The organism is Amycolatopsis sp. CA-161197 (genome assembly GCF_050942255.1).
GTDB lineage: Bacteria > Actinomycetota > Actinomycetes > Mycobacteriales > Pseudonocardiaceae > Amycolatopsis.
The window spans coordinates 1,632,636-1,688,282 of sequence record NZ_CP192059.1 but is presented as its reverse complement, the minus strand read 5'-3'; the positions used below and the strand labels follow the sequence as shown (position 1 = coordinate 1,688,282).

General features: G+C 67.3%; 56 protein-coding genes, 1 tRNA gene and 1 pseudogene (2 of these 58 running past the window's edge). 26 read left to right on the top strand and 32 right to left on the bottom strand.

The window, feature by feature from the left end; genetic code table 11:
- Together ACQPXB_RS08315 and ACQPXB_RS08310 are read left to right on the top strand one after the other, a co-directional pair.
- Positions 1–314 carry the 3' portion of a chromate resistance protein ChrB domain-containing protein gene (locus ACQPXB_RS08315; RefSeq protein ID WP_432850586.1) on the top strand. It extends 532 nt beyond the left edge of the window, so 314 of the gene's 846 nt are visible here — the last part of the coding sequence; the start codon falls outside the window, past its left edge; it ends in the stop codon at positions 312–314.
- Positions 315–1,019: 705 nt separating this feature from the next.
- The gene (locus tag ACQPXB_RS08310; protein ID WP_432850584.1) at positions 1,020–1,301 is read left to right on the top strand and encodes a hypothetical protein; all 282 of its coding nucleotides are present in this window, start codon (positions 1,020–1,022) and stop codon (positions 1,299–1,301) included.
- Between the two features lie 3 nt (positions 1,302–1,304).
- Here ACQPXB_RS08310 and ACQPXB_RS08305 read toward each other — a convergent pair whose 3' ends face one another.
- From ACQPXB_RS08305 to ACQPXB_RS08290, 4 genes are all read right to left on the bottom strand, one after another.
- A complete protein-coding gene (locus tag ACQPXB_RS08305) occupies positions 1,305–1,724 on the bottom strand; it encodes a hypothetical protein (RefSeq protein WP_432850582.1) in 420 nt (139 codons plus the stop codon).
- A gap of 325 nt (positions 1,725–2,049) precedes the next feature.
- Positions 2,050–2,574, bottom strand: a complete 525-nt coding sequence (locus tag ACQPXB_RS08300; RefSeq protein ID WP_432850580.1) for a hypothetical protein — start codon at positions 2,572–2,574, stop codon at positions 2,050–2,052.
- A gap of 430 nt (positions 2,575–3,004) precedes the next feature.
- On the bottom strand, positions 3,005–3,775 hold the full coding sequence (locus ACQPXB_RS08295) for a squalene/phytoene synthase family protein (RefSeq protein WP_432850578.1): 771 nt from the start codon (positions 3,773–3,775) through the stop codon (positions 3,005–3,007).
- Positions 3,772–4,911 carry a terpene synthase family protein gene (locus ACQPXB_RS08290; protein WP_432850576.1) on the bottom strand — a complete coding sequence of 380 codons (1,140 nt, stop codon included), beginning with the start codon at positions 4,909–4,911 and terminating at the stop codon, positions 3,772–3,774. The genes ACQPXB_RS08295 and ACQPXB_RS08290 overlap by 4 nt, the downstream gene beginning before the upstream one ends.
- A gap of 703 nt (positions 4,912–5,614) precedes the next feature.
- Between ACQPXB_RS08290 and ACQPXB_RS08285 the strand changes: the two genes are divergently transcribed.
- The 3 genes from ACQPXB_RS08285 to ACQPXB_RS08275 all read left to right on the top strand — a co-directional run bounded on the left by ACQPXB_RS08285 (position 5,615) and on the right by ACQPXB_RS08275 (position 8,428).
- A complete protein-coding gene (locus tag ACQPXB_RS08285) occupies positions 5,615–5,920 on the top strand; it encodes a transposase (RefSeq protein ID WP_432850574.1) in 306 nt (101 codons plus the stop codon).
- Positions 5,921–6,206: 286 nt separating this feature from the next.
- Entirely contained in the window at positions 6,207–7,472 is a 1,266-nt protein-coding gene (locus ACQPXB_RS08280; protein ID WP_432850572.1) for an IS110 family transposase, read from the top strand.
- 62 nt (positions 7,473–7,534) lie between these two features.
- Entirely contained in the window at positions 7,535–8,428 is an 894-nt protein-coding gene (locus tag ACQPXB_RS08275; RefSeq protein WP_432850570.1) for an IS3 family transposase, read from the top strand.
- Between the two features lie 120 nt (positions 8,429–8,548).
- Here ACQPXB_RS08275 and ACQPXB_RS08270 read toward each other — a convergent pair whose 3' ends face one another.
- Positions 8,549–8,857 carry a HEAT repeat domain-containing protein gene (locus ACQPXB_RS08270; protein ID WP_432850568.1) on the bottom strand — a complete coding sequence of 103 codons (309 nt, stop codon included), beginning with the start codon at positions 8,855–8,857 and terminating at the stop codon, positions 8,549–8,551.
- 81 nt (positions 8,858–8,938) lie between these two features.
- Entirely contained in the window at positions 8,939–9,679 is a 741-nt protein-coding gene (locus tag ACQPXB_RS08265) for an ANTAR domain-containing protein (protein WP_432850566.1), read from the bottom strand.
- Positions 9,680–10,076: 397 nt separating this feature from the next.
- Here ACQPXB_RS08265 and ACQPXB_RS08260 point away from each other — a divergent pair, with 397 nt between their 5' ends.
- Both ACQPXB_RS08260 and ACQPXB_RS08255 read left to right on the top strand, forming a co-directional pair.
- The gene (locus ACQPXB_RS08260; RefSeq protein WP_432850564.1) at positions 10,077–10,718 is read left to right on the top strand and encodes a hypothetical protein; all 642 of its coding nucleotides are present in this window, start codon (positions 10,077–10,079) and stop codon (positions 10,716–10,718) included.
- 27 nt (positions 10,719–10,745) lie between these two features.
- Positions 10,746–12,035, top strand: a pseudogene (locus ACQPXB_RS08255) (IS256 family transposase); the annotation flags it as partial.
- 656 nt (positions 12,036–12,691) lie between these two features.
- Here the strand turns inward: ACQPXB_RS08255 and ACQPXB_RS08250 are convergent.
- Positions 12,692–13,294: a TetR/AcrR family transcriptional regulator gene (locus ACQPXB_RS08250; protein WP_386955851.1), complete on the bottom strand. Its 603-nt coding sequence runs from the start codon at positions 13,292–13,294 to the stop codon at positions 12,692–12,694.
- Between the two features lie 96 nt (positions 13,295–13,390).
- Here ACQPXB_RS08250 and ACQPXB_RS08245 point away from each other — a divergent pair, with 96 nt between their 5' ends.
- Both ACQPXB_RS08245 and ACQPXB_RS08240 read left to right on the top strand, forming a co-directional pair.
- Positions 13,391–14,326 (top strand): NADP-dependent oxidoreductase, encoded by a 936-nt coding sequence (locus ACQPXB_RS08245; RefSeq protein ID WP_432850562.1) that lies wholly within the window; start codon positions 13,391–13,393, stop codon positions 14,324–14,326.
- A 316-nt stretch (positions 14,327–14,642) separates the two neighbouring features.
- Entirely contained in the window at positions 14,643–14,924 is a 282-nt protein-coding gene (locus ACQPXB_RS08240; protein ID WP_432850560.1) for a hypothetical protein, read from the top strand.
- 7 nt (positions 14,925–14,931) lie between these two features.
- Here the strand turns inward: ACQPXB_RS08240 and ACQPXB_RS08235 are convergent, their stop codons facing one another.
- The 3 genes from ACQPXB_RS08235 to ACQPXB_RS08225 all read right to left on the bottom strand — a co-directional run bounded on the left by ACQPXB_RS08235 (position 14,932) and on the right by ACQPXB_RS08225 (position 17,088).
- Entirely contained in the window at positions 14,932–15,516 is a 585-nt protein-coding gene (locus ACQPXB_RS08235) for a TetR/AcrR family transcriptional regulator (RefSeq protein ID WP_432856494.1), read from the bottom strand.
- 18 nt (positions 15,517–15,534) lie between these two features.
- Positions 15,535–16,398: an oxidoreductase gene (locus ACQPXB_RS08230; protein WP_432850558.1), complete on the bottom strand. Its 864-nt coding sequence runs from the start codon at positions 16,396–16,398 to the stop codon at positions 15,535–15,537.
- Positions 16,399–16,932: 534 nt separating this feature from the next.
- Positions 16,933–17,088 carry a hypothetical protein gene (locus ACQPXB_RS08225; protein ID WP_432850556.1) on the bottom strand — a complete coding sequence of 52 codons (156 nt, stop codon included), beginning with the start codon at positions 17,086–17,088 and terminating at the stop codon, positions 16,933–16,935.
- A gap of 577 nt (positions 17,089–17,665) precedes the next feature.
- Between ACQPXB_RS08225 and ACQPXB_RS08220 the strand changes: the two genes are divergently transcribed.
- The 5 genes from ACQPXB_RS08220 to ACQPXB_RS08200 all read left to right on the top strand — a co-directional run bounded on the left by ACQPXB_RS08220 (position 17,666) and on the right by ACQPXB_RS08200 (position 19,614).
- On the top strand, positions 17,666–17,890 hold the full coding sequence (locus ACQPXB_RS08220; RefSeq protein ID WP_432850554.1) for a hypothetical protein: 225 nt from the start codon (positions 17,666–17,668) through the stop codon (positions 17,888–17,890).
- Positions 17,891–17,963: 73 nt separating this feature from the next.
- Positions 17,964–18,146 (top strand): hypothetical protein, encoded by a 183-nt coding sequence (locus ACQPXB_RS08215; RefSeq protein WP_432850552.1) that lies wholly within the window; start codon positions 17,964–17,966, stop codon positions 18,144–18,146.
- 221 nt (positions 18,147–18,367) lie between these two features.
- Complete coding sequence (locus tag ACQPXB_RS08210; RefSeq protein WP_432850550.1) at positions 18,368–18,577, top strand: hypothetical protein; 210 nt, start codon at positions 18,368–18,370, stop codon at positions 18,575–18,577.
- Positions 18,570–18,830: a hypothetical protein gene (locus ACQPXB_RS08205; protein WP_432850548.1), complete on the top strand. Its 261-nt coding sequence runs from the start codon at positions 18,570–18,572 to the stop codon at positions 18,828–18,830. Before ACQPXB_RS08210 ends, ACQPXB_RS08205 begins: the two co-directional genes overlap by 8 nt.
- A 259-nt stretch (positions 18,831–19,089) precedes the next feature.
- A complete protein-coding gene (locus ACQPXB_RS08200; RefSeq protein ID WP_432850546.1) occupies positions 19,090–19,614 on the top strand; it encodes a hypothetical protein in 525 nt (174 codons plus the stop codon).
- 603 nt (positions 19,615–20,217) lie between these two features.
- On the opposite strand, the gene ACQPXB_RS08195 is transcribed toward ACQPXB_RS08200, so the two are convergent.
- Together ACQPXB_RS08195 and ACQPXB_RS08190 are read right to left on the bottom strand one after the other, a co-directional pair.
- On the bottom strand, positions 20,218–20,700 hold the full coding sequence (locus tag ACQPXB_RS08195; RefSeq protein ID WP_432850544.1) for a cupin domain-containing protein: 483 nt from the start codon (positions 20,698–20,700) through the stop codon (positions 20,218–20,220).
- A gap of 14 nt (positions 20,701–20,714) precedes the next feature.
- A complete protein-coding gene (locus tag ACQPXB_RS08190; RefSeq protein ID WP_432850542.1) occupies positions 20,715–21,635 on the bottom strand; it encodes an NADP-dependent oxidoreductase in 921 nt (306 codons plus the stop codon).
- Between the two features lie 793 nt (positions 21,636–22,428).
- On the opposite strand from ACQPXB_RS08190, the gene ACQPXB_RS08185 reads away from it, so the two are divergent.
- From ACQPXB_RS08185 to ACQPXB_RS08175, 3 genes are all read left to right on the top strand, one after another.
- Positions 22,429–22,614, top strand: a complete 186-nt coding sequence (locus tag ACQPXB_RS08185) for a hypothetical protein (protein WP_432850540.1) — start codon at positions 22,429–22,431, stop codon at positions 22,612–22,614.
- 6 nt (positions 22,615–22,620) lie between these two features.
- Positions 22,621–24,183, top strand: a complete 1,563-nt coding sequence (locus ACQPXB_RS08180) for a metallophosphoesterase (protein WP_432850538.1) — start codon at positions 22,621–22,623, stop codon at positions 24,181–24,183.
- Positions 24,184–25,481: 1,298 nt separating this feature from the next.
- On the top strand, positions 25,482–25,865 hold the full coding sequence (locus ACQPXB_RS08175; protein WP_432850536.1) for a hypothetical protein: 384 nt from the start codon (positions 25,482–25,484) through the stop codon (positions 25,863–25,865).
- A 912-nt stretch (positions 25,866–26,777) separates the two neighbouring features.
- Here ACQPXB_RS08175 and ACQPXB_RS08170 read toward each other — a convergent pair.
- Entirely contained in the window at positions 26,778–27,698 is a 921-nt protein-coding gene (locus ACQPXB_RS08170) for an alpha/beta fold hydrolase (protein ID WP_432850534.1), read from the bottom strand.
- A gap of 159 nt (positions 27,699–27,857) precedes the next feature.
- Here ACQPXB_RS08170 and ACQPXB_RS08165 point away from each other — a divergent pair, with 159 nt between their 5' ends.
- Positions 27,858–29,120 (top strand): epoxide hydrolase family protein, encoded by a 1,263-nt coding sequence (locus ACQPXB_RS08165; protein ID WP_432850532.1) that lies wholly within the window; start codon positions 27,858–27,860, stop codon positions 29,118–29,120.
- 357 nt (positions 29,121–29,477) lie between these two features.
- Here ACQPXB_RS08165 and ACQPXB_RS08160 read toward each other — a convergent pair whose 3' ends face one another.
- From ACQPXB_RS08160 to ACQPXB_RS08095, 14 genes are all read right to left on the bottom strand, one after another.
- Complete coding sequence (locus ACQPXB_RS08160; RefSeq protein WP_432850530.1) at positions 29,478–30,617, bottom strand: catalase family protein; 1,140 nt, start codon at positions 30,615–30,617, stop codon at positions 29,478–29,480.
- Positions 30,617–31,984 (bottom strand): Dyp-type peroxidase, encoded by a 1,368-nt coding sequence (locus ACQPXB_RS08155; protein WP_432850528.1) that lies wholly within the window; start codon positions 31,982–31,984, stop codon positions 30,617–30,619. Before ACQPXB_RS08155 ends, ACQPXB_RS08160 begins: the two co-directional genes overlap by 1 nt.
- Positions 31,981–32,619, bottom strand: coding sequence for a hypothetical protein (locus tag ACQPXB_RS08150; RefSeq protein WP_432850526.1), 639 nt, complete (start codon positions 32,617–32,619; stop codon positions 31,981–31,983). Before ACQPXB_RS08150 ends, ACQPXB_RS08155 begins: the two co-directional genes overlap by 4 nt.
- A 38-nt stretch (positions 32,620–32,657) precedes the next feature.
- Complete coding sequence (locus tag ACQPXB_RS08145; protein WP_432850525.1) at positions 32,658–33,284, bottom strand: hypothetical protein; 627 nt, start codon at positions 33,282–33,284, stop codon at positions 32,658–32,660.
- A 37-nt stretch (positions 33,285–33,321) separates the two neighbouring features.
- Complete coding sequence (locus ACQPXB_RS08140) at positions 33,322–33,951, bottom strand: hypothetical protein (RefSeq protein WP_432850523.1); 630 nt, start codon at positions 33,949–33,951, stop codon at positions 33,322–33,324.
- Positions 33,952–34,062: 111 nt separating this feature from the next.
- Positions 34,063–34,302: a three-helix bundle dimerization domain-containing protein gene (locus tag ACQPXB_RS08135; protein WP_432850521.1), complete on the bottom strand. Its 240-nt coding sequence runs from the start codon at positions 34,300–34,302 to the stop codon at positions 34,063–34,065.
- Positions 34,303–35,457: 1,155 nt separating this feature from the next.
- Complete coding sequence (gene istB, locus ACQPXB_RS08130; RefSeq protein ID WP_432850519.1) at positions 35,458–36,456, bottom strand: IS21-like element helper ATPase IstB; 999 nt, start codon at positions 36,454–36,456, stop codon at positions 35,458–35,460.
- On the bottom strand, positions 36,456–36,830 hold the full coding sequence (locus tag ACQPXB_RS08125; protein WP_432850517.1) for a Mu transposase domain-containing protein: 375 nt from the start codon (positions 36,828–36,830) through the stop codon (positions 36,456–36,458). The genes istB and ACQPXB_RS08125 overlap by 1 nt, the downstream gene beginning before the upstream one ends.
- A gap of 460 nt (positions 36,831–37,290) precedes the next feature.
- Positions 37,291–38,091: an ABC transporter ATP-binding protein gene (locus ACQPXB_RS08120; protein ID WP_432850515.1), complete on the bottom strand. Its 801-nt coding sequence runs from the start codon at positions 38,089–38,091 to the stop codon at positions 37,291–37,293.
- On the bottom strand, positions 38,091–38,864 hold the full coding sequence (locus ACQPXB_RS08115) for an ABC transporter ATP-binding protein (RefSeq protein WP_432850513.1): 774 nt from the start codon (positions 38,862–38,864) through the stop codon (positions 38,091–38,093). Before ACQPXB_RS08115 ends, ACQPXB_RS08120 begins: the two co-directional genes overlap by 1 nt.
- The gene (locus tag ACQPXB_RS08110; RefSeq protein ID WP_432850511.1) at positions 38,854–39,729 is read right to left on the bottom strand and encodes an ABC transporter permease; all 876 of its coding nucleotides are present in this window, start codon (positions 39,727–39,729) and stop codon (positions 38,854–38,856) included. The genes ACQPXB_RS08115 and ACQPXB_RS08110 overlap by 11 nt, the downstream gene beginning before the upstream one ends.
- Positions 39,729–40,646, bottom strand: coding sequence for an ABC transporter permease (locus ACQPXB_RS08105; RefSeq protein WP_432850509.1), 918 nt, complete (start codon positions 40,644–40,646; stop codon positions 39,729–39,731). Before ACQPXB_RS08105 ends, ACQPXB_RS08110 begins: the two co-directional genes overlap by 1 nt.
- A gap of 4 nt (positions 40,647–40,650) precedes the next feature.
- Complete coding sequence (locus tag ACQPXB_RS08100) at positions 40,651–41,451, bottom strand: metallophosphoesterase family protein (protein ID WP_432850507.1); 801 nt, start codon at positions 41,449–41,451, stop codon at positions 40,651–40,653.
- Positions 41,452–41,453: 2 nt separating this feature from the next.
- Complete coding sequence (locus tag ACQPXB_RS08095) at positions 41,454–43,013, bottom strand: ABC transporter substrate-binding protein (protein WP_432850505.1); 1,560 nt, start codon at positions 43,011–43,013, stop codon at positions 41,454–41,456.
- A 72-nt stretch (positions 43,014–43,085) separates the two neighbouring features.
- On the opposite strand from ACQPXB_RS08095, the gene ACQPXB_RS08090 reads away from it, so the two are divergent.
- Positions 43,086–44,546, top strand: a complete 1,461-nt coding sequence (locus tag ACQPXB_RS08090) for a PLP-dependent aminotransferase family protein (protein WP_432850503.1) — start codon at positions 43,086–43,088, stop codon at positions 44,544–44,546.
- Here ACQPXB_RS08090 and ACQPXB_RS08085 read toward each other — a convergent pair.
- Both ACQPXB_RS08085 and ACQPXB_RS08080 read right to left on the bottom strand, forming a co-directional pair.
- A complete protein-coding gene (locus ACQPXB_RS08085; protein ID WP_432850501.1) occupies positions 44,499–45,071 on the bottom strand; it encodes a 2'-5' RNA ligase family protein in 573 nt (190 codons plus the stop codon). The genes ACQPXB_RS08090 and ACQPXB_RS08085 overlap by 48 nt on opposite strands.
- Before the next feature lie 184 nt (positions 45,072–45,255).
- On the bottom strand, positions 45,256–45,768 hold the full coding sequence (locus ACQPXB_RS08080; RefSeq protein ID WP_432850499.1) for a Tn3 family transposase: 513 nt from the start codon (positions 45,766–45,768) through the stop codon (positions 45,256–45,258).
- Positions 45,769–46,316: 548 nt separating this feature from the next.
- On the opposite strand from ACQPXB_RS08080, the gene ACQPXB_RS08075 reads away from it, so the two are divergent.
- The 6 genes from ACQPXB_RS08075 to ACQPXB_RS08050 all read left to right on the top strand — a co-directional run bounded on the left by ACQPXB_RS08075 (position 46,317) and on the right by ACQPXB_RS08050 (position 52,015).
- A complete protein-coding gene (locus ACQPXB_RS08075) occupies positions 46,317–47,240 on the top strand; it encodes a tyrosine-type recombinase/integrase (RefSeq protein WP_432850497.1) in 924 nt (307 codons plus the stop codon).
- A complete protein-coding gene (locus ACQPXB_RS08070) occupies positions 47,237–47,563 on the top strand; it encodes a helix-turn-helix domain-containing protein (RefSeq protein ID WP_432850495.1) in 327 nt (108 codons plus the stop codon). Before ACQPXB_RS08075 ends, ACQPXB_RS08070 begins: the two co-directional genes overlap by 4 nt.
- Positions 47,560–48,837, top strand: coding sequence for a hypothetical protein (locus tag ACQPXB_RS08065; protein ID WP_432850493.1), 1,278 nt, complete (start codon positions 47,560–47,562; stop codon positions 48,835–48,837). The genes ACQPXB_RS08070 and ACQPXB_RS08065 overlap by 4 nt, the downstream gene beginning before the upstream one ends.
- A gap of 1,233 nt (positions 48,838–50,070) precedes the next feature.
- Positions 50,071–50,394, top strand: a complete 324-nt coding sequence (locus tag ACQPXB_RS08060; RefSeq protein WP_432850491.1) for a hypothetical protein — start codon at positions 50,071–50,073, stop codon at positions 50,392–50,394.
- Complete coding sequence (locus tag ACQPXB_RS08055; RefSeq protein ID WP_432850489.1) at positions 50,394–51,620, top strand: putative T7SS-secreted protein; 1,227 nt, start codon at positions 50,394–50,396, stop codon at positions 51,618–51,620. Before ACQPXB_RS08060 ends, ACQPXB_RS08055 begins: the two co-directional genes overlap by 1 nt.
- A 2-nt stretch (positions 51,621–51,622) precedes the next feature.
- A complete protein-coding gene (locus tag ACQPXB_RS08050) occupies positions 51,623–52,015 on the top strand; it encodes a hypothetical protein (protein ID WP_432850487.1) in 393 nt (130 codons plus the stop codon).
- Between the two features lie 328 nt (positions 52,016–52,343).
- Here ACQPXB_RS08050 and ACQPXB_RS08045 read toward each other — a convergent pair.
- Positions 52,344–52,416, bottom strand: a tRNA-Ala gene (locus tag ACQPXB_RS08045).
- 844 nt (positions 52,417–53,260) lie between these two features.
- On the opposite strand from ACQPXB_RS08045, the gene ACQPXB_RS08040 reads away from it, so the two are divergent.
- Entirely contained in the window at positions 53,261–54,547 is a 1,287-nt protein-coding gene (locus ACQPXB_RS08040; RefSeq protein ID WP_432856491.1) for an MFS transporter, read from the top strand.
- Positions 54,548–54,562: 15 nt separating this feature from the next.
- On the opposite strand, the gene ACQPXB_RS08035 is transcribed toward ACQPXB_RS08040, so the two are convergent.
- A complete protein-coding gene (locus ACQPXB_RS08035) occupies positions 54,563–55,192 on the bottom strand; it encodes a DUF5134 domain-containing protein (protein ID WP_432850485.1) in 630 nt (209 codons plus the stop codon).
- Positions 55,189–55,647, bottom strand: the 3' portion of a protein-coding gene (locus ACQPXB_RS08030; RefSeq protein ID WP_432850483.1) for an alpha/beta hydrolase. It continues 456 nt past the right edge of the window; only the last 459 of its 915 coding nucleotides appear in the window; its start codon lies beyond the right edge, outside the window; it ends in the stop codon at positions 55,189–55,191. The genes ACQPXB_RS08035 and ACQPXB_RS08030 overlap by 4 nt, the downstream gene beginning before the upstream one ends.

The following is a 55,647-nucleotide window of genomic DNA, read 5'->3' as shown; positions in this document are numbered from 1 at the left end:
AACGCCGTTCCCCACGTCGAGGGCCGCTCAATCATGGGAAGCTGCGCCCGGTGGGCAGCGCGGAGGCGCCACCAGCTACTGCCTTCCACCCACTGCTCGGCACTCAGTTTGTCTGCCGGTTGGAGCGCCTCGTCGAAGAACTCGCGAGCGCGGTCGTACTCCTCACCCGTGGCCGTCAAGTGGGGCTGCAACTCGTCGGTAGTGAGCGGGGTAGACAGCTCGACGGCTCGTTCCAGATCGGCCATCTCCCTGATCCCGTCCCGGATCAGGGCCTGGACGTCGCGATTGTCGAGAAACACGCCGACCTCGAATGAGGTCCACGCCCACCGCGCTTCCCTCGCGCGCTCACGCACGGTGGCCAGTCGTTCCTCGGCCTGCTCGAATAGCCCCTCCGCGCCCTGCTGTTCGCTGTCGAGCCCGACGAAACGGTTAACCAGCAAACCGCCGACGATCGCAACCAGGCCAGCGCCGGCGCCAGTGATCGTGGACAGGACCACGGTGGGATCAGACACGCAATCCCGCCTCGAGTCGGTCCGTCTCTCGTGGACGCCGAGCCCGGCGAACGGTTCACGGCTTCGTGGTGCCGTCCTGGCACGCCGCGGCCGCTGCGCTCGCTCACGCGGTCCTTGCGGGTGGCAACGCTCGTCAAAAACGAACTCCGGCGTCACCTCGCCAATCACGGCGTCGCCGCCCGCGTACGTGCACCGTCGATGATGGTCCGGCCATGCGGTGATCGGGTCATGCGGTGATCGGGTGCCTGCCCCACGCGGCGCCGCAGCACGTCGTAGCGGTGGTGAAACCAGGCGCATCGTCCGAGATAGAGCACTCGCGATAGGGCACGAGGATGGTCGACGACGCCGAGATGTGCCAGCGTTCCGGGGACTGACTACCTCGTGGTGCCCGTAGCGTCGCTGCTGCACGCGCTGCAAGCGGCGATGGCCCACGAGGAGGAGGCCAACCGGCGCCTGCACCGCGACACCGGCGAGTAACGAGCGCGTGGTGGGCGGCGACCACCTGGTGTGAGTTCCCAGAGCCCGGTTCCGGACCGGCTGACGCGGCTGCTGGCCGCGTGGCGCCGCGACGTCGAGGCCGAGCCGCTCGCCCCGTCGCTGGCGATCGCGGTGATGCGCCGCCGCGCCACCGCCGGCCCGGCGGTGACCTGCACTGTTCCCGGTCGCCGCTACGGCGTTCGGGTTACGGTCGCCTCCAGCGCTGGGGGCGCACACGGGTCCGCGGAGTGCGGGGAGACCACGATGGCGGACAGTGGGCGAATCGTCCGGGACTACGGCGCAGCCTGGTGACGTTCACGCTCCGACGAGGTGGTCGTGCAGGTGAGCGGCCAGCCGGATCCGTAGTCCCCGCAGGTCCGCCAGGTCCAGCGTGAAGCTCGATACCGGCCGGTACCCGACAACCTCGGAGGGGAGCCCGCAGGGCCCGGTGACGTACACGAATCCGTCGTCGGGGTCGGTGTGGGGTTCGGACCACACCTGCGCCGCGCCACGCCCGGCGCTGCGGTAGGCCTGCCAGAACGCGGGCGTCTTCATGATCTCTTTGAGCGCGGAATTGAGCACGGGGACGTCGTGCGCGGGCACACCGAGGCCATGACCGTCCCAGGCGCGCGGCACGGTGTTGGCCGCCGTGTGGCCCACCTGCAGGGGCGTCCAGGTGAACCTCGCATCGGTTTCACCGACCTCGACCGTCCACCGCCGCAGCTCCCCGGTCACCACCACATGAAACATCCGCCCGCCGCCGTCCTTACCCGGAGAATCCGTCAATCGTAGCCGCGCTGCCATCGGAATCCGACCTTCAACAGCATCTGGGACGGGGCCGAGTCACGACTGCGTGTCCGCGTTTGCGTCGTCGCCACGACCGTAGGCCGCCCCCCGGCGTCACGGTGCTCGACATGCGCCGCGCGGTGTGGCGTTCACGGCATCTGCGCTGCTCGACGCCGTCGTCACGCGGGCTTTCACGCAGGGAGGCTGGGGCAGGCCTGCGGCGTGGGCCGCAGGCCTGTGACGCTGACGGGAGCGATGACCCTGCGGTGCGGGCTCAGCCGATGCCGGTGACCTGCAGGGCGGTGGTCCAGTTGTTCTTGATCGCCGTGCGGGCGGCGGACAGGGTGATGGTGCCGGCGCAGACGGCGTTCTTCAGCTTGGTTTCGGTGCCGTCCTTGGTGTGTGCGGTCTGGGTGCCGGCGTAGGGCTCGGGCCAGAGGTTGCCTGGGTCCTTGGGCGAGCCGCCGAGCTCGAGCGGGATCATGTGGTCTTCTTCGTAGTCGGCGAGGTTGGTGTCGCTGTAGCCGTAGTCGGCGATGCCCTGCACCTTGAGCGCGTTGGTGTAGGACGTGGACGGGCGCACGGTGGCGGTCCAGCCGGACACGCAGATGGTGCTGTGGATGGTGGACTGGGTGACCGCCGAGTAGTAGACGCCCGGGGTGCAGCCGGGGTCGGGCAGCGGCAGGTACGAGCGGGAGCAGGTCGCGGCCTCGGCCACGCCGCCGGTGATGATGATGCCGCCGCCGACGAGCGCGACAGCGGCCCAGACCGCGGTGACCGAGCGAACGAGGACACGCATGCGAAGCCTCCGAAAACGCCGTCCCCGGACCGGGTCGCCGGGGGCGTTGCCATCGCACCCCACCAGCGGGGATCGGAAAAGAACCACCGGCGTGAACACCGTGTGGCAGCACCCGGTCACCGGCACAAACTCCGTCGCTGTCAACAGCCGGACGGCGCACAACGACCGGCGCGAAACTCCCAGCGTGCGCAAACCGGGCCCCCGCGCGCAAGGCGGACTCACCCCGGGCGGGCACGGGTTCGGCGGTCGCGGGCCACGCCTTCGGGTTGAAGCCTCAGCCGCTCAAGGCCCACATTCACGCCGGCCCTCGCGGGCGGCTGGCCACGGTAGGGGTGGGCTGCCGGCAACTCGACGCCACCGCAGAGCGGGCGCCGATGCCCTCCGCGGAGGCTGCTCCTTCGCGGCACCGCAAGCAGCCTGACAAGATCGGTTACCCTGCGCAGCTTGCTTGCTGTACCTCGGCCAGCTTGCCCAGGTAACGCTGCAGGGGCGGTCCGAAGAAGCGGCGGGCGTGGCTCTCCTCGGGCATGTCTTCGACGTAGGCGTGCGCGCCGGCCAGGTTGCTGCGGATGTAGCGGATCATCTCGGTCCCGTGCCAGCCGTTCGGCCAGTAGTCCGCGCCGCGGGTGAGGTCTTCGTCGTGGTCGAGGTAGATGTTGCCCGCCTGGAGCGCCCTGCCGTAGTGCAGTCCGTTGGTGCGGTCGGTGTCGGTTCCGTCGTACCAGGACCAGAAGTCGCTGTAGAGCATCACGACGGTGCCGGACACGGCGTAGGTGTAGCGGTCGAGGTCCTGCTCGGTCCGGATGGTCACTCCCGGACGGCACCAGGCGGACATGCGGGCGGCCATGACGGCGACGGTCTCCAGCGCCCGGGCTTCGATGCCGTCCGGGATCACCGCCGCCCACTCGGCCAGGCGCAGGGTGACCTCGGGCAGGCTTTCGCGGTGCGGGGCGAACACGCGGTCCAGCCGGGGGTCGGTGATCGAGGACTCCAGGGCGCGGGCAACTCCTTGCAGCAGGGCGCTGCGATCCTCCGCGCCGAGTTCGGGGTGGTCCTCGATCTCGTCGATCGCGCGCAGGCACAGGTAGGCCCCCGTGATCGCCTCGTCCAAGCCCGCCGGCATGGCCAGGGTCGGTTCGTACCAGGTGGTGGAGTAGCGGCGCAGCATCCGGTGCGCCTCGGTCAGCGTCGGCGCGGTCATGCCGCGTCCCGCACGGGGAGGTGGTCCCACCACCAGGCGATCGCCGCGATGTCCGGTGGAACGTGGGCGTCGGCGGGCGGAGTGCGGGTGATGGTCAAGGGCTCGTCGGCCTGCACGGCTGCGTATCGGGGGGAGTGCAGTTGCCACGGGATGAACACGCCCACCAAGCGGATCATGGACCGCACGTACGCGCGCAGCGCAGGACTTCCTTCGCGCAGCAGCACCTGCGAAAGCTCGTTCATGGCGTAGAGAGCGCTGCTGATCACCGCCACGGCGTCGTCGACGGTTGCGCGCGCGTCGCGGCCTGACCGGTGAGCCAGCACGGTGACCAGGTTGTGGTGGCCCTCCCGGACGTCCTTGGCGAAAGCGACGACGTCGTTGACCCAGCTCGCTGCGAGGTGGGCGGCCTGAGAGAACGCCCGCACATGCGGACTGTGGTATTCGTGCTCGGGAATGTCCATGCCGGTGGCGAACTCCACCACGGCCGAGATGGCAGTCATGATGGATGCGGCTTCACGCACCCCGGCGTACACCTCCACCGGCGGCGGTTGCTTTACGGTCTCAAGCAGGTGCTCGGTGACAATCGCGGCGAAGTACTGCTGGTGTGTTGCCCTCAGCCTCTGGCGCTGCGCGGGCGTGGCCAGTGCCAGCAGCTCCCGGGCGTTCTGCTGCACGACAGCGGTGATCGGTGTGTTGGGCACGGGTGCGTCCGGGTCGTCCCAGATGCGCTGGCCGCAGGCGGCCATGATCGCGGCCTGCTCGCCGGACGCGGCCTCGAGGACGTCGTCGGTGAGGAGGTAGACCGCGGACCACACCGCGGTGGGCTTGAGCAGTTCCGGGTTCGCCGGAGACGCCAGGAATGCTGTCGCAGCGGCCACGCGGGAACCCACGATCGCGTCCAGCTGCGCTTGCTGCAGATCACTGTGCCGGGACAACCACTTCGCGGCTTCCCGGTCGTAATCCTCGTGCCCGACCTCGGAGTGGACGGGAAAAGGGAAGTACAACTCCGTCACAGTCACCACCTGCCCATGGAAGACGGGACGCGGACGTTGTACATGATCAGCCTCCTGCAGCTCGAACTTCGGCGGGCCTCGACAACGGACGGCAACCGCATTTCCCGGCGAAGTGCCGGCCACCGAACAAGTGTGGTGCCCGGGCTGACCGGCACGGGACCGCCGAGCAGGTTCATCGGCCCTCCCTGTCCGGGTGACGAAGTGATCACGCCAGAACCAGAGAATCCACCGATCGAGATCCCTGGGGCCGCCGAGGTCACCGGATCGGGTGCCGTTGCGGCGAAAAGGCGGTCACGCGGGAAATGCCGCACCGGATCCGCGAGACAATCGCCGGAATCCGTCCAGGACAGCTGTGGCCGACTGGAACGCCCTCGCTGAGCCACTCCGCCGCGCCGAAGCCGAACACGGCGTGCTTCAACGCCACCACACCGACTGGGGACCACGCAAACGGCACTGCGCCTCGCTCATCGTCGCCGCGACGATCACCCAAAGCGACTACACCGCGCTGCCGCTCTTCAGGAACCGCACGCGCATCCACCCCACCGACGAACCATTCCGTAACCTCGTCTACAAGCTGATCATGTACAGGCCCCGGTGTCCACCACGGCCGCGGCCACCACACCCTCACCCTGCTCCACACGCTGGACACTGCGAAAATCCACCACGTGAGACAAGCTCTTAGGGCCCGCGGGTTTTCCGCCTGCTCGGACACCGCCAAGGCCGGTGGCGTGGGGATCGTGCCGGGAAGGACGATCATGCCCAAGCGCACCAGCACCCTGAGCTTCCCCCAAGATCGTGGAGGCATGGACTATGAGGATCATGTGTCATGCCCGAGAAGAGGCGGAAGTTCGAGCGGGAGTTCCGTGAAGGAGCTGTCCGGATCGTGCGCGAGACGAACAAACCGATCGTCCAAGTAGCTGCTGACCTGGGGATTCATGCCGGAACTCTGGCGAACTGGGTCAAGCAGGACAAGATTAACCGTGGCGAGAGTGAAGGCCTGAGCGGCGACGATCGGGCTGAACTGGCCCGGCTTCGGGCGGAGAACGCCGAGCTGCGGATGGAGCGCGATGTCCTAATAGGTCTTGTCGGTGGACGGGCCGTGTCGCGCGATGGACGCCTGGTGATGTCTTAGCCCGTTGAGGCTTTGCTTGAGACCGGCGCGTATCGGCGTGTCTGGCCCGTCCTCGGCGGTGTGGTGATCAAGGGTTCGGTCATGGTTCGAGCCGCTTGCAGGGTGACGTCCTTGATGTGCTGGGCCGGTGAGCCCTCTGCTGAGAACGACGACGTCCCTGCGGGGTGCTGGGGTCGTGAACGGCTCTATCGGAGGTCAGGCCCTCGAGCCTTGCTATTAGGTCGCCGCACGTTCTCACCGGTGCTCGGACCGGACGGTGATTTCCCTTGCTGTGTAAGGAGATTCGGTGTCGGTGTTCTGCGGCGTGGACTGGGCCGAAGGTCATCACGATGTTGCGCTGGTGGACGGGGAGGGCAGGCTGGTTGCGAAGCGGCGGATCAACGAGACGCCGGAGGGGTTCGCGGAGTTCACCGCGATGCTGGCCGAGGCCGGCGACTGCGCGGAGCAGCCGATCCCGGTCGCGATCGAGACCCCGCGCGGCCTGCTGGTAGCCGCGTTACGCGCCGCCGGGAGGGCGGTCTATCCGATCAACCCGCTGGCGGTGGCCCGATATCGGGAGCGCACCTCGATGTCAGGAAAGAAGAGCGACCACCACGATGCAATGGCCCTGGCCAACATCCTGCGCACCGACGCGCATCTGCACCGCCAGCTGCCCGACGACACCGACCTGGCCCGGTCGATCAGCGTGCTCGCGCGGGCGCACCAGGACGCGGTGTGGCGACGCACCAAGCTGGTGCAGGAACTGCGGGCCCGGCTGCGCGAGTACCACCCCGGGTTTCTGGCCGCGTTCGGGCCGGGCTCAGGCGCGGGATCGGGGATGTCCACCACCCAGCTGGCCAGCAACGACGCCCGGGCCGTGCTCGCGCTCGCGCCCAGCCCGGCCGAGGCGCAGCGCGCGTCGACCGAGCGAGTCGAGACGGCGCTGCGCCGCGGCGGCCGACAGCGCAATATCCCGGCCCGAGCCGCCGCGATCGTGGCGGCGTTGCGTGTCCCGCAGTTGCGCCACGACCGGCTGGTCGAGCACGCGTTGCGCGTCGAAGCCCTGGCGCTGCTGGACGTGTTGAACGCCGTGTGCCAGTCGATCGAGCAACTCGCTGCCGCGGTCACCGAGGCATTCCGCCAGCACCCGGACTACACGATCATCACCAGTTTTCCCGGCCTGGCCGACATCAGCGGCGCGATCGTGCTCGCGGAAGTCGGTGATGACCGTGCCCGGTTTGCCGACGACCGGGCGTTGCAGGCGTTCGCCGGCTCGGCGCCGGTCACCCGCGCCTCGGGCAAGTCCCGCAGTGTCGTGCGACGACGGACCAAGAACAACCGGCTCGCCGCGGTGGGATTCTCGTGGGCGTTCACCGCAGCCGCGCGACCGTCCCCGGCCCGCGAGCATTACCTGCGTCGCCGTGAGCGCGGTGATGGGCACCCCGCCGCGCTGCGGCACTTGTTCAACCGCATGCTCGGCCAGCTCCACCACTGCCTGCAGACCGGCCAGACCTATGACCCCGTGAAAGCCTTCCCGCACCGCCCGACACACGTTGAGCCCCTAGCCGCTTGACAAGTTGGCGACATCGGAGGTCTCAAGCGATCCGTGGTCGGGTGGGTGAAGGAGGCGACGCGGTGAGCCTGGCCGCGTTCATCGCCGACCAGAGGACCACCCACCAGGTGCCGCACGCGATCGCCTGCCGGGCTCTGACCGTGTCGGAGTCCTGGTTCTATACGTGGCACTACCGTCAACATCAACCCGTACCGAGCGAGCAGCGACGCGCCGAGCTGGACGCGGCGGTCGCCAAGGCGTTCGAGGCCGCGCACGGCTTGCACGGCTCACCGCGTGTTCTCATCGATTTACGCGCCGCCGGCTGGACAGTGAGCGAGAAATCGGTGGCGAAGTCGATGGCCCGCCAAGGCCTGGTCGCCAGGCCGAAGAAGCGGCGGAAGAACCTGACCCGGCCGGACAAACGGGCGGTGCCGTTCCCGGACCTGGTGCGACGGGATTTCACCGCGCCAGCACCGAACCTAAAGTGGGTCGGCGACATGACCGAAATCCCCACCGACGAGGGCAAATTCTACCTCTCGACGGCGATCGACCTGTTCTCCCGCCGGCTGCTCGGCTACGCCACCAGCGCCCATCCGGACGCTGAACTCGCAGGTGAGACCATCAAGATGGCCGTCGCCGTCCGTGGCGGGAAGGACCGGGTGGTCGGAGTGGTCTTCCACTCCGACCGTGGATCGACCTACACTGCGCACGATTTCACCGTGCTTTGTGACAAGCTCGGCATTCGGCAGTCGATGGGCCGGACCGGGTCGTGTTTCGACAACGCCGCGGCCGAGTCGTTCTTCTCAACGTTGGAACACGAAGTGCTCTCCCGGCATCACTTCAAAACCCGGAAGGAAGCGCAACAGACTATTGTTAAATGGGTCGTCGAATTCTATAATCGACGACGTCGCCACAGTTCCTGTGGAATGCAATCCCCGATCGACTACGAGATCGCTGCGGCCAACCGGGCCACATAGAGGAGTCCTCCACGATCAGGGGGGGGAGCTCAGGGTAGGTTTGAGGGCGACGAAGACTGCGACAAAGCGTGGTAGTGTCTGCTGGGTATCTAGTACTCCAGCCGTAGATCGTGATCTGGGTTAGGTGATTGTGCCGTTGGCTCGGGCCTGCCAGAGCAGGGTCCGTGCTTCGGGGGTGTTGAGCTTCGACAGGCCGACGGCTGCCCAGTCCCGTAGCGACTCGTCTGGGCCGTTGAGTTGGGCAGTCAGAATCGGCAGGGCAGTTGGAGATGCGGCTGCTGCGATGAGTTCGAGTAGCCAGCAACGGAGCCCGTGGTCGTCCTGCTCGTGTTCGAACCGCTCGATCAGCTCGTCGAGGTGCTCGGCAGCGTGCGGTAGTAGTTGGTGGAAGCCGTCTTCCCGTTGTTGTGGGTCGCGTTTTCGAGCCACCGCATCAGCGGACCAGCCTGACCCGGCCTGCTCCACGGCAGACCGGCGCCGGCGCGATGGCGTTCCACCGACCGGCGCACGTTAGCTCGCGGGCGGGCTGTCGAAGAGCAGCCGCACGGTCTCGGACCGGTTCACGACGTCGGCGGCCACCAAGCTCAGCTTGCGGCTGTGCGAGCGCGCGAAGCCGCGCAGCAGCGCGAACGCATCATCCATCGCGAGGCCAAGACCATTGGCGATGAAGCCCTTCGCCTGTTCGATCACCACACGGCTGCTCAACGCCGTCTCCAACTGCTCTACCAGCACCTCGTGCCGCTGCATCGCCCGGGCGTGCAGCAAGCCGATCGTGGCCACGTCGACCATGCCGCGCGCCACCCGCACACCCTCGGGCGGCAATTCACCCGGGCTCGCGACGAACAGGTTGAGCGCGCCGATGACCTCGGACCGCAGGCTCATCGGGAAGGCGTGCACAGCGCGGAAACCCTGCTCAAGCGCGATCGTCGCGAACGGCGGCCAGGTCTCGGCGTCGCGGCTGAGGTCGGCGACGGTCACGACCCGGCGGAGGCGGCAGGCGTCGAGGCAAGGGCCCTCGTCGCGCTGGAGCTGGAAGAGTTCGAGCAACCGCACCTGCTCATTGGAGCTGGCGACGAGCTGCAACTTGCCGTTAGCGTCAACGAGCAATAGCCCCGCCGCGTCGACGGGCAGCAGCTCGATACTGCGAGCCGCGAGCAGGTGCAGGAAGTTGATCACGTCGAAGTCATCCGTGAGCGTGTCCGCTAGCTCGACGAATGTATCGACCAGGCGTCCGTCAGTCACCCGAACCATCTCCCACCACAACACCACACGCGAACTTCATTGGGCTCCCCCCCCTTGCGTCGGAACCTAAACCGGCTGGCCACCACTCGCGCATCGCGTGCCGCAGTACGGCGGGCAGCGGAGTGGCCTTGCTGGCTCGCACGAACTGGCGGCTCATGCCCAGTGACGAGGTGTCGACCTCGTCTCGGCGAATCATGAATACTTAGGTCATCTTACGGTTCCTCCCGGGGCCGTGGAGATTAAGTCGCTGCGTGTTCCGGAAGCGCTACATTCGCGCCGCAACCGCACCCGTTTGGGGGTATCACCCACCACTCGCGCCTCGCTCTACCACATCCTCGGCGACACCAAGGCCTGACCAGGCGCTACCCGCCACACCGCGAACGACATCGACGCTGATCTGGCGTCGGTGCTGGATCGGGCAGCAGCAGGCCAGTTCGGCACCGGAGACGAATCCACCGTCGCCGCTGCCGCCGCCGACGGGGTGAAAGACCTCGGCCTCACCCTGCCCGAGCCGCCGCCGAACGCGACCCCGTCACAGAACGCCGCGTGGTGGGCGACCCTGTCCAACGCTGGCCGGGAGATCCTGATCCGGGACCGCCCCGGCACGATCGGCGCGATGGACGGACTGCCCGCCACCGATCGGCACCGTGCGAACCGGGTCGTGCTCAACCGGGACTATGCCGACCTGCAACATCAACGCGACGACGTCCACCACCGCCTCGACGGAATGAAACGCAGCGACCCACAGCAACACGAAGAGTACGAGGCCCTGGAAACACAGCTCGACATGCTGAACGGCAAACTCAGCGGCATGGACCAGATCAAAACCCGCCTGGACCACCCTTTGCCCGGGCAGTCGCCCGCCTTCCTGCTCGGCATCAACCCGCTAACTCCGGACAGGCCATCGTCGCCATCGGCAATCCCGACACTGCCGTCAACGTCGCTACGTATGTTCCCGGCACCACCGCCGGACTCAACGACGGCATGGCTACCGATATCGGCGGGACTGTCTCAAGATCGGTGTTTCCGGCCCGACACGCCGGGCTGAGGTCCGGCGGGATGGGCACTGTGAGTGATGACATCGGACCTTGTGAGTCCACGCAAGCGTGACGAGAAGCCGGCGCGGCTGTCGCCGGAGCAGGCCGCCGCTGCGGCGATGGTGGCCGAGGCCAAGGCGCGAGGGCTGGCGTTGACCGGCCCGGGCGGGCTGCTCAAGCTGTTCACCAAGAACGTGCTGGAAGCGGCGCTGAACGAAGAAATGACTGAGCACCTCGGTCACGAGAAAAATCAGGCAGAGCCGGACCGGAACTCGACCAATGTGCGCAACGGTGCTCGGTCCAAAACCGTGCTCTCGGACGCTGCCGGTGAAGTGCAGATCGAGGTTCCGAGGGATCGGGAAAGTACCTTCGAGCCCCAGATCGTGAAGAAGCGGCAACGCCGGCTTACGGATGTGGACGAGATCGTGCTGTCGTTGTATGCGAAAGGGATGACCACCGGAGAAATATCCGCGCATTTCGATGAGATCTACGGGGCGTCGGTGAGCAAGGAAACCATCTCGCGGATCACCGACAAGGTCGTCGCTGAGATGCAGGAGTGGGTCAACCGCCCGCTCGACGCGATCTACGCCGCGGTGTTCGTCGATGCTATTCACGTCAAGGTCCGGGACGGGCAGGTTGCCAACCGGCCGGTCTACGCGGCCATCGGCGTGACCGTGGACGGACACAAGGACGTCCTGGGCTTGTGGATGGGCGTCGGAGGCGAGGGCGCGAAGTTCTGGATGAGCGTCCTGGTCGACCTGAAAAACCGCGGCGTCCGCGACGTGTTCTTCCTCGTCTGCGACGGCCTCAAAGGACTCCCGGACGCCGTGACGAACGTGTGGCCGCGCACCATCGTCCAAACGTGCATTGTTCACTTGATCAGGAACACGTTCCGTCTGGCGGCGCGGCAACACTGGGACGAGATCAAGCGGGATCTCAAACCCATCTACACGGCGCCGAACCCCGACGCCGCACTCGGCGCGTTGGACGAACTAGAGGAGAAATGGGGAAAGAAATATAGTGCAATCATCCGGCTGTGGCGTAACGCCTGGGAAGAATTCGTGCCGTTCCTCGACTACGATATCGAAATACGGCGCATGATCTGCTCGACGAACGCGATCGAATCACTGAACGCCCGCTACCGGCGCGCGATACGCGCGCGTGGTCATTTCCCCACCGAGCAGGCAGCGATGAAGTGTCTGTACCTTGTGACTCGCAGCCTGGACCCCACCGGGACCGGCCGCGCCAGGTGGACGATGCGTTGGAAACCAGTCATCAACGCGTTCGCCATCACGTTCGGTGACCGCTGGCCGGGAGCCGAAACCTACCAACCGAACCGCCGGAAACACCGATCGCGGGATAGGCCCGGGGGAAGCTCAGGGTGCTGGTGCGCTTGGGCATGATCGTCCTTCCCGGCACGATCCCCACGCCACCGGCCTTGGCGGTGTCCGAGCAGGCGGAAAACCCGCGGGCCCTAAGAGCTTGTCTCACGTGGTGGATTTTCGCAGTGTCCAGCGTGTGGAGCAGGGTGAGGGTGTGGTGGCCGCGGCCGTGGTGGACACCGGGGCCTGTACATGATCAGCTTGTAGACGAGGTTACGGAATGGTTCGTCGGTGGGGTGGATGCGCGTGCGGTTCCTGAAGAGCGGCAGCGCGGTGTAGTCGCTTTGGGTGATCGTCGCGGCGACGATGAGCGAGGCGCAGTGCCGTTTGCGTGGTCCCCAGTCGGTGTGGTGGCGTTGAAGCACGCCGTGTTCGGCTTCGGCGCGGCGGAGTGGCTCAGCGAGGGCGTTCCAGTCGGCCACAGCTGTCCTGGACGGATTCCGGCGATTGTCTCGCGGATCCGGTGCGGCATTTCCCGCGTGACCGCCTTTTCGCCGCAACGGCACCCGATCCGGTGACCTCGGCGGCCCCAGCCAACGTCCTGCCATGCCGATGAGCAGGCATCGGCGAGATCGACGGACCGAGGTGTCGCCAGTCTCCCGCTACCTCCCCTTGCGTGGCGCATGGCCGGTCGGGGTGTGGGCCGGTGGCAGGTCGGCGGCCACAGCGAGGAGGTCGGCGGCGCTGTCGGCCAGCAGGGTGGCGAAGTCGGCCTCTTCTCCGAGCACCCATCGCCTGGTGGCCGACCCCAGGATCGCCATGCCTAGAGACGTGGCCAGCCGCGCGGTCTGCTCGTCATGGCCACGGCGGCGCAGCGCCGCGGCGGTCACTTCGGACAGCATCGCTTCCTTGATCAGGCTACGTTCTCGCAGCGGCGGGTTGGCCGCGATGACGGCGCGCAGCTCGATCAGCAGTTCGCGCGGACGCAGTACCTCGGGCACGGCGGTGAACGCGGCCATCAGCGTCGCGAGCGCGCCGGTTCCCGCGGTCACCTCGGCGATGCCCGCTTCCAGGCAGGCCTGCAGCTCGTCGCCGGCGAAGAGCACCTCCCGCTTGTCGGTGAACCAGCGGTAGAACGATCGCTCGGTCAAACCGGCGTGCTTGGCGATCTGCGCCACCGACGTGCGGTCGTAGCCCTGATCGCGGAACAACTCCAACGCGGCGCGCTCGAGCCGCTCACGAGTGTTGCCCTCCCAACGAGCCATGGTCCCAGCATAGTGACAGCAGATCCTGTCGTCACTGTGCTACCGTCGAGTGATGACAGCATCTGCTGTCACTACGATCGCAACCAGGAGATCGCCGTGCGCGCTCTGCGTTTCCACCACACCGGTGAGCCCCTCGACGTCCTGCGGCTCGAGGAGGCCGGGCAGCCCCGACCGGCCCCGGGGCAGATCCGGGTCGCCGTGGAGGTCTGCACGATCAACCCCGCAGACCTGGCCCTGTGCCGGGGCCTGTACCCCGGCGACCTGCCCCGCGGAGTTGGGCTCGAGGTCGCCGGCACCGTCGACGCCATCGGCGACAAAGTCACGGGCGTCCAGCCCGGGGACGCGGTGTTCGGTCCTGCCCCGTTTACCGGACCGACCGCGGGCGCCGCAGACCACGCGCTGCTCGACATCTGGTTCCCGCGGCCACCCGCCCTCGATCCAGCGGCCGCCGCCGCACTGCCCATGGCCGTGGACACCGCGCAACTCGGACTGGACCTGCTCCGCATCATCTCCGACACGACCCTGCTCGTCAGCGGAGGCGGCACCACCACCGGCTTCGCCGCCGTGCAACTCGCCCGCCGGACCGGGGCACGGGTGCTCACCACCGCCGGCCCCACTCACACCGCAGCCCTGCGCGCCACCGGAGCCGAGGTCACCCCCTACGGCAAGGGCATGGCCGAGCGGATACGCGAGCTGGCAGGTGGCCCCGTCGACGTCGTCCTCGACGTCTCACCACCCGACGACGCCACCATCCCGGAACTCCTCCGCACGGTCACCGATCCCCAGCACGTCCTGACCATCAGCAACCTGACCCAGGCACGCGAGTCCGGCGCCCGCGACGCGTTCACCGAAGGACCACTCGGCCACCGCTACGACGCCGTCGAGGCGTGCGCCCAACTCGCGGCCCAGGGCCGCTTCGGTATCCCCGTCGCCCGCACCATCCCCCTCCCCGACTGGCGCGAAGCCATCGAACTGAGCCAATCACAACACCCCGGCGGCAAGATCGTCCTCCAGATCGCCGAGCCGCGGTGAGCCGAATCCCGAACAGCAAGCCGCGGCGTCCGCCGGCCATCACGAGCGCGGGGCCTCCCCCATGCCGCAGGCTGGAATGCACTCTCATGCCGCATTGAGCGTGTGTCGTCGATCGCGATCCACGCGAGTCGCGCTCGCGCAAAATGGACGACGTGACAATCACCCTGGCCGTATCTGATGGTGTCGACGAGAGTTCCACTTGTAGAACCACGATTCCGACACGGTCAGAGCCCGGCAAGCGACCGCGTGCGGCACGTCGTGGGTGGTCCTCTGGTCGGCGATGATTCACGTTGATGTACGCGCTGCGGGGTGGGTGGTGAGTGAGAAGACGGTGGCGAACTCGATGGCCCGCCAAGGCCTGGTCGCCCGAGCGAAGAAGCGGCGGAAGAATCTGACTCGGCCGGACAAGCGGGCGGTGCCGTTCCCGGATCTGGTGAAACGGGGCTTCACCGCGCCGGCACCGAACACGAAGTGGGCCGGCGATATGACCGAAATCCCGACTGACGAGGGAAAGCTCTACCTGTCGACGGCGATCGATCTGTTCTCCCGGAGACCACTGCGGCCAACCGAGCCGCATAGAGGAGCCCTCCACTGTTAGGGGAAGCTCAGGTCACCCCAAGCCCGTTCAGGACCGAGTCAACAATCGTGTCTGCTTCATCGGCGGTCACGAGGCGCCTCCCGCTCACGAGGCGCCACATGACCGGACCGAACATTAGGTCCAGGGCGAGGTCGGGATCGATCTCTGACCGAACCTCGCCGCGCGAAACCGCTCGGTCCCACAACTGGTGTATGCCGCGCTGGCGGCTGGCCAGGAGCCGTGTCTGGAACCATTCTGACGCCACAGGGTCTTGTATTGCGTTCGCCAGCAGCTGGGCGAAGACGCTTCCGACCGGGGAGGCGTAGTACGCCGACACGCGTCTGATCTGCTCTCTGAAGTCGCCCCGCACAGTGCCGGTGTCCGGGAGACTCGCGTCCGAGGCCAAGCGTTCGGCAAACGCGTCGACGGCGACACACAGCCGGTTTGGCCAGTGCTTGTAGATGGTGGTCTTGGAGACGCCGGATCGGTTACGGATCGCGTCTACCGTAGTTGCGGTGAGTCCGCCCTCGGCCATGAGGGCTGCCGTCGCGTCCAGGACGGCTCGTCGGGTACGGCTGCTGCGAGTGGACACTGGCTCGACCGCCGATGACATCGTGCTCACGAGGGGCACCTAAGCCGATCTCGAATCAGCCGGGTCTGCGAAGAGTGTGGACGACCCGAGGTTCCTCCAGGTCTCGAGTTCGTCGCGGACGCGCGCGAGTTTGGCCTCCACCATTGCGATGGCGTCCGGTCCGATCTGCAAGCGGGAGGGTGGCTGTTCTGCCGTCACCGCTGTGTAGATCGCCGCCGCTCCCTTGGCCGGGTCGTTGATCTGACCGCCGTTGCTCGTCGCGACGGCCTGCCGCACCCGACCGGCAGTGGCGGCATAGTCCGGTATCTCGTTCACGGTCGTGTGCAGCGAACTGCCATCAAGGAAGTCGGTGCGGAAACTGCCAGGCTCGACGATCGTGACCTTGATCCCGAGCGAAGACAGCTCTGCTTGCATCGCTTCACTCACACCCTCGACGGCGAACTTGGTCGCCCCGTAGATACCCCAGCCGGCCACCTGCGCGAACCCGCCCATCGAGGTGATGTTGACGATGTGTCCGGAGCGCGCCGTCCGCATGTGCGGGAGGACACCCCGGATCACATTCAAGAGCCCGAAGACATTTGTCGCGAAGACGGTCTGAACCTCACCGGCCGACGCCTCCTCCACCGAGCCGAGCAGACCCCGACCAGCATTGTTGACCAGGAAATCGATAGAGCCGAACCTTGCGATGGAGGCCTCGACTGCCGCTGCCACCTGGCTCTCCATGGTGACATCGAGAGCCACCGGGAGGAGCCGCTCGGGAAAGCCCGGGACAGCAGCGAACGCTGCCTCGACCTGGCTCAGACTCCGTGCCGTCGCAACGACGTTGGCGCCTGCTTCGAGAGCGTGGAGCGCAATCTCGTAGCCGAGCCCGCGCGCAGCCCCCGTGATGAACCACGTTGCCAAGGCAACTCCTATGACGATGGTATGAACTGTACGCACAGTACACCTTGGTGCATCGCCCCTGCGCACCGCGACGGCCTGACGCCGTGGCGCACGGCGTCAGGCCGATCTGCCAAGAGCCGTGGCGCCACTCCGCCGTGCTCCACTGGCCGGTCGTGGGGCTGCGCTCGACGATCCAGGCCGGGCCGGCCGCCAGTTCTGCCACCGTTTTCGGCACTCGCCACTGCCGCACGGCGTTGTTCTCGGTGCTCATCGACGGTCCTCGGGGTCGCGCAGGAACGGGTCGTGTCGCGTGAGCGGCGGCCCGGCCGCGAGAGCGGGGAGCCAGCGCACGGTGGCAACCCTTTCGTTCAACTCCCGATGGACGCGCACGCGCTCCATGCCCGCCGCAGCGCGGCGTTCGCAGTGGCCGGATCGGCGCCGGCGGACTGCTCACAACCAGCCTCGCATACGACTGCTCGGTAGGCGGAGGGTCGCGCACGCCCTGACGGATCTGCCTCGAGGAGCAGGTGCTGGACCGATAGCGGACGCAGCGGGTCAACGGAAGTCCCTCGACGCGGCCGCGAGGCTCTTGAAGTCGAGTCGGGTGACCTGGTCGGCTACGAGGGACACGGTGCCCTGCCCGACTTGGGCGATGCCGCGCACCAGCAACGCCGAGTTGTTGAGCCACGTGTTTCGGAATTTTCGCCACACCGTTGACCGGACTAACGCAGGACACGCCGGGGAGTTCGTCGGTGCCTTCGGCCGACGAGTTTGAGACTTCGGACGTTCGTGTCGTCGAGACCGTCGGAGTACGCGTTGCCTGCTGAGTTGGTCGATGTTGTGCGTAGCGCCGAGCTGGGGTCGGGTTGTTCCCTGGTCGGGTGGGCCGGCCTGGATGATGGTCGATCCCGAGGGTGCGGTCGTGCCGCCGGTGGGGGAGTTCTTGGTGGACTTCGCGGCCAGGCCGACGAGCGCACAACTATCGTGCTTCGTCACAGTCACGGCGGAGGGCGCAGGCCTACCGGACGGTGACATGTCCAGCAGCCGCCTCGCGGGCTTCCGTGTCGAAGCGACACCTCACCCCGCCCAGACAACCCGTCTGGGCGGGGTGTAACACCACACGTCCCAGCACCGCCTCTAGCTGCAACGGCACCCACCGCGGCCGTGTAACGGGCAGCCGACGGTATGTCTCCCCCACGTCTCGTCGGCTGCCCGCACGCTTGCCGGCCCGCGAGACCCGGCGAGTTGTCCACAGTTCGCCGAACGGCCTGTCTGTGCACCGTTCGACGTGGCAGCGTGGAGGACATGGGGCCGACCTTCACACTGCGCCCGCTGCCGGACTCCGAGAGAGCCGCCGGCGCACCTGTACGCCGACCCCGGTGCGCTGCTGCTCGACCTCGCGCTCACCGAATACGCCGCCCTCGAGGCCCGCGAAATCGACGACGCCGCCGACTTGGCCCGCGCCCAGGCGGTCGTCCGCAGAATGGCCCACCTGGCCGCCGACGATGCCTGACCCGCAACCAGGGCACGACCCCGTCGCCGATGAAGATCCACCGGCTCGACCGCGGCGCAGAAGCGCGCCGCGGATGCTGCTGGTGTACTTGGGGACGGCCGTGCTGGCCTACTTCCTGACGGTCGGGGTCCTGTTCGCCGTGCAGGCTTCCGACCCCTGGATCCATGGGTTCGTCGGCATGGCCGTCACCCTCGGCAGCGGTACATGGCAGGCGTGGCACGCGCGACGACACCGCCGCAACGCGGCAGGTTCCTGATTGAGACGCGACGCGGGAAACTGCGTCGCCGAACTCGATGGCCCTGCCGTCACCCGCGCGGCGGCGCGGACACGACGATCAGGCAAAGCCGCGCATCGCGCTGGGCGCGGTCCGGTTTGCGTGCACCGAGAGGTTTACGTCAGGGGCTGCCCACCGGGGAGTTATCCACAGTTCGCGAAACGGCCTGCCCTTGGGCTGGTCGACCTGGCAGCGTCGAGGGTATGGAGCCGTCCTTCACCCTGCGCCCGCTGCCGGCCTCCGAGCCGCCGGCGCGCCTGTACACCGACCCGCGAACCCTGATTCTCGACCTCGTGCTCGCCGAATACACCGCCCTCGAGGCCCACGACCTCGACGACGCCGCGGACCTGCCCGCGCACAGGCGGTCGTCCGCAGAATGGCTCACCTGCCGGTTGCTGGTTGCTGATGCCTGAGCGCGAGCCGCCCCGCGAATTCTCGACCAGTGACGGCTCACCGACGCGGCCACGGCGCAAGGTCAAGCCGCGGGTGCTGCTGCGGTACCTGGCGGCCGCTGTGGCGGCCTACCTCGTCAGCGTCGGCATCATCTTCGCCTTCGGCGGATCCGACCCGTGGAGTTTCGCGCTCATCGGTACCCTCGCCGGCTTCGGCGCCAGTGCCGGGGCACAGCTCGTGCGGCGCGGCACCGGCGGAGCGGGAGGGTCCTGACTTCGGTTTGGGGTGCTGGGTCTCCGCGCTGGCATCGTCGTAGTCAATGGACAGCCCGAGCCCGGTTTGCGCGCGCTGGGCGGTTTACGCCGGTCGTTGTGGACCGTCCGGCTGTTGACAGCGGCGGAGTTTGGGTCGGTGTCCCGGTGCTGCCACGCGGCGTTCACGCGGGTGGTTCTTTTCCGGATCCCCGATGGTGGGGTGCGATGTCAACGCCCCCGGCGACCCGGCCCGGGGACGGCTTTTTCGGAGGCTTCGCATGCGTGTCCTCGTTCGTTCGGTCACCGCGGTCTGGGCGGCTGTCGCGCTCGTCGGCGGCGGCATCATCATCACCGGTGGTGTGGCCGAGGCCGCGACCTGTTCGCGCTCGTACCTGCCGCTGCCCGACCCCGGCTGCACCCCGGGCGTCTACTACTCGGCGGTCACCCAGTCCACCATCCACAGCACCATCTGCGTGTCCGGCTGGACCGCCACCGTGCGCCCGTCCACGTCCTACACCAACGCGCTCAAGGTCCAGGGCATCGCCGACTACGGCTACAGCGACACCAACCTCGCCGACTACGAGGAAGACCACATGATCCCGCTCGAGCTTGGCGGCTCGCCCAAGGACCCGGGCAACCTCTGGCCCGAGCCCTACTCCGGCACCCAGACCGCCCACACCAAGGACGGCACCGAAACCAAGCTGAAGAACGCCGTCTGCGCGGGCACCGTCACCCTGTCCGCCGCCCGCACGGCGATCAAGAACAACTGGACCACCGCCCTGCAGGTCACCGGCATCGGCTGAGCCCGCACCGCAGGGCACCACTGCTCCCGTCAGCGTCGCAGGCCTGCGGCTCCCTGCTGCAGGCCTGCGACGGTCGCCCCGCGTGAAGCGCCGCGTGAGGACTTCGTCGAGCAGCGCGGCTGCCGTGCAGGCCACACCGCGCGGGGCATGTCGAGCACCGTGGCGCCCGGTAGGGCGGCCTACGGTTGAGGCGACGACGCAGACGCGGACAGGAGCACCGGTGGCCGAGGACGAGCAGACGACGAAGTGTTTCCGGTGCCGGAAGTCCGAGCCGGGGGAGGGCGGCGTGCTTCTCCGGACTGAGACGGAACGCCTTTGACCGCTGGCATGCCCAGGTTCGTCACTGTGGTGTGCTGTCTTCGGAAAACGGTCGAAGCTGGTTAGCTTCGCCGCTCAATTTCAGGCCCCAGATCTTCACGGAGCCAGCCAACGTAAGGGACGGCCGCAGGTCGTCGCGGCGATGTCAAAAGCCATGCCGTCAGCCCGGTGGATGAATTTGCACCGGTACTGGGAGGGGGCGGCGCCGACGTCGAGGGGCGCGAAGGGTTCTGGCCTTGCAGGCCTGTGGGATTTTCCCGGCCTTGCCCGCCGTAGCGGTTCCGGCTACTTGTGGGGGTCGTCGATCTTGAGCTGGGCTCCGGGGTCTGCGACGAAGACGACCAGGAGCCTGGCCCGTTCCGTCGAGCTGGTGTTTTCGGTGAGGACGTGGTGAGCACCGGGCTGCTCGATCCAGTTCTGGCCCTGGCGGTATGTGGAGACGGGTTGGCCTTCGAGCTGGCTGCGCACGGTGCCGTCGAGGACGTAGGCGTAGACGAAAGCGTCGCCGTGCCGGTGCGGTGCCGCGCGTGCGCCGGGCGGCAGGGTGACGATCACTGAGGTGAGGGTCTTGCCTTGCACATTCGGAAGGGCCTGTTGGAGCAGCGGGGTCAGGGTTTCGGTGGGTGGCTGCGATGCCGTGGCGGGCATCGGAGCGGTGGCGGCCGTCGGGGTCTGGGCGGGGGCGGGCTGGTCCGACGCGGCGCAGGCTGTGGCCCCGGCCAGCGTGGCGACGGCCAGAATGCCACCGGCGATCCGCATTCCGATCATGAGAGTTCTCCTGTTCAGCTTTCATCGACGCGGAAGATCGTCTTGCCGGAGGTGCGCTTGCCGGGGGCGAGCGCGGCGGGTGCTTCGGCGAGGGGCCGTACGGCGCCGACGATCGGCTTGAGTCGTCCGTCCCTCAGCCGCATGGCGAGGTCGGCGAGCCGGGCACGATCGGGTTCGACGACGAAGAAAACGGCCCGCCCGCCCGCGGGCTGGACGGTGGGCGGCATGGCGATGGTGACGAGCGTGCCACCGGCGCGCACCAGGGCGGCCGAGCGGTCGAGGATGTCTCCGCCGATCACGTCGAACACGATGTCGACGGGGCCGGCGTCCTCCAGCTTCTCGGCTTGGAGGTCGAGGAAAGTGTCAACGCCGAGCGCGAGCGTTTGGTCCCGGTCGGAGGCCCGGCCGGTACCGATAACCCGGGCGCCGACTTCGCGGGCGAGCTGCACGGCGATCGACCCGACGCCGCCCGCAGCGCCGTGGACCAGGACGGTCTGGCCGGTGACCAGCCGGCCGTGGTCGAACAGGCCCTGCCAGGCGGTCAGACCGGAGATCGGCAGCGCGGCGGCCACAGTGTGGTCGACATCCGCCGGCAGCGGTGCGAGGTTGCGGGCCTCCACCGCGGTGTACTCGGCGAGCGAGCCGTTGCGGAACCAGTCGGCCATGCCGAACACCCGCTGGCCGACGCTCAGGCCGGTGGTGCCGAATCCCAGTTCGACGACGACACCCGACAATTCGTGGCCGGGCACGCTCGGCGTCCTGTCCCGGCCCGCGCGATCGGTCCACGTGGCCGACCAGTCGAGTTCCCCGCGGGTGAAACCCGCGGCGTGCACCCGCACGACGACGTCGTTCTGCACCGCGTGCGGGTCGGGCAGGTCCGTCAGGGACAGCCCCGCGATACCGGCGGCTTGATCTCGAACAGTGATGGCATGCATGAGAGCCCTTGCTGGGAGGGGGATCGAGCGAGCGCACCTGCTTGCGAGCGTTCCCTCGTCGCCACGTTGTGCGTTCTCATGATGGAGACGAGGGAGCCAGTCGGGCGTGGCAGCTCAGACGTATTGAAGTTTGTCCGGGTCGATGACCCTGTGGGACGCGGTGATCAGACCGCCTGGGATCTGCACCGTGTCGACGGACTATACGCGGCCATGCCGACTGAACCCGAGGGCGAGCTCGCCGCCGACATCGACGAAATCGATGTGGTCCGGACATCTACCCGCACCGACCACATCGACCTGGCGCGGCGGTGCGGCGGAGGCGCGGTCCGGTGTATGTTTTCAACGCGTCGGGGCTGGGCGGTGCCTCGCCGATGACGGCGACGCAGTCGGTCAACCGTTCTGTGCGCGGGCTGCTTCCAGAACGACACCGACGCGGCAGACCGACACTCTCGATGCCGAGGCCGCAGCACGAGCTGTGTTGTCCGGGCGCGCCACCGCGACCGCGAAGTCCGGTGACGGACACGTCGAGATGCTGCGAATATTCAAGCTGGCAAGAGCATTCGCGGTGAAGTCCCGCCCCCAGGCGATCAACCAGCTCAAGGCCGTCCTGGTCCAGGCAGACCCCCGCTACGCGAGGAGATGACAGGCCTGAGCAACCCCAAGTTGTTCCGCCGCTGCGCCCACCTACGTGGTCAACCAGATGCTGTGACTGCGGTGAATGCCTTGCCATGGCGATAACGTCGGCGTGAACTCCAACTCCGTCCCAACGATGCCGAGGACTTGGCCGGACCGGATGCTGAAGGGCGCCGTGGTCGGCGACGAAGCTGCCGCGGCCGGTGCCTGGTATGGGGTCGCCGGGAACTTCGCGGCGGTCGTCGTGCGCCGTCTGGCTGTTGACAGCGACCGTGTTCGTGTCGGCGATCCGGCCTCGACACAAGCTGTTCACGTCGGTGGTTCTTTTCAGGCCACGGCCTCGTGAGGTGCGATGTTGTCGACCCCGGCGACTCGGTCCGGGGAGACATTCCGGAGGCTGTGCGTGCCTGGTTGTGATGTGACCCGTCGAGACATTCTTCGCTGGAGCGCGATCGCGGCTGCAGCCATACCGCTGGCAAGTGTGGTCGATCCCGCTCGAAGCTCCGCGTCCACCGGCGCTACCGGGACCGGTGAAGTCGTGCCAGTCAACCTGGAACTGGTGACACTGACGGAAGACCGGGCCGTGGTGACCTGGTACACCGGCGAGGCCGGCACGAACGACGGCACGGGCAGGATGATGCCGCTGCCCGCCGACGGTGAGGTCTGGTACGGCACCAACCCCCGCCGGCTCAACCGCGTCGCCGGCCAGAGTGGTCCACTGACCCCCTACCACCACGTCGAGCTGACTGACCTGGAGCCGGGTCAGACGTACTACTACCAGGCGCGCTCCCGCGGGAAGCTGGCCGCTCCCATGGTGTTCACGCTCATCGCCGGCAACGCCGTCGGCACCAGCGACTACGGCCTCGGCACTGCGGGCGGCCCTTTCTCGTTCACCACGCCGCAGCCGCCGCCGGGGCGCTACCTCTTCTCCGTGGTGCTGTGCAACGACCTGCACATGGGCGAGACGCAGGCGGGGCTCGTCGGCGGGGACCCGTCGGTCATCCCGATCGTCCAGGTCCCGGGCGAGCCGCCATATCCCGAGGTCATGCTCGAATCCCTGGTACGCGACGTCCGAAGCTTCGACCCGACCTACCTCCTGGCTGCGGGCGACATCTCCGCTGAGGCCGTACCCGGCGACCTCAGCCGAGCCGGTCAGTTGCTGGACCGGTTCGGCACGTACCGCGAGGACTACTTCCTTACGCGCGGTAACCACGATCGGGCGCACGTCGGTGATCCCTACGCGAACTGCCGGGTCGGTCGCTGGCAGGGCAACGACTGCTTCCAGGACCGCTACTTCCCCGACGACGAGGTCGCCTACTACTCGACCGATCTGTCCGGTCTGCACGTGATTGGACTCGACACGTACGACAAGGCCGGTGGCGGAGGCGACGCGGGTGCGCTGGCGGCGGAGCAGTACGCCTGGTTCATGAAGGACCTGGCCGAGCACAAGGAGCAGCCGACCCTCGTGTTCGGTCACCACCCGCTCGTCGTCCAGGAGTCGTCGAAGCCGATCAAGTCGAGCAGCTCGCTGGACACCGCCCAGGCAGCGTCAATCCTGGAGACCTACGCGAAGACTCCGGGCGTTTTCCTCCACCACGCGGGACACACCCACCGCAACCACCACACGATCAGCCCGACCGCCCCGCGGGTGACCCTGCAGGAGGTCGCCGCGGCCAAGGAGTACCCGGGTGGCTTCTCGATCCTCCGGCTGCACAGCGAGGGGTTCGCGCTGAACTTCCACAAGTCGCGCAGCGACCTGGCCCGCGAGTGGAGCGAACGCAGCCGCCAGGAGCTCGCAGGCAGCTGGGGGCAGTTCGCGCTGGGGAACAACGTGGTGGACCGCAACATCGTCAAGAAGGTCGATCTTTCCGGCCTCCGCCGGCCCGAACGCGCCGGGGCCCGCACGCGCGGCTGATGCGTCCTGCGGGATATATGCTGCAGTCGGCTCCGCTCGTACGTCCGCGATCTCGACCGCTTCGGCCGGGTAAGGGCTCAGCTCTTCCCGATCATCAACGAAAGATTTCTCGATCGCCCTCGCGGACGTCCGGGGCCGGCGGATCCGGCTGGCCGCGCACCTGTACGACCGACTCGACCGGACTGATCGCGCTACCAGAACGGCAGCGTGGCGCTTCCCATGATCTTGTCCGCGTCGCGCAACGCAGGGCAGGTGTTCAAGCGCCCGGCTCCGTCATGGAGCTGCTCGATACGATCGGCCCGCTCACCGACCCCTGCTCGGCTACCGCTGGTACTTCCCCGGCTGGGGCCGCTTCCTCACCCCCGCCCACCGGCCAAGAAGCCAACCACTACGCCTACGCCAACAACGACCCCATCAACAACACCGACCCCACCGGCGGATCAACTCTTTCATCACAAGTGTCGACAGTTCTCGGATTCGCAGGGGGAGTTCTTGGTGCAGCTCTTGTGACGGCGTCGTGCCCAGTTGCGGCGGGACTCGGGTGCCGCCGGAGCTGCAGTTGTCGGTGGGGTTGGTTGGGGGAGCCTCGGCCGGGTTGGGCTCAAAACTGGCAGGATCCAGCCGAGCTGACGTTAGCATTGACGGGCTCGCCGGGGTGACGGGCGGCCTGCTCAATGGTCTACCAATCGCCTACAAGTTTTTCCGCAGCTGAACCGAAAGGTACTCACACAGCGTCCTCGAGCCGCCCTGGAGATTTCCACCAATCCCGCCAAGCCGACCCAGACGTCCACCCCGCGTGAACGGCGGTGGACGTCCAGTACGCGACCACCACCGGTAATGGGCGGCCGGTCTCGTCGGACTCGGTGTCTCTCCCTTCGACCGCGCCGACCACGCGGCCCGTCGGTCGGCCTCGATGAGCAGCTCGGTCAGCTGCGGCCGTGGCAGCAGGTCCACCAGCTGCAGGTGCAGCCGCTCAACGGCGTCGGGCACGGCCATCGCCGAGAGCTTGGGAGACGACGATTCCCGCCTTTGTCGGTCATCCGGACCGGCCCGTCACCGGAGGCGAGCAGCGGTTCCAGCTCGCCGAGCGCGGCGTGCAGCTGCTCTCCAGCGCCTCGCCCGCCGAGGGCGAGACGCCCACCAGGGCGCTGTACTGGGCCCGCTGTCCCTCCCACCGCTGCGCGGGGAGCGGGGCGATCGCCGCGCGCGCCTCGCCCTTCCCGGTCGTCGCGGTGGTCTTTGAAGGTGGCGGTGGAGTCCAATTTTGTGGCCAAGCGTGTGAGCGTCAGGCTTGACGGATGGACATCGAGCGGACGGCGGCCGGGCACCTGACCGCTGGACACGACGTGGACGCGATCGTGCAGAAGGGGGACGAGCGGGAGCTGATGGTGCTGCGCGAGACGTACTTCCACCGGCGGGCGCACGCGGTCCTCGTGGCCGGGGCCGAGCCGGACAATCCCGGGCGCAGGCTGGGGGAGCGGGAACTGGCCGGCACCGCGAAGGTCACGCCGGTGCAGGCGCCGGCGGCGTCGCGGCGGCTGATCGAGCTGGTCACTGGTCACCGCGGGGCCCTGATGCGCGACGCGCGGGAGGCCGGGGCCAGCTGGTCGGAGATCGGCGCAGCGCTGGGGATGAGCAGGCAGGCCGCGCGGGAGTGGTACCAGAAGAAATTCGCCGACTAGGAGAAGTACGCGTCGGGCTTCCACGACGCGCGTGAGCCCGTCGCGGTAACAGGTACGCGGCCGGCTGCGACCTGGTGACAGGCTGACGCGGCTGCTGGACGCGTGGCGCCGCGACGTCGAGGCCGAACCCCTCCCGGCGCTACTGGGTGCCGCGGCGATGCGGCGGCGCTGGCCGGACCAGCGCTCGCCGCGGCGTACCGGCGAGAGGCCTCACAGTGCTCCTGCTCGCTCGACCTCAAAGCGGCGAGCACCGCCGAGGAGTGGCTCCACCGAACGGTGGCCCCGGCACCCGCCGGCGCGCGGGTCGGTTGCTACGGTTCCCGCGTCTCCGGCGGGCGACCCTCCCCCTCGAGCCCGCCGGGGGCTCCGCTCTCGTGTTTCCCGCGGCGTTCCATTTTTCACGTCGAGTCGCGAAGCTTGGCAGGTCACAGCGTTCGCGCGACGTCCGCGCGGCGACGGCGGCGCGCGATGAGCCCGCCTTGTTCCTCTCGTGTTCAGGTGAGCGGGGTGCAATGGCACTCTTCGCGACCCGGTGAGCGCTCGTGCTATTGAGTTGGACGCGAAGGTGCAGGACCACACAGCGGACGTGGCCGCGTCCGAGCAACTGAACACTCACTTCGCGCATCTGGAGAACTGGCTCGCGCGCGAGCACGCCGCGCTTGACCCCTCAGTGGTGCGGGACCGGATCGCTAGCGTATGCCCTCGTCTTCAGGGTGGCATCGGCCTGCCGGGTGAGGTGGTTGGTGCCCGGCAGGGAGGGCCGCGACCGGGCCTGTGTCAGGCTTGGCGTGGCGAACTGCGCGATCGGGATGGCCACTGGGCCCGACACGCGGAAGTGGGAACCCGGCCGGTGCGCACTGTGGGGAGCGCTGCGCACCGGCCGGGCCCGTTGCGCACCATCGGATTGCCCCTTCAGCGGTTCTTCGCGCGCCGAGCGGGGGCGAAGAAGTCGGTGAGCAGCCGGGTGACGTGCTTGGCAGCGTCGTGGTGCACCCAGTGCGAGGCGTCGGGCAGGTGTTCCACGCGGTCGAGGCCCGGGACGTCGTCGTGCTCGGGCTCGGCGAGGTCGTGGCCGAGGTAGCGATCCTTGTCGCCCCAGATGACCAGGGTGGGAGCGGTGATCGGACGGATCGCCGCTTCGGCTTTCTTCGGCGGAGTCCGCACTGAGGATCGGTAGTAGTTGATCATTCCGGTCGCCGCGCCCGGCTGCGACCATGCCTCGATGTAGCGGTCGATCTCCTCGGGTGTGTAGGCCGGGTCGGCGTCTTGCAGGAAGTGGCGGAAGAAGTGCCAGTTGTTGGCGTGCACGATCGACTCGGGCAGGTCCGGGAGGTCGAAGAGGAAGAAGTACCAGGATTTCCGCAGTTGGCTGGGGTGGTGCAGTCCCTGTGACAGCTTGCGTGGGTGCGCCGCGTTGAGGATCGCCACCCGGTCCACGACCTCGGGGTGGCCCATCGCCGTCGCCCAAGCGACGGTGCCGCCCCAATCATGCCCGACCAGGGATGCTTTCTCGGCGCCGCGTTCTGCGATGAGCCCGGCGAGGTCGGCGGTCAGGTGGTCGGTGTCGTAGGCCTGGATCGCTTTCGGCCGCGTGGACAGGTTGTAGCCGCGCATGTCGGGGGCGACGACGCGGAATCCCGCGGCTGCGAGCGGTTCGATCTGCTGCCGCCAGCCGTACCAGAACTCGGGGAAGCCGTGCAGCAGGACGACCAGCGGGCCGTCGCCGGCCTCCACGTAGTGCAGTCGGGCGTCGCCGACGTCCGCGTATCCCTCACGGAGGTTGCTGCCGCAGAGCCATGACGCCTGCTGGGGCGTTGTTCCGCTCGTGCTCATTGTCGCCTCACTTTGCAGCCGTCCTGGGAACTGCTCATCGACCACCGGCATCACGGTAAAGGGCTGCAGCCGGGGGAGTTCGGCCTTGAGGCGGAAATGGTCCTGCGCCCGATCGTGCACGGCATCATCCCCGAGAGGTGATCCGTGTTCTGCCAACGCATGTCAGTCTGGCGGGTCGTCTACGTGCGCTTCGGGAGGTCTATTGTGGCAACGACTGCTGAGCAGCGAACCGATGCCATCCGTTCGTTCTCCGTGGCCGTACCGCGCGAGGCACTCGATGATCTGGGGCGGCGCCTTGCCGCGACCCGATGGCCGAGCAGGGAGCTCGTCGAGGACCGTACGCAGGGCGTCCAGCTGGCCGTGTTGCAGGCAGTCTGCAGGTACTGGGCGAGCGGGTACGACGTCGGCCGGGTCGAGGCGCGGCTGAACGCGCTGCCGCAGTTCGTCACCGAGATCGACGGCGTGGAGATCCACTTTGTACACGTGCTGTCGCGGCATGAGGACGCGCTGCCGCTGATCATGACGCACGGCTGGCCGGGCTCGGTGATGGAGCTGCTCGACTCGATCGGTCCGCTCACCGACCCGACCACCTACGGCGGCTTCGCCCAGGACGCATTCCACGTGGTACTGCCGTCCCTGCCCGGCTACGGCTTCTCCGCCCAGCCGGCCGAGGTCGGCTGGGACCTCGGCCGCACCGCGCGCGCCTGGGCGGAGTTGATGCGCCGCCTCGGCTACACCCGCTTCGTGGCGCAGGGCGGCGACGTTGGCGCCGGCGTCACCGACGCGATGGGCCGCCAGGCACCCGAGGGACTGGTGGGCATCCACACCAACCTGCTCGTGCCCGCGCTCAACGACCCCGCCGCCCTGCCTTCGGGAACCGAGCAGGAACGCGCGGCGCAGGCAGCGATCACGACCTTCCAGACCAGTGGCAACGGCTACTTCGTCGAGCAGTCCACCCGGCCGCAGACGATCGGCTACGCGCTCCTGGACTCGCCCGCGGCCCTCGCCGCCTGGATGCTCGACCACGACACCGACGCCTACTACAAGATCGCCCGGGCCTTCCTTGACGGGCAGCCCTCCGACAACCTGACCCCCGACCGCGTCCTGGACAACATCACGACGTACTGGCTGACCGGCACCGGAGCCTCGGCCGCCCGGTCGTACTGGGAGGCCTACGGAGCCGACGCGCCAGCCGCGCAGAACCCGGCGCCGCCACCCGACGTCGGCGTCCCGGTCGGGTTCACCACTTTCCCCGGTGAGATCTGGCGGACACCGCGCAGCTGGGCCGAGCAGGCGTATTCCACTCTCGACTACTTCCATGCGGCGGCGCGGGGCGGTCACTGTGCCGCGTGGGAAGAACCCGAGCTGTTCGCGGCCGAGCTGCGGGCCGCCTTCCAGCCGCTGCGGGCTCCGAGTCGCTGATCCGCGGGCCCACCACAGGCAACTGAATGTCCTGAGGAAGGAAACCTGCCGGTCCTGGCACCTCTTTCGCAGGCGGGGCGTCAGGTTGAGGTTGTGCGGGACGCATTCCGGGAGGAGCCGGCGCGGCCCAGGCATGGCGCTGGACGTGGTGGAGGCGTGCGCGCCACGAATCGCCTGACCCGCACCTGCTACCCCGGCTTCGGGAGCGTGGCGCCCGGGAGTGGTGCATGGCCGGGTTGATGTGCCTTGACGAGGTGGCCCGCGCGCTCTACCTCGAGTGGCCCGACAGCGGTTACGAGCCGGCCGGAGGCACTGGGCTTGTTCCCCCCCCCCCCCCGCCGAGCACCGCACGAGTGGTCACCGTCCCATCGCCGGCGGCGGAACTACTTCGTCTGCGCTGGTGGGCTCGCGCTGCGGCTGGTGGTTCAGTGCCCGGCGGGCGTTCGCGGACGCGGTGTAGATGCGGCGCACGTCCATGATCTCGCCCAGCGGGCGGTGCTCGGTCGTGACGCGCCACTGGTTGAACGCGAGGGCGTCACCCTTCTTGATGGTCTCCGGTGCCGAGACGTCCTGGCGGGGAAGGTGCACCCGTCCGACGGCGACGAAGGGAGAAAGCTGCTCGGGCCATTCCACGGTGGCGTCGTTAACCGGCATCGCGCTGAGGTCCGTGCTCAGCTGCACTTGAAGGTCGAAGTCGAAGGCGGCTGCCCGCAGTTCGTCGGCGAGGGCCGGACCGAATACGTCCGGTGCATTGTCGAGGTCGAGCCGGTGGTGGATCGCTTTCTCTGTGTTGTCTGCGGCCGGAGCGACCCTAACCTTGGCGACGTGGTCGCCGTGACGGACCGCGGCCATCGTCCAGTACGTGCTGAGCAGCGGGTTGCGCACGGGCGTCTGGGTGGCCGCTTTCACGAACGCGAACAGCTCCTCCCAGGCCCAGTCCTCCTGTTCGAGCGTGCCCTTGCCGGTGACGAGGTCCGTGAGGAGTTGGTGGAACCCGGCTCGTCCGCGCGCGAGGTAGTCGGCGGCGCGATCGCCGATGTCCTCGATGAACAGGTAGTTCTTCGCCGTGTTGGCGATGAAGGTCGGGTTGTTCTTCAGCACGAGGTCGAACGTGGTCGCGTCCGGCTCGTCGTCGATGAGCTTTGTTCCCTCGACATCGAAGATCTTGATCGCGAAACCCAGGACGGGGCCGAGGAGCGCGTCGGGACCCAGGTGGTTCGAGGCACTGGAGAATCTGATCAGCGCGTCGTGGCGGCCGGGCTTCGCGTAGATGCCCTGCGCGTAGGGCGCCGGCGCATCGGCCAGGATCTCGACTGTTGCCCTCACGACGCCAAGTGTTTTCGCGTGTGCGCCGCGGACGGCCTGTCCGCTACCTTCCGTGTGCGGCGACGCGCGAACCTTCGTCTCCCAGAAATCGATGATCCGGGTCAGGTACTCGCTCAGCTTCGGGTCGAAGGTCTCGATCTCAGCCGAGTAGCGGACGAATTCGCTGGCCATCAGTGCTCCTCTCCGAGCCACCGCAACGCGGTGAGGGAGGGAAGGAAGAAGTACTCGCCACCCCGCAGCACGTTGAAGGTCTCGAGGCCGTGGATCCGCCGCCGCACCGGCGCGTGGGGGATCGTGAAGATCGCGCCGTCCTGCTGCAGGCCGACGTTGGGATCGCGTTCGTCGCCGAGGCTCATGAAGTTGCCGTTGTTGATCCATTCCTGCTGCAGGAACTCCATCGTGGCCATCGCCTTCGCGCTGAGAAAGACGAAGTAGAGGCCGCGGGGTGTCTCGTCATCCTGCTGCGACAGCGCGTCCGGATCGTAGGGCGCGCCGAAGGTGGTGCTGCGCCGGATGATGCGGTGGATGTTCACGTCGACCAGCACACTCATCTTGGTGTCGCGCGGGTTCATCCGCCGCATGTGCGAGCCGCGCGGCACCTGCCGGCCGTGTTGGTCGGCGGCGTAGGTGAAATCGTTGTTCCGCAGCGGGTCCGCCCCGAGCGCCGGGTCGTCCCGATCCGGGGCGAGGGTCAATGGCGCGCCGCTGCGCCAGCGCCCGACCAGCTTCGCCGCGAGCAGCTCCCGTTCGTCGTGGGTCTGGGCGTTCGCGTGCAGGAAGCGGTTGAACGCCCCGACCCGGGACTGGTATTTGCGCAGCCCGACGTAGGTGCCGTTGCGGCCGAGCACCTCCGGGCGTGGGGCCGGAAGCGGCACGCCGGCCTCCCCCGGGTAGCCGAGGATGAACTCGCCGGCCTTGATCGCCATCCCTTGCCCGGGCAGCGGCTCGATGCCGCTGCCCTCGATGGCGGGTTGACCGATCGAGTCCCGGTACCCGAGCGGGTTCAGGTCTCCCGGTTGGGCGCCGAAGTCCTGGGCCGTCAGCACCCTCAGACCGGGCCGTCCCTCGTAGTGGCGCCGCGCCGTGTCCATCGTGCGGCGCCACTTCTCCTCCGAATCGCTGAACACGCTGACGGCGACGTGGATGGCCCCGGTTCCGAACTCCCGGTCCCAGTGCTGCGGGTCGTTCGCGCCGTAGTCGTGAAGCTCGTGCGCGCGGGCGGCCATCCCCACCCGGAACGCTTCCGGGAAGCTCTGCAACGAGTCCTCCGGCACGCCGAGCGCCGCCAGCCCGGAGTAGGTGAGCGCGGCAGCGATCCAGGGTTCGCGGGCGTGCCACCAGTCGGCCGCGGAGTCGATCCGCGGAGCCAGTTCGCGCAGCAACTCCCGGCCGGCGCGCGCGTCGTCGACGTGGAGCATCACATGCGTGCCGTAGTAGGGCTCCGGTCGATAGCGCAGCACCGTCGCTTGGATGTCGTCGAGCTCGACCGTGACCCGTCCGCGGGGAAGGTCGCCGCCGGTGCGGTCGGTGACGGTCATCCCGGGTCCTGGTCGCCGACCTTGTCGAGGAACTCGTCGACGGCCGCGCCGACGCGCTTCAACCGACGCGTGTCCGCCACCGTCAGATCCGGATTGGCGACGTACCAGGCCTGGGCCGAGAGCTGGTGCTCGGCGAGCCAGTCTTTCACCGACGCGCTGCGAATCCCCGGCCAGCCCTCGATGTTGCAGAACAACAAATCCAGGGCGTCGGGAATCTTCGACACGAAGTCGTCGATGTAGGCGTCCCATTCGCCATCGTAGGCGGTGGCGAACAGCAGCTTCGTATCGTTGTCCAAGAACACGAAGCGCATGTCGTGGACGGTGCCGACCATGTCGGCGCCCTGGAAATTGCCTTGCAGCAGCTCCAACAGCCCGCGAAGTCGTTTCGCCCCGCCTTCCGCGAACGGAAGGATCACGGTGAGCTCCGAGACCCCGCCCTGCCGGGCGCCGACCCGGCCGGCGCTTTGCGCCACCGTCGCCGCTGCCAATTCCCGGGTGAGTGCGGGGAGTCCCCTTTCCAGTGCCGATCCGCCCACCTCCGACGCGTCGGCATAGAGTTCGCGCAGCTTCTGGATCTTCTGCTTGACGGTCTGTTCCTGATCCGCGCTGGTCGGTGTCTGCGTTGACGCTGCCATGTCTCCTCCTCCGTTCCCGCTTGTCTGAGCTGTCGGGGCTATTCGCCGACCTTGTCCAGGAACTCGTCGACGGCCGCGCCGACGCGCTTCAACCGACGCGTGTCCGCCACCGTCAGATCCGGCTCGGCGACGAACCAGCCCTCGGCGGTGACCTGGTGCCGTGTGAAGTAGTCCTTCGCGTCCGGGCTGTGGATCCCCGGCCAACCCTCGAAAGAGGAGGAAAGGATGTCCATGTAGTCGGGGATCTTCGCGATAAAGTCATCGATGTAGGCGTCCCACTCGCCGTCGTACGCGGTGGCGAGGAGCAGCCTTGTGTCGTTGTCCAAGAACACGAACCGCATATCGTGCACCGTGCCGACCTTGTTCGCGCCATCAAGGTTGCCGTTCAGCAACCTCAGGAAAGCCCGCAGCCGCTCGGCTCCACCCGGCGCGAGCGGGACGAGCAGGGTCAGCTCCGAGACCTTGCCGAGACGGCTACCGGCGCGACCCGCGCTCACCACCGGTGGCGGTGGTTCCTGCGACGCCTGTGCGGACACCTCCTTGAGCACGTTCTCGAACGCTTTCCGGCCCACCTCCGGCGCGTCGGCGAACAGCCCGCGCAGATGCTGAAGCTGCTGCTCGACCGTCGGCTCGTGTCCGGGATGTGCCTGTACGTCGGCTGGCATGGGTTCTTCTCCTTCCGGGTTGTCCGAGCCGGCCGGGCTACTCGCCGACCTTGTCCAGGAACTCGTCGACGGCCGCGCCGAGCCGCCTCAACCGCCGTGTCTCGGCCACGGTCTGGTCGTCGGCGACGTACCAGCCCTCGGCCGTGACCTGGTGCTCGGCGAGATCGTCCTGCGGCTGCGGGCTGCGGACCCCCGGCCAGCCCTCCCAGGCGGAGTCGATGATGTCCAGGAAGTCGGGGATCTTCGTCGCGAAGTCGTCGATGTAGGCGTCCCATTCGCCGTCGTAGGCGGTGGCGAACAGCAGCTTCGTGTCGTTGTCCAGGAACACGAAGCGCATGTCGTGGACGGTGCCCACGTCGTCCGCGCCGGCGAGGTTGCCACCGAACAGCCGCAGGAACGCGCGCAGGCGCCGCGCGCCGCCGGGGGCCAAGGGGACGATGATCGTCAGCTCGGAGAACTTGCCCAGCCGGCTCCCGATCCTCCCGGCGCTCTCCACCGGCGGTGGCGGCTTCCGGGACGCGTCCGACGCCGGTCTGCTGAGCACGTTCTCCAGTGCCGTCCTGCCCACCTCCGCCGCGTCGGCGAACAGCTCTCGCAGCATCGCGATCTTCTGCTCAACCGTCCGCGCCTCGCCGGGGCGTGCTTCGCCCGGAGTGTCGGTAATCATTCCGTCTCCTTCCGGTTGTGTCGGCTCGCGTCACGGCCGCCCGGCGAGGTACGCGGCACTACCTGCCGGGGGTGACGGGCTCGGCACGGGCGGGCTGCTGCGGCCGCGCACCTACCGTCTGCGGAGGGCGGCCTGGAGCCGGTCCAGCTCGAGTCTGGCTGCGCGCTCGACGAGGATGGGCAGGTAGGCGTGGATCCGCGCACCGGCGAAGCGGGAGCGCTCGCGTGCGATGTGGTCCCGCACCAGTGCGGAGTCGAGCGTCGTGTAGACGCGCGCGAGCCGGTGCTCCAGATGTGTGAACTGCGTGTCCAGTTGCTCGGACGCGATGGAGTCCATCGTGTGTGCGCCCACTGTTGCCTCCGGTCCGGTGCGGTCTCGCTGCACCGGTCTGCCAGGGATTTATTGCACCCCGTCACGGTGAACGGTAGATGAACGAACGGGTCGTCACCATGCGCTGCTGCATGGTTGCGGACCTGGGGCGAGCCCCGCAGCGCGCCGACCTGTCACAGTTCGCGACGTGATGTGAAAAATGTGCGACACCGAGGAAGCGCTGGTGGGTACCCAAAACGACCTTCGGTCCGGCGCGGCATCGTCGCCGCCACGGGCGTGGCCCGGCGGTCGCCTCGTCGATCACGCTCGCGGGATCGAGCCGTCGATGGGCGCGATGATGTGCAGTCACGCCAAGCACTGCGCGTTGATGCGGCCTGGGCTAGGGATTGAGGTGGTTGTCGTGGCCTTCGCCGATCCGTGGTCAACGTTGCAACGGGGTGGAAGCGCAGTCTCGGATCAGCGTCCGCGAGGCGCGGGACAGGGACGTCCCGTCACTCACCCTCCGGCTAGGTCATCGAGCGTCCGACCCAGGGCCAGTTCCGCAGACCGAGTCTGCAGACCGTGCCGGAATGCGGCCTGGATCCGGCTCTGTGCCTCGGGGTTGTGTGCCGCTTCGCCGAACAGGTCGGAGTCGCGCTGGTCGAGACGATCATGCCGCTGTGCAAGCGGGGCCGGCTCGGGCCATATCTTCGCTGTCCTGAAGAAGTTCGTTCAGCACCAGTGAACAATTTTGCGCCGGATCGATCTGCCAACAGCACCGCTGCTCGATGCGATCATGGCTGCGCAATCGCTTCACCTGCGTCGGCAACCGCGTCCCGCTTGACAATCGTCGCGGCGGACTTGCTGTGGGTGCGCACTGGTTAACGCTTTACGAGCCCTCCGGTTTGCGTGTGAGGACTTTCGTCCCTGGCGCCCTTCGGGTTGGCCCCCACAGAATGACCGGCGAGCAGTCGGGCGGGGAGTCGGGGCCCAACGGGGAGCGCCCGACTGCTCGACTACCCACGAAAAACAAGGGGTTCGCTCAAGTCGGGTCCTGTTGGTGAGTCGATCCTGCGGTAAAGCGGTTGGGTCGAGCGCGGGATGCCCGCGACCTTGTGGGCATCGGCATCGGCCTTGACCTCGAGCTGAAATGTCGCCGCGCATGACCGGCGAGATCCTTCACGTCGACGCAACCGATCAACATTCGCCCACGTGTGGCCGGACTCCCGGCAAAAATTCACGTTGGTGTGAAACGGAAACCAGCTGGAATCGAGGCTTGGCGAGGGGACACTGGTCGTGTGGTAACGCGACGCTCGTACCCCGTGTCAACGGCGGCTGAATCTGGACCCCGTGGGGACGGATGAAAACGGACCCCCTGTTGGTTCGTTGTTTGTCGTTGGCTTTGGTGGGCGGTGGGACTCGGCCGAGGTCTCGGTCCTTGAGGCGGTAGCTGTCTCCCTTCATCGAGATCACTTCAGCGTGGTGGACGAGGCGGTCGAGCATGGCTGCGGCGACGACGTCGTCGCCGAAGACCTCACCCCAGCGCCCGAACGGCTTGTTCGACGTGACGATCAAGCTGGCGCGCTCATAACGCGACGAGACCAGCTGGAAGAACAGGTTCGCCGCCTCTGCCTCGAACGGGATGTAGCCGACCTCGTCGACGATGAGCAGCCGGATCCGCCCGAGTTTGACCAGCTCGGCCTGAAGCTTCCCGGCGTGGTGAGCGTCGGCGAGGCGGGCGACCCACTCGGCGGCGGTGGCGAACGCGACCCGGTGCCCGGCCTGGCAGGCCCGCATCCCCAGCCCGATCGACAGATGTGTCTTCCCGGTCCCCGGCGGGCCGAGAAACACGACGTTCTCATTGGCGGTGATGAAGTCCAGGGTGCCGAGGTGGGTGATGGTGTCGCGTTTGAGGGAGCGCTGGTGGTCGAAGTCGAACTCCTCCAACGACTTCCGCGCCAGGGACTGAGCGGAGCGGATGCGGCCCTCACCGCCGTGGGACTCCCGCGCGGCGACCTCGCGTTGCAGGCAGGCAGCGAGGAACTCCTCGTGCGTCCAGTTCTCGGCCCGGGCCCGTTCGGCCAGCCGCTCGACGGCCTGGCTCAAGGACGGGGCCTTCAACGCGCGAGTGAGGTAAGCGATCTCGCCGGCGATATTGCGGCCGCTGGTCTCGGCGGTGGCTTTCGTGGTGGCCATCAGGCGATCCCCTCTTCGCTGCTCTCGAGACCGAACAGGCGGTCGTAGTCGGTCAGGGCCCGGTGCTCGACGCTGGTGTCGACCTTCGGAACCGCGGTCAGCCGGCGGGCCTGGCGCAGCTGGGCGGCTGCGGCCGCGTGGACGGGGTCGGTGATGCTCTGGTGATCGGCCCAGCAGCGGGTATGCCGGGCGACCTCGACGTCCTCGCAGGTGACCACGACCTCGTCGAGATCGGCGGCGAAATGGACGCGGCGTCCGACGACACTCGGGTGGACCGAGTAGTCGTTGGAGTCGAGGCGCAGGTAGTGATCTCGCGGCAGGCGGATGGTCGATCGCCAGCCGGTCACCGGCGCGACCGGCGGCAGCTCGATCATCGCGGTCTGATCAGCCGCCCAGCGATCGACCGGGCGGCAACCCAACCGCCGATGCCGGCGCTGGTTGGCCAGCTGCAGCCGTCGCCACCGACAGGCCCCTGGGATTCGGCGGCCCGTGCGTGGCGACAGACCTCCGGCCCGCCGCAGACCCGCAGGTCAGGCGCCTTCCCGATCGGGCGTCGTCGAGCACGGCCCAGGCCCACTCGACTGGGACCGCTCGGCTACAAAATTAATCTTTGTATCGCAGTCCGCGCGCGAAAGCGCACGCCCAGACTCACGGTTCAGCCGATCGGCCCATCCGTTCGGGGCAACTGCCCAGGCTCGACCGGTCGAGCAGGCGGCCGCTGATCGGCGCTCCCCTGGCTGACTTTCTAGCGGTGTCCAAACCGCTTCCGAGTGCCCGTCTTCCTGCAGCAGCGGCATCTGGACGGTTGGTCGTGTGTATGTAGCTAGATGTGGGTCATCCGGCCTCCCGGACCGCGGCCAGCGCCGAGGGAGTGGTCTGGAACGCGGCGGTGACCAGCTGACGGGTGTAGGCGTGCTGCGGGTTGCTGAGCAGGGTTTCCGTGGGCCCTGATTCGACGATCTTCCCGTTCTTCATGACGATTAGCCTGTCGCATAGGCCGTCGACGATCTGCAGGTCGTGGGTGACGATCGCGAAAACCCGGTGTGGTCCGCGGCAGGTGACGTTCAGCAAGTCGACGATTTGCCGCCGGACTAGCAGGTCCAGCGCGGACGTGGGTTCGTCGGCAAAGAGGATTTCTGGGCTCAGCAGCAGTGATCGAGCGATGATGACGCGCTGCTGCTGACCGCCGGAGAGTTGCCGGGGACGTTTTCGGCCGTGCTCGGCGGCCAGGCCGACCCGTTCGAGGCTGTCGGCGATGAGCCGTCGGCGGGCGGCTCGGTCGGGTGCGAGGTGGTGCGCGTCGACGACTTCGGCGAGGTGCTGTTCCATGGTGACGCGCGCGTCGAGAGCACCACCTGCATGTTGGGGTATCAGCTGAAGCTGGCGGCGGCGCTCGCGCCAGGCACGTCCGGCTGTCGGCAGTGGGCGTCCGTTCACGAGCACGGTGCCCTCGTGCGGTTGTTCGATTCCGGTCAGGATGCGGGCGAGGGTGCTCTTGCCCGAGCCGGATTCGCCGACGATGCCGAGGCTTTCGCCCTTCTGGACGGTGAGGTCCACTCCGTCGAGGGCCACGACTCGGTCCTTGAGGCCTCGGCCGTACACCTGCCGCACGCCGTGGGCTTCCACCGCGGCCATCAGAGGGCCTCCTCTTCCTGGCGGCGGTGCTGTCCGCGGTTGGGCAAGGCGCCGATGAGCTCGCGTGTGTAGTCGTGCTGGGGGTGGTGCAGAACCTCGTCGACACTTCCCTGTTCGACCAGGCGCCCCTGATACATCACCGCGATGTCATCGGCGATCTGCGCGGCGACGGTGAGGTCGTGGGTGATCAGCAGCATTCCGAGGTCTTCTTCTCGGACCAAGCGGCGGAGCAACGTGGCGATCCGAGCCTGGGTGGTCACGTCGAGTGCGGAGGTGGGCTCGTCCGCGATGAGCACCGACGGGCTCGCGGCGAGCACGGCCGCGAGTAAAACGCGCTGCGCCAGCCCGCCCGACAGCTGGTGCGGATAGCGGTGTGCGTGCCGTTCGACGTCGGGGACTTCGGCGCGTTTCAGGTAGTCGAGCGCAGTATCGTGTCGCTTCTGCCGGGGGACGCCCAGCGCACGCAGCGCCTCTTCCACTTGCCAGATGACCCGGCGCGTGGGGTTAAGGGCGTTTCCGGCGTCTTGGAACATGTACCCAACGAGGCCCACGGTTGTGACTTTTCCTCGCGTGGTCATCGACGAGGGCAGCAGCCCGGCGAGTGCTTTGGCGAGTGTGGTCTTGCCCGAGCCGGACTCGCCGACGATGGCCATCGCCCGGCCAGCGTTGAGGCTGAGGTTGACGTCGGCCACCAGCATCTTGGTGTCGCCGTAGGGCAGCGTGGCGCTCACGGCCAGGCTTTCGACGGTGAGCAGATTCGTCTCAGCCGGCATGGCGAATCATCCGATTTTGAAGGTGGTCGCCGATGATGCCCACAGCGAGGCTGATGAGGAAGATGGCCAGTCCGGGCACGACGACGACCCACCATGCCGACGCCAGGTACTGCTCGCCGGTGCCGACCATCTGCCCGAGGCTCGTGGCGGGCGGGCGGATGCCGAGTCCGAGGAACGAAAGCGCGCTCTCGAGCAGAATCTTTGTGGGGAAGGCCAGGGTGATCTGGACGACCAGCGGGGCGACCAGGGCCGGCAGCAGGTGATGCCGCACGGTGGTGAACCGCGAGACACCAAGGTTCAGGGTGGACTGCACGTAACCACTGCGGCGTACCGACATCACCTCGGCGCGGGTGACGCGGGCGATGCGTTCCCATCCTTCGACGGCGAGGATGATCACCAGCACCGTGGGTGTGCCGCCGAAGAACACCAGGGCGCCAAGAGCGAGGATGAATGCCGGAATCGACGACTGTACGTCGATGAAGAAGGACACCACGGTGTCGACGCCTTTGCCGAACCAGCCGGCCAGCGCACCCAGGACTGCACCGATGAGTCCGGACAGCAGCGTGGCGCTGCCGGCGATCAGCACACTCGCCTGCGTCGCGTAGAACAGCTGGCTGACGATGTCGCGTCCGAGCTGGTCGGTGCCCAGCAGGTGGTGTGCAGAGGGAGGCTGGAGTCGCTGCGTGATCGCTGCGGCTTCCAGCGGTTCGGGCGCGATCACCTGGGCGAGGATGGTGACCAGGAGAATTATCGCGACAAGGGCCAGGGCGATGATCAGCGACCACGCCGGAAACCGGCGCCGCCGATGTCCCCCTCGCGCGGAGACGGTGGCTCGAGTCAGGGGCTGTTGCTCGGTGAGTGCCATCAGCTGCTTCTCAATCGCGGATCGACGAGCCGGTAGGACAGGTCGGTGAGCGCGTGCACGATGACCACGCTTACGGTGACTAGCACGACGACGCATTGCACGACCGCGTAGTCGTTTTGCTGTGAAGCTCGGACGAGCAGCGCCCCGATGCCCGGCCAGCCGAAGAGGACCTCCACGATCGACGACCCGGCGACCAAGTAGGCGAAGTCGAACCCGACGATGGTCAGGATTGGGCGGGCCGCGTTCGGTAAGGCGTGGGCCAGAATTTGTCTCCGGCGGCTGACGTGGACCGCGCGGGCGTGCGCCACGCATGGCAGGGCCAGCGCCTCGATCATGGAGGTCTGCGTGACTCGGGCGAGGATCGCGGCTGGCGGGAGCGCCATCGTCAGCGTGGGCATGACGATGCTGGCAGCGGTGGTGTTGCCGGTGGTGGGGAACCACTGCAGTTTCACCCCGAGAACCAGGATCAGGATGATGCCGATGACGAAGTTCGGCAGGGCGGCGAACCCGATAGCAGTGGAGCTGATGATGCGGCCGAGGTGTCCACTGGAGTGGGCGGCGGCGAGGATGCCGACGGCCAGCCCGACGGCGGTCGAGACGAGGAACGCGGGGATCGCGATCTGCAGTGTCGCCGGAATGCTGCGCACGACGATGTGGAGCGCTCCGTCGGCATCGAAGTAGGAGGTGCCGAAGTCACCGTGTGCCAAGCCGCGCAGGTACAGCAGGTACTGCTGCCATAGGGGTGCGTCGAGACCGAAGAGGTGTCGGTAGTGGTCAGCGATTTCTGGTGGAGCGTTCTCGGGAACGAAGGCACGGACGGGGTCCCCGGTCAGCCGGGTCACGAAGAACACCAGGGTGATCACGATCAGGATCGCGGTGAGGCTCCGGATGACGCGGGTGAGGACAGCGCGGGTCATGGAATCACCGCGTCATCCCGAGGTCTTGTTCGCGCAGGAGACGCACGCGGACGGTGTCTCCGGAGAGCCGGTACTCGACGGCGCCGTTGCAGCGTAGGCCCAGTTGCCACACCGACTCGCCCGCCGGGACCGCTCCGATCGCCGGTGCCCCTACGAGTAGCGCGCCGGCGCTGTAGAGCACGACGTGTTCGTGGAGGTGGCCGAAGCCGATCAGCTTGACCACGCCCGATCTGGCCAGTTCATGCAGGCGGCTGCGGGAGCGGAGCCCGACCGCTTTGTTCACGAAGAGATCCTCGCCCAGGGTATTGATGGACGGCGGTTTGTGCATGAACAGCCCCACAGGCCGGCCGTCGGCGCCGGCCAGCTGCTCGTCGAGCCAGGCCCACTGTTCGGTTTCCTCCTCGAGGAGGTGGTTGTCGAACAGCTGCGAATTCAGGCCGATCATGGTCCAGTCGCCGATGGTGATCGCCCAGCGGTCGGGGCCGAAGTGCGATCGGAACCGTTTCAGCCGTTCCGGAGTCGTCAGGCCCCGGTAGGGATCGGGCTCGGTGTCACCGATGTCGTGGTTTCCCGGAATGATGCGCCACGGCGTGGTCAGTCGCCGCATCTGGAACGCCGCGAACTCGTAGTCGGTGTCGGAGTCGGGGTCGTCGTGGACGACGTCTCCGGTGTGGATGACGAGGTCCGGCCGCGACTTTTCCGTGTACCGGACGACCGAGGTCCACATCTGCCGCCCAAGCGGGTGCTCCGGTGACATGTGCGTGTCGGAGATGTGCAGGACGGTGGTTTGGGATAACAGGTTCATGCTCAGCTTCCTGGTAGGGGGGCGAATCGCATCCAGTACCGCGGGTCGGGAGTGAAGTGCACACCGTCGCGGACGCCGTCGATCTCCACCGGCCGCCAGATATCGATCGACGGCACCTCCGTGGTCCACAAGCGGGCGATGGTGTCGAACGCCTTCGCCCGTTCTGCCTGGTTCGTGCTGGTGGCGAGGACGGTGCCCGCCTCCGACATCGCGGCCGAGGGAACGTAACGACCCGACTTCACGAACGTGGCCTTCGAGGAGAGCCAGTCGGTGTAGATGGGAGAGGTGGGGTCATTGCCCAGTTGCAGGTTGCTGGAGGTCGCGTAGGCGTTGAGCTTTTTGTAGTTCAGCAGGGTGTAGTTGGCGACGGGGTCCAACGTGACGTTCAAGCCCGCCTGCTTCCACATCGGCAGCATCACCTGCAGCGCCTGGTCCAGGTTCGGGTAGTAGTTGCCGATGTACTGCAGGTCGATCGGCTGTCCGTGGTAGCCGGCGCTCGCGAGCAGGGACTTCGCCTCGGCGAGGTTCTGCTGCGCCACCGGGATCGCACGGTTGTAGAAGCCGTCGAAGGCAGGGAGATTGAATCCGTCGTAGACCGTCGCCTGGCCGTTCCACAGGGACGCGGCGATGCCCTGGCGGTCGACGGCCAGCAGCATCGCCCGCCGGACCTTCGGATCGCTGGTGGGCTTGCCGAGTTGGTTGGTCATGAACGCCAGCTGGAGCACGTTGTTGACCGGGGTGGAGACGAGCAGCTGGCCGTTGCTCTTCACTTGCTGGCTCTGATCCGGCGGGATCGAGGTCGCGATGTCGTACTGGCCAGTGGCCAGTCCGGAGATGCGTGCGGTGACGTCGGAGACCTGTTTGAAGGTGAGGGTTTGGTATGTCGGCTTCGGTCCCCAGTAATTCTTGTTCGCCGTCAGCACCACCTCTTGGCCCGGCTGGACGGACTGCGACTGGTAGGGCCCGGTCCCGATCGGGTGCACGCCGAACTGCTGCAGGCCGACCTTTTCCAGGTAGGCCTTGGGCACGACGAACCCGATTTGCGACGCGAGGCGGTCAAGCAGCGCCGGATCCGGTTGTGCTGTGGTGATTTCGACTGTGTCCGCGTTCTTCACGACGACGCCGGAAAAGGTCGAGGCGAGGGCGGAGGGCTCGATGGCTTTGGGCCCCCACAACCGCTGCGACGACAGCGTGAAGGCGACGTCATCGGCTGTCATCGGTGTGCCGTCCTGGAAGGTGACACCTCGGCGGATGGTCAGGTCGGTGACGGTGGGCGAGACCTGTTTCCAGGCGGTCGCCAGCCCGGGCGTGAGTTTCCCGGTCGTCTGGTTCCTGACGATCAGCGGATCGAAGATGTTGCTGGTGATCCGCATGGCGTCAATGGCCTGGCTCGAGCCGGAGTAGGGCGGCGCGACGGTGGGGATGGCGATCCTCAGGTCGGAACCCGCGGCTGTCGGGGCGGACGGTGTCGAGGTGCCGCACGCAACGAGGCACGCGGAAGCGAGGGTGATGGCGGCCAGGCTCGCCAGAGCTCTGGCGGCACTGTTGCGACCTAGAGTCATGGTGCGTCCCTTTGGGTAGGGTGCGAGATCGCGGCCAGAATAATCCCGTCGGACAGTCCATTGGAGTCAAAATTGGTTTCTTCGCGCTCCGTTGACCTCGACGAACTTCGTGCGTTACTCGGTGAGTGGCGCAACGGCAGCGGATCGTTGGCCGAGCGGCTGGCCGCCGCTGTCGAACAAGCTATCGAACGCGGAGAGTTACTGCAGACGTGGCGACTGCCAGCCGAACGCAGCATCGCCGAGGAGCTGGGGGTCGGCCGCAGCACGGTGGTCCGAAGCATGGAAGTCCTGGCCGCACGGGGAATCGTGCACCGGGTACAAGGCGCGGGAAGCTTCATTACGGGTAAGCGGAGTTCACCTCGAACCGCCTCACTGCCGCCCGGATTGCGGTCGAAGTACCAGATGGGTGAGTACACCGGACCGGGCATTATCGCGGCGACCGTACCGTCATCGGCCGACCTGCCGGCCGACGCGCTGACGGTGACCGCGAGCGAACTGCTGGACGCCTCTCCAGACGGGGAGCCCCCTGGAAGCGGTTACCACCTGGCGGGCCTCGCTGGCACGCGCAGGGCGATCTCGGCGATGCTTACCGCACACGGCCTGCCGACCGGCCCGAACGCCGTCATCGTCACCACCGGCGCCACCCAGTCGCTGTCGCTCGTCTTCGATCAGGCGCTGGCGCCCGGTGATGTGGTCGTGGTGGAGTCTCCGACCTTCCCCCCGACGCTGGATTTGCTGCGTCGGGCTGGCGTGCAGGTGGTGTCCGTGCGCACAGGCGACGCGGCGGTGGACACCGAGGGCCTGGCGAAGGTCGCTCTGAAGGCACGCGCCAAGATGGCGGTCGTCACGGCTACGTGCAACGTCGCCACCGGCCACAGTGTCACGTCCGAAGACAGACGCGCTCTTGTCCGCATCGCAGAGGCCGGAGTGACGGTCGTCGACGACTGCACGCTGGCCGACTACCACCCCATGCCCCAGCCGAGACCGCTGGCGGCCATGTCCGACCAGCGCTCCATCATCACGGTCGGCTCATTCAACAAGATCTACTGGGGCGGGCTCAGGATGGGCTGGATCCGTTCGCACCCAACCCTTGTCCCATCGCTCGTACGAACTAAAGCGAAGACCGACACAGGATCGTCGGTCCCCAGCCAGCTCATCCTGGCCAAGCTGCTCCGGCACCACGACACGATCGCGGACCTACGCCGCCTCCAGGTGCAGCGGCGAGCTGCAGCGACCCGGGACTTCATCGGCCGTGAGCTGCCGGACTGGATTATCGAAGGTCCCGGACATGGACCCGCGATGTGGATCCGCTTGCCGGTCAGGGACAGCGCCGAATTCGTCGCCTTCGCCTACCAGCAAGGCACGGCGGTCGGATACGGCGGGATGTACCGCAGCGACGGCCGGGCATCTCAGCACATCCGGCTCACTCTGACCTCGGGCGACGACGAAGTCGCACGAGGGGTGGCCGACCTCAAGGCGGCGTGGTCAGCGTTCCCGGACCGCCGCCGTACCCGCAAGGGGAATGCGCGCTAGCACTCGGTAACGCTTCGCACCGCACAGCGTCTCGCTGGCGAACACGCACACTTCGTCGACGTCCCAGCCTCCGCTCAAGGGTGCGCCGAGCATCGAGGAAGCCCACTCGAGTTCGCCGGCGGTCGTCGGAAGGGCGACCGTCATGTGCCCGAAGAACGTCAGCGGCTCGTGGGCGGATGCCTCTTTGCGCACCGTCGCCCGGGCTGCCGTTGCAAGGTCGTCCGCACCGGTGACGGGAACGACGAGAGCGTTCGGGCCGAACAGCTGAATCTTCGCACCGAAGTGGACACGACGGCGCGCGATCTTCGCGCAGGCGTTCCTGAGGTGGTCGAAGTCACGGGATTCGGCTGGGACGTCGCCGAGAAAGCGCAATGTGACGTGGAAGTGGCCGAGCCCCACCCACGCCGCAGCAGGTGCAGAGCTCAAGCGGGCGAGAGCCGCCGAGACCGATCTCCGGGTGGTCAGTGGCGGCTCGAGTCCGATATATGCGCGCAACGCCGACGTCCTTCCTCGTGCGAATTCCATGATGGACGGCGATCTCCATGATCGTGCCGTGCATGGTGAACAGACCGGCGCCTGCTGGCCCCGGGCGGAGCGTTATTAAGTGATGACACTGGTGGTCGGTACCGCGTCGGGCGGGTCCAGATCGAGCACCAGGTCGCTGAGGCGGCGGATGGTGTGGGTGATATACGGGGTGATGGTGGCCAGGTCATCGTGGTCGACCACGTTGCCCTCGGACGCGAAGGCGTTGGCGGCCGGCGTCGGTGATGTCCAGCGCGGTGGAGTAGATCGCGCAGTTGGCCATCAGCTCGTTGAACTTGACCACCAGCTCGTGGTGGTCGGGGTCGTTGTGGCCGATCAGTCGTCCGCCGACCATCAGCCATTCCGAGTAGCCGTGGAACGCCTCGGCTTTGTTGGTGATCGCGGTGATCTGCTCGCGCAGCTCCGGCTCCGACAGGTACCGCAGCAGCGTGATCGTGCGGATCACGCGGCCGAGTTCGCGGAACGCCCGGTACAGCCGGTTCTTGCGGGAGTGGTTCCCGAGCCGGCGCAGCAGCGTCACCGACGACACCCGGCCCTCGCGGATGGAGATCGCGGTGCGCAGCAGGTCGGTCCAGTGCTCGTCCCGCGCCGCCGTGCGGCACTCGTGCACGAGGCTGACCAGCAGCGTCAGCCGCTTGTCGTCATTGAGAACCTTGCGCATGTCCGCCGCGTCGGTCACCCGAGCCTCGCCGGCGAAGTGCGCGATCTTGCCCGGCGGGATGCCCTCAAGCCACTACCGGCCTCTGACCAGCCGCTACCGAGGCCCGCGGCAGGTTTCTGGCGTATTCCGGAACCGCCGCATATCGCATCGGATGCGCATTGGCGACACCATGAGACCCGTGATCCGGCCTTGGGAAACCCGAACGTGAGCTGCAGGTCGTGTCGACGCCGAACTTATCGGTCTGAACGACACCGAGGTCACGGGGCTACTTGGCAAACCCCGATTGAGCAGGGTGAACACCGCGTCGTTCGCATTGGATGCGAAGATTTCGCGTCTGATGCGAACGCCGGAGAGTGATGGATGGCGGGTCAACAAGATCGGTTGCCGGGTGCCGCACGGCTCCAGCTCACCGACGGGATCGCGCTGCTTCGCCCGGAGGAGCAGGTGTTCGAGGCGATGCTGGACGGTTGGAGGAACCAGCAACTCGCGTGGAACCTGGCGTTCTCCACGATCGACAAGCGACACGGGCGCCTGCGTGCGTTCGTCGCGCACGCCCAGGCGTGGCCGTGGCAGTGGACATCGCAGCTAGCGGAGAGTGGTTCGGCGATCTACGGGCGGTTCGTGGTTGCGCGCAGTCGACGCTGCGGTCCTATCAGGACGCTCTGCGGTCGTTCTGCCACTACGTAACCGACCCGGCCTACGGCTGGCCGGAGGTATGTGAGCAGCGGTTCGGCACCTATCCGGTGCAGGTCGTGCACGAGTGGAACGCGGCCACCCACGTCCAGGACGCGGAGGCGCAGCCGGAGAAGCGTGCGTTCACGATCGACGAGTTGCAGGACTTCTTCGACTACGCCGACGAGCAGGTCACCGTCGCTCGCGACCGCGGCCGCAAGGGCTGGCTGCCTGCGTTCCGCGACGCCACGTTGTTCAAGACCGCCTACGGCTATGGGTTGCGGCGCAACGAAACTCGGATGCTCGATCTTGCCGACATCGGCCCGAATCCGCACGGGCCCGAGTTCGGCGACTGTGGTCTGGTTCACGTCCGGCACGGCAAGGCGAAGAAGGGGTCGCCGCCGAAACGGCGCAGCGTCGCGACCGTCTGGACCTGGACCGCCGACATCCTCGACGAGTGGATCACCGAATTCCGGCCCCGGCTCGCGATTCCGGGCACCCGTGCGCTCTGGCCCTCCGAACGCGGCCCCCGGATCGGGCTGCAGCGGATCAACTCCCGATTCGCCACCTACCGCGACGCTCTCGGCCTCGATCCTGGCCTCGATTTCCACGGGCTGCGGCGTTCTTACGTCACCCATCTCATCGAGGCCGGCTACGACCCGTTCTTCGTCCAGCAGCAGGTCGGCCACGAACACGCGAGCACAACTTCGATCTACACCTGCGTCTCCTCGGACTTCCGCATCCGCACAGTGCGCCGCGCCATCGACCAGACCCTGAACGCCGCCCTCGAGATCGACGACACCCGGAGGAACCGATGAAACGCCAGGTCAGCTACAAATGGCGGCTGCGTGAAGTCATGGCCGCGCACGGCATGTTCACCATCAGCGACCTCGTCGAACCGCTCGTCGACCGCGGCATCAACCTGTCGGTCTCCCAGGTCCACCGGCTCGCCACCGGAACCCCCGAACGCCTCTCGCTGCCGGTCCTGGCCGCGCTTTGCGACATCTTCGCCTGCACACCGGCCGACCTGATCGCGACCAAGGCCGAGACCGCGGCCGTCCGCAAGACCGCCACCGACGACGGGGTGGTCAATCTCAACGCCGTCCGGCCGAAGCGGGCCCGGCTGCGCCCCGAATCGTGACCAGAAAGGCGCTGACCTGCGACAACTGCGGCATCGAAGGACGCCGTTACCGGCGAGGTCTCTGCGGGCCTTGCGCGCTGGCCGAAGACCTCGACACAGTGCTCGACGACGGCTCCGGGCAAGTCCGGCCGGAGCTGCTGCCGTTCCGGGACGGCATGGCGGCGATGCGCAGTCCGCGCGCCGGCGTGAGCTGGCTGGCTCGTCCGCACGTCGAGCAGATGCTGCGGACGCTGGCGATGCCGGAAAGGCCGCTCACGCACGAGACCCTGGATGGCATGACACCGTGGCGATCGGTTGCTTACCTGCGGGATCTGCTGATGCAGCACGGGGTCCTGCCCAGGGTCGATCGCCACCTCGTCCTCTTCGGACGGTGGCTGGGCGAGCGTCTGAACGAGATCGACCAGCCCGAGCAGCGCAAGCTCGTGGAACGCTTCGCCTCCTGGCATGTCCAGCGCCGGCTTCGCGCGTTCGCCGACCGCGGCCCGGTCACCGAGCAACAGACTCAGCAGGCCCGTGAAGAGATCCGGCAGGCCCTCGGCTTCCTGGCCTGGCTGCACCAGCGCGACCGGCGCCTGGCCACCTGCCGCCAAGCCGACATCGACGCTTGGTACGCCCAGGGTTACATCGCCCACCGACTCACCCAGGCATTCCTGCGCTGGGCGATGAGCAACAAGCTGCTGGTCAAGGTGACGATCCCGCACCGCAGCACGGTCAACCCGGCCCCGCTTGACCAGCACCACCATCTCGCGGTGATCCGCGCGCTGCTCACCGAGGAGACAATCCCGCTGCTCACCCGCGTCGCCGCGCTGCTCATGCTGCTCTACGCCCAGCCTCTCACCCGCATCCTGAAACTCACCCTCGACGATGTTCTCGACGCCGACGGCGAGCTCAGCATCCGTCTCGGCGACCCGCCCATCCCCGTTCCCGAGCCGTTCGCCGGACTCCTGCGGCAACACCTGCAACAGCGGCTAAACCTCACCACCGCCACCAACCGCGACGCCCGCTGGCTCTTCCCCGGCCGACGCGCCGGACAGCCCATGGTGACCAGCACGATCGAGATCCGCCTGCGCAAGCACGGCATCTTCGCCCTCAACGGCCGCACCGCCGCGTTACGCCAGCTCGTTCTCCAAGCACCGGCACCGGTCGTCGCCACCATGCTCGGCTACAGCCACGACCACACCGCCCGCACCGCCACCACCGCAGGAACCACCTGGAGCCGCTACGCCCCAGGCGACCACACACGGCTACAAGACCGGAGAACTGACGACAGTTGAATCCGCGAGGTCACCAGGTTCCCACCCCATGGACGGCCACCTTGCCTTTGCCGGTGCGGCAGGGCGACCCGGCCCGAGCGGTACAGGTCGACATTCGGGCAGTCGTGGGCCTCGACCCGGAGGAAGCGTCGATGTCTGAAGCCGTCTGCACGGATGGCCTAAAGTCACCTGCGCGGCGCAGTGTTCGGCCACCTCGCTCGCCCGTGTCCCGTGTCGGCCGAGGCCCGCCCTGCGGCAAGCACGTCGAGCAACATCAGACTAAGGCCCTCAGCGTAACGCGTCCACTGGCTGACAACGCGGAGGCAAGTAAGGGGCCAGCCGCGGCGGATACGTGCGGCGCCGCGATGCAACGTAGAGTGTTCTGCGGTGGCCCGCTGGCTGGGGAACGCCGGTCTCCGATTGGGCTCCGTTGCTCACGGAGCACCCGATACGGCGCGATACTGCCCGACACTGACGCCGAGGAAAAATGCCACCTGACCTGCACGGATTGACCCTGGGTGACACGATGCGACACTCGCTGACACGGCAAACCCGGGGATTAAAAGTCCGCGGCTTTCGTTCGCGGTGATCTGAAACAGGTTGTGATTGCGAGGCGCCTACTGCGATCCTTGGCCTTCAAGATCATGTTCGGTGTGGAAAGATGCCCGGGCGTCTTGACGTCCGGGCATCGCACCTTCGAGGAAGGTCAGGCCGAACGGGGTGGATCTGGCGGCGACCTCGGGCTTTGTGCAAGTTCCTCGAACATCTGTGACGGAGCGCTGTCGTCTATACACTGGCAGCTGTGAGTGTAGGGGAAGGCGTTGCCGACGACGGGCAGCCGGCCGTGGTGCTGTGTGCCGAAGCGGTGCGAGCTGGGAAGCTTCGACCCGTGGAGTTCGACTCTGTGTTTGCGAAGGCAACAGTGTACGGAACTTGCCCGAGCCGACCGGGGGTTGAGGTCGTCGACGTAGCTGGTCGAGGCCGCTGGACGTTCGTGTTCTCCACCCCGTCGCGGCTCGCTGCGCACTCCGGGGACTGCGGCGTCTACGTCACAACGGGAGCTGACCTGTTGGCCCAGCTCCCTGCCGGGGTGGGAGTCATGCTGGACCCTGACGACGAACACCGCTTCCCGATCCTGACCAGGATGCTCCCGCCGCGGACGCTGGCAGCGATGCGCCGCGAGGCCGAGCGGCACCGCCTCCGCAGGGACGCTGCATCCCCGACGGCCGGCACAGAGTGCCAAGAAGAGCGGCGATGACCCTGGACGGGCCCGGATTTCACGTCGACGTCGACGTGCTGGGTGAGGCCGCGAAGGGAATCGGCCAGAGCGTTCATGACCAGCAGACGTTCGAGCTGCGCGGGCTGTGTGGTGACACTGAGCTTTACGGTCACAGCGGTGTGCACGACGCGCTCGCCAACTACTGCGCACGCTGGAGCGCTGGACTGGACACGCTGACCGAAGACGCCGGCGTGATCGGTGACTGCCTCACTCATGTTGCCGAGGTCTATCGCGGAATCGATCAGGCCGCTGTCGGCCGTCTGCGCGCCGATCCCGGCAGCGCTGCGATCGGTAACTGATGGCTGAACTCGACGAGACCGCGGATCCACACGCCCTCGTTCCCGGTGATCCGACCGCGGTCGAGGAGAACGCCCGGGTGTTGCGTGGTCGTTCGCTGGCCACTGGGGAAGTCGGCGACGGGCTCCGCAAGATCGATACAGGCTCGTGGACCGGCCCCGCGGCAACACGTTTCCACGACAAGTTCAGCTACGAGTCGCCGAAGTGGCTCGCTGCCTCAGATTCCTTCGATGCTGTCGCCGAAGCACTGACCGATTACGCCGAATCGCTGCGGTGGGCACAAGGCCAGGCTGTCGAGGCCGCCCACCAGTGGGCACAAGGGCAAGCCGCGACGGCGGACGCAAAAGCACGCTACGAGAAGGACGTCGCCACCGCCGACGCACAGAACCGTCAGCACGCGGCGAACGGTGACCCCGCCCAGGTGACAATCGCGCCGTTCTCCGACCCGGGCGAACCCACCCGACAGGCTGCCCGAGACGTTCTCAATCGAGCACGGCAACAGCTGACCGAGGCAGGAGACCGGGCAGCTGCGACGATCTCTGACGAGGCTGGTGGGGCACCTACGGCATCAGGCTGGCTCGACGACGTGGGTGGATTCTTCGGCGACTTCGGCGAGGGGGTTTGGAACGCGGCCAAGGGCTTGGGTGAGGGGGCTTGGAACCTGGTCCTCGCGGTTGGTGATCCGGGCAACCCCGACCATGAGGGAATCACCGACATTGCTTCGGCGGCATGGCACAACGTCACTCATCCCGTCGACTTCGGCAAGCAGCTTGTCGACTGGAACGACTGGGCCGATCATCCTGGCCGGGCTGCGGGTCAGATCCTCGGCGGTGTGTTCATCGGTGGTGTGGCAGGCAAGGCGCTCAAGGGTGCCCGCGCCGGCGAGAAACCGGACACGGCCGCGGAGCGGCCCGGAGGGCCTCCGGCGGTGAAGGCCACCTTGTCGGAATACTTTCACGGAGGGAGTCCGCCGAAGGTGTCTGATCTGCAGCGCTACGCGGATGCCCAGGGCTGGACGAAGGAGCAGACACCGACGGGCCCGGAAAAGTACGTCGACGACAAGGGAATCGTCCGCATGACACTCAAGCAGGGAAGCGCACGAACGCCTGGCAGCGAAAACCCGCATGTCGAGCTGCGCAACGAGGACGGCGTCCGCACTGACCCGTCCGGGAACCCGGTCACGAGGAAGAGCCCCGGCAACCACACACCGATCACCTGGGATCAGTAAGCATGAAGAACTACACCGATTTCACCGACCTCGCAGAGGTGTATCTGGAGGACAGCTACGTCCTGGCGATCAACGAACGCCCGGACTCCGTGTCATTCACCCTCGACCTCGTGCTCACCCCAGGCCACCCCCGCTACCACGCGCCGCCACCCGACGAGCAGTACTGCTACGCCGACGCCCTGCTAGCCATTGTCAACGCCACGAAGATCGACTGGATCACCCGCTCAGCCCAGACATATCGCGATGCCGCAGGCGAAGAGGACCTCGGCAACATCGACAGCCTGCAATACCACGACGGCTACTACGACATCGCCGGCGACTGGGGCCACGTCCGCGTTCACACCGTAGCCACCCCGCAGCTCACCTTCACCCCGGAGTCATCCGACGCGACGTAGACCCGGGCCTGTTCCGTTTCAGGCCGAATCGATGTGGACCGAGCTGCGCCGACCTGCCCGGTGGCGTGGTGCACGCAGTTCTCCCTGCTGCGGCGTAACCCGACCTGCACTCCGCGCGCCCAATTAGCTCTGAAGATTCCACCCGTTCGGAGAACCCTGCCAAGGCTATTCGCGCGACCCCAGTTCACGGACATCGCACCGCTGCTCCAGTTTTGCTCCAGACTTCTCACCGCCGGCGCTATCGAGCGATCCAAAACTCAAACTTTGGTGGTACGAAAAAACCGCCCTACCTGGAAATTCTGTCCCGGTGGGCGGTGTTTCGTCACTGTGGAGCTAAGGGGACTCGAACCCCTGACCCCCTCACTGCCAGTGAGGTGCGCTACCAGCTGCGCCATAGCCCCGAAGCGAAGGTGAACTCCGCATCTCGTGTGAACAAAGACTACACCCCGCCACAGGCCGCCTTCACCGGGGGGTCCACCAAGGCCCGAAGCCCCCAAAACCCCAGGTCGGACCATGCTTCCGTAACCCGCGGAGCATCCCACCCGGCCGGCGTGGGCCGGCGAGGAAGCGGCCCCGGCTCCAGTCCGCCACAACCAACTGCGACACGACACCTCACCGAACCATCACGGAACGTGACACCACAGCCACCCGGCGCCCTACTCCTGATGAGGCCAACTCAGGCACCGGCGCCACTCCGCCAAGTCCGCGCATCCTCCGCGAGCGAGACCCACCGCCGAGTCCATCGGACCATCCGCCCGCCGGGACCGCAACCCGCCACACCTTCACTAGATGCACGGGCCATCGAGCACTTCGTATTCACGCCATTCACCCACAACATACCGCTTGAAATACGTCTATCGCACGCTGGCGATGAATTGATACTCTCAAATATACCTCCTACCGAACAAGGCGCGCCGTCTGTTTTTCGGCGGCACATCCATTACCTGAATTTCAAATGTGGCAACTCGACCAGAAGGCCCCGACCTCGGCATATACAGCCGGATTCCAGCCATCACACCCTTCCCCGAAATGTGCAGCCGCAGCTGTCGATGGTCACTGACAGCGCTCGTTGTGCTACGGTGCCGGCAAATGGTCCGGAATTCACACAGGTTCCGATCCTGAAACGGCGGACTCGGTGGTCAACCGGCCTGGTTCCATCGGGAGACGAGAGAATGGGGGCTGTCCGTGTCAAGGGAGACCAGCGGGCCCGGCGATCGTGTGCTCGGCAAGGTGGCGGTGCGGATCATGCCGTTCCTCGCGTTGCTGTACTTCGTGAACTACCTGGACCGCGTGAACATCGGGTTCGCCGGGCCCAATGGGATGAACGAGGACCTCGGGTTGACGGCGACGGCGTTCGGGTTCGTGTCGGGCATCTTCTTTCTCGGGTATCTCATCCTCGAAGTGCCGAGCAACCTCGCGCTGCACCGGTTCGGTGCGCGGCGGTGGCTGGCGCGGATCATGATCACCTGGGGTGTTCTCGCGACGGTGCTGGCCTTCGTGCCCAATGCGACCACGCTGGTCGTCCTGCGGTTCCTGCTGGGCGTGGGCGAAGCCGGGTTCTTTCCCGGCATCATCCTGTACCTGACGTATTGGTTCCCGGCCGCGCAGCGGGCGAAGGCCGTAGCGCTGTTCATGGTTGCGGTGCCGGTGTCATCCGCTATCGGGTCCACGGTCTCGAGCCTGTTGATCGCCGGTGGTCACGGGGTGTTCGGTCTGGACGGCTGGCGGTTCATGTTCCTGGTCGAGGGTGTGCCGGCGATCCTGCTGGCGTTCGCGACGTGGTTCTGGCTCACCGACAAGCCGGAAGACGCGAAGTGGCTCAACGCGGACGAGCGGCAGTGGCTCATCACCGAGCTGGAAAACGAACGGAAGGCGACCGTCGCCGAGCACCACTGGCCGCTGAAGAAGGCGCTCACGCACCCGCGGATCCTCGCGCTGGCGTTCGTGTATTTCGCCATCGCCTACGGGCTGTACGCGCTCGGCTTCTTCCTGCCGACGATCATCGCCGGCTTCGGCGCGGAGTTCGGCACAAAGCTCACCGTGGTCCAGTCCGGGCTGGTCAACGCGATCCCGTACGTGATCGGCGCGGTGGTGATGGTGCTCTGGGCCCGCCACGGCGACCGCACCGCGGAGCGCAAGTGGCACGTGGCGCTGCCGATGCTGGTCGGCGGCATCGCCATCCCGATCGCGCTGTACCTGGGCAATCCCTACGCCGCGATGGCCGCCGTGACGGTGTGCGCCGTCGGTGTGTGCTGTGCGCTGCCGACGTTCTGGGCGCTGCCCTCGAACTTCCTCGCCGGAGCTGCCGCTGCGGGAGGGATCGCGCTGATCAACTCACTGGGCAATATCTCCGGCTTCGCGGCGCCGTACATCACTGGCTGGCTGCGCGATCTGACCGGAACGCAGCGCACGGGCTTGTGGGTTGTCGGCGCTTGCATGGTTGCCGGGGCGATCGTCACCATCGCGGTAGGTACCCGGCCACGCCAGTCAGCGGTGGCGGAGCAGAGCGACAGGTCCGCGCAGGGGTCGTAGGCCACCGCTCAAGCGCTACATCATCACGGCGAACATCGTCGCCATGCCCGCGGCCATCAGGGCCTGGGTGGCGATGGCGAGCTGGGCGCGGCTCGAGGCGAGTGGCTTGATGCGACGGCGGGCGAGGAGCTCCGAAAGCCACCACGCACCGGCGACGGCGGAGCCGATGGTGAGCAGCCAGTTCAGCAGGGTGATGAACGGGGACGTGCCGGTGGTGGTCGCCACAATGGGCACGTCGGTCATGTGCATTCCCGGCATGCGCATGACCGGCATCGGAGCACCGTGCCCCGCCAGCGCAGCCGGGGCCGGTGGCGGGCCGACGATCATCGCGGTGTACATCCACGCCATCGCGAGCATCGTCAAGGCGTGGTAAGCGTTCGAGCGGCGATGGCCGGCGACCCGCGCGGCGGACGTGATGAACCACAACGCCGCCAGTAAAGAGAACAGCACAAACCCCGTCGTCGGAAGGGCGGCGCCGGGCGGCCAGGCCGTCAACGCCATCGCGAGACCCATGAGCGCGTGCAAGGAATGGCCGACGACGCCCTGCCAAGGCAGGCGCCCGACGGCGATTCCGTGCACGCGCTCGGCCGCGCAGAGGGCGAAGAGCGCGGTGAGGACCCACCGGAGAACGGGGTCGTGGATCATCGGGCGAGGGCGCGGGTGACGTGGTCGGTGATGCGGGAGTACATGCGGCGGATCGTGTCCGTCTCGTTGGTCATGATGTCGTAGCCGTGGTCCACTTCGGACACCTCGATGTACTCCGCGAGCGCGCCGGCCGCGGAGAGCTTGTCCGCGTACTGCTTGGCCTCGTTGCGCAAGCGGTCGTACTCCGCGGCGATGACCAGAGCCGGTGCGATGCCCGCGATGCCGTCGGCGTTGTCGCCCCAGGCCGGGGAGACGAAGCGGTGGCGGCGGACAGCGCGGTCGGGCACGTAGGCGGTGTCGAAGACCTCGCAGAGCCACGGCTGCAGCACGGCTTTCGAGCCCAACGGCGTCGGCTTCCGCGACGGCGGAGTGACGATGTCGAGCGGCGGGTAGTGCAGGATCTGCAAGGAGATCGCGGGCCCGCCGTTCTCCAGGGCCATCCGCGACACGGCCGC

Bases quoted from the DNA above. Each gene is read 5' to 3' on its own strand.
- ACQPXB_RS08300 (WP_432850580.1), bottom strand. From the start codon at position 2,574: ATGCGTGTCCTCGTTCGCTCGGTCACCGCGGTCTGGGCCGCTGTCGCG.
- ACQPXB_RS08295 (WP_432850578.1), bottom strand. From the start codon at position 3,775: ATGACCGCGCCGACGCTGACCGAGGCGCACCGGATGCTGCGCCGCTAC.
- ACQPXB_RS08285 (WP_432850574.1), top strand. From the start codon at position 5,615: ATGCCCGAGAAGAGGCGGAAGTTCGAGCGGGAGTTCCGTGAAGGAGCT.
- ACQPXB_RS08265 (WP_432850566.1), bottom strand. From the start codon at position 9,679: ATGGTTCGGGTGACTGACGGACGCCTGGTCGATACATTCGTCGAGCTA.
- ACQPXB_RS08250 (WP_386955851.1), bottom strand. From the start codon at position 13,294: ATGGCTCGTTGGGAGGGCAACACTCGTGAGCGGCTCGAGCGCGCCGCG.
- ACQPXB_RS08235 (WP_432856494.1), bottom strand. From the start codon at position 15,516: ATGTCATCGGCGGTCGAGCCAGTGTCCACTCGCAGCAGCCGTACCCGA.
- ACQPXB_RS08215 (WP_432850552.1), top strand. From the start codon at position 17,964: ATGCTGCTGGTGTACTTGGGGACGGCCGTGCTGGCCTACTTCCTGACG.
- ACQPXB_RS08210 (WP_432850550.1), top strand. From the start codon at position 18,368: ATGGAGCCGTCCTTCACCCTGCGCCCGCTGCCGGCCTCCGAGCCGCCG.
- ACQPXB_RS08205 (WP_432850548.1), top strand. From the start codon at position 18,570: ATGCCTGAGCGCGAGCCGCCCCGCGAATTCTCGACCAGTGACGGCTCA.
- ACQPXB_RS08200 (WP_432850546.1), top strand. From the start codon at position 19,090: ATGCGTGTCCTCGTTCGTTCGGTCACCGCGGTCTGGGCGGCTGTCGCG.
- ACQPXB_RS08195 (WP_432850544.1), bottom strand. From the start codon at position 20,700: ATGATCGGAATGCGGATCGCCGGTGGCATTCTGGCCGTCGCCACGCTG.
- ACQPXB_RS08190 (WP_432850542.1), bottom strand. From the start codon at position 21,635: ATGCATGCCATCACTGTTCGAGATCAAGCCGCCGGTATCGCGGGGCTG.
- ACQPXB_RS08185 (WP_432850540.1), top strand. From the start codon at position 22,429: ATGCTGAAGGGCGCCGTGGTCGGCGACGAAGCTGCCGCGGCCGGTGCC.
- ACQPXB_RS08180 (WP_432850538.1), top strand. From the start codon at position 22,621: ATGTTGTCGACCCCGGCGACTCGGTCCGGGGAGACATTCCGGAGGCTG.
- ACQPXB_RS08175 (WP_432850536.1), top strand. From the start codon at position 25,482: ATGGACATCGAGCGGACGGCGGCCGGGCACCTGACCGCTGGACACGAC.
- ACQPXB_RS08170 (WP_432850534.1), bottom strand. From the start codon at position 27,698: ATGAGCACGAGCGGAACAACGCCCCAGCAGGCGTCATGGCTCTGCGGC.
- ACQPXB_RS08165 (WP_432850532.1), top strand. From the start codon at position 27,858: ATGTCAGTCTGGCGGGTCGTCTACGTGCGCTTCGGGAGGTCTATTGTG.
- ACQPXB_RS08160 (WP_432850530.1), bottom strand. From the start codon at position 30,617: ATGGCCAGCGAATTCGTCCGCTACTCGGCTGAGATCGAGACCTTCGAC.
- ACQPXB_RS08155 (WP_432850528.1), bottom strand. From the start codon at position 31,984: ATGACCGTCACCGACCGCACCGGCGGCGACCTTCCCCGCGGACGGGTC.
- ACQPXB_RS08150 (WP_432850526.1), bottom strand. From the start codon at position 32,619: ATGGCAGCGTCAACGCAGACACCGACCAGCGCGGATCAGGAACAGACC.
- ACQPXB_RS08145 (WP_432850525.1), bottom strand. From the start codon at position 33,284: ATGCCAGCCGACGTACAGGCACATCCCGGACACGAGCCGACGGTCGAG.
- ACQPXB_RS08140 (WP_432850523.1), bottom strand. From the start codon at position 33,951: ATGATTACCGACACTCCGGGCGAAGCACGCCCCGGCGAGGCGCGGACG.
- istB (WP_432850519.1), bottom strand. From the start codon at position 36,456: ATGGCCACCACGAAAGCCACCGCCGAGACCAGCGGCCGCAATATCGCC.
- ACQPXB_RS08125 (WP_432850517.1), bottom strand. From the start codon at position 36,830: ATGATCGAGCTGCCGCCGGTCGCGCCGGTGACCGGCTGGCGATCGACC.
- ACQPXB_RS08120 (WP_432850515.1), bottom strand. From the start codon at position 38,091: ATGGCCGCGGTGGAAGCCCACGGCGTGCGGCAGGTGTACGGCCGAGGC.
- ACQPXB_RS08115 (WP_432850513.1), bottom strand. From the start codon at position 38,864: ATGCCGGCTGAGACGAATCTGCTCACCGTCGAAAGCCTGGCCGTGAGC.
- ACQPXB_RS08110 (WP_432850511.1), bottom strand. From the start codon at position 39,729: ATGGCACTCACCGAGCAACAGCCCCTGACTCGAGCCACCGTCTCCGCG.
- ACQPXB_RS08105 (WP_432850509.1), bottom strand. From the start codon at position 40,646: ATGACCCGCGCTGTCCTCACCCGCGTCATCCGGAGCCTCACCGCGATC.
- ACQPXB_RS08100 (WP_432850507.1), bottom strand. From the start codon at position 41,451: ATGAACCTGTTATCCCAAACCACCGTCCTGCACATCTCCGACACGCAC.
- ACQPXB_RS08095 (WP_432850505.1), bottom strand. From the start codon at position 43,013: ATGACTCTAGGTCGCAACAGTGCCGCCAGAGCTCTGGCGAGCCTGGCC.
- ACQPXB_RS08085 (WP_432850501.1), bottom strand. From the start codon at position 45,071: ATGGAATTCGCACGAGGAAGGACGTCGGCGTTGCGCGCATATATCGGA.
- ACQPXB_RS08070 (WP_432850495.1), top strand. From the start codon at position 47,237: ATGAAACGCCAGGTCAGCTACAAATGGCGGCTGCGTGAAGTCATGGCC.
- ACQPXB_RS08060 (WP_432850491.1), top strand. From the start codon at position 50,071: ATGACCCTGGACGGGCCCGGATTTCACGTCGACGTCGACGTGCTGGGT.
- ACQPXB_RS08055 (WP_432850489.1), top strand. From the start codon at position 50,394: ATGGCTGAACTCGACGAGACCGCGGATCCACACGCCCTCGTTCCCGGT.
- ACQPXB_RS08050 (WP_432850487.1), top strand. From the start codon at position 51,623: ATGAAGAACTACACCGATTTCACCGACCTCGCAGAGGTGTATCTGGAG.
- ACQPXB_RS08040 (WP_432856491.1), top strand. From the start codon at position 53,261: ATGCCGTTCCTCGCGTTGCTGTACTTCGTGAACTACCTGGACCGCGTG.
- ACQPXB_RS08035 (WP_432850485.1), bottom strand. From the start codon at position 55,192: ATGATCCACGACCCCGTTCTCCGGTGGGTCCTCACCGCGCTCTTCGCC.